This window comes from Deltaproteobacteria bacterium (genome assembly GCA_016875395.1).
GTDB lineage: Bacteria > Myxococcota_A > UBA9160 > UBA9160 > UBA6930 > VGRF01.
Window position 1 is genome coordinate 1 of sequence record VGRF01000024.1, and the last position, 56,011, is coordinate 56,011.

General features: G+C 70.5%; 55 protein-coding genes. 28 read left to right on the top strand and 27 right to left on the bottom strand.

The genetic code is table 11. From position 1 onward, the window contains the following. Positions 1-90 precede the first annotated feature (90 nt). A complete protein-coding gene (locus FJ091_16485; protein ID MBM4384950.1) occupies positions 91-723 on the bottom strand; it encodes an aryl-sulfate sulfotransferase in 633 nt (210 codons plus the stop codon). A 109-nt stretch (positions 724-832) separates the two neighbouring features. On the opposite strand from FJ091_16485, the gene FJ091_16490 reads away from it, so the two are divergent. Further along, positions 833-1,324, top strand: a complete 492-nt coding sequence (locus FJ091_16490; GenBank protein ID MBM4384951.1) for a MaoC family dehydratase — start codon at positions 833-835, stop codon at positions 1,322-1,324. A gap of 3 nt (positions 1,325-1,327) precedes the next feature. Here FJ091_16490 and FJ091_16495 read toward each other — a convergent pair whose 3' ends face one another. Next, the gene (locus FJ091_16495; protein ID MBM4384952.1) at positions 1,328-2,215 is read right to left on the bottom strand and encodes an alpha/beta hydrolase; all 888 of its coding nucleotides are present in this window, start codon (positions 2,213-2,215) and stop codon (positions 1,328-1,330) included. Between the two features lie 92 nt (positions 2,216-2,307). Here FJ091_16495 and FJ091_16500 point away from each other — a divergent pair, with 92 nt between their 5' ends. Together FJ091_16500 and FJ091_16505 are read left to right on the top strand one after the other, a co-directional pair. After that, a complete protein-coding gene (locus FJ091_16500) occupies positions 2,308-3,288 on the top strand; it encodes a TraB/GumN family protein (GenBank protein ID MBM4384953.1) in 981 nt (326 codons plus the stop codon). A gap of 35 nt (positions 3,289-3,323) precedes the next feature. Next, positions 3,324-4,964, top strand: coding sequence for an NAD+ synthase (locus tag FJ091_16505; GenBank protein ID MBM4384954.1), 1,641 nt, complete (start codon positions 3,324-3,326; stop codon positions 4,962-4,964). A gap of 16 nt (positions 4,965-4,980) precedes the next feature. Here FJ091_16505 and FJ091_16510 read toward each other — a convergent pair whose 3' ends face one another. Then, positions 4,981-5,337 carry a cold shock domain-containing protein gene (locus FJ091_16510; GenBank protein MBM4384955.1) on the bottom strand — a complete coding sequence of 119 codons (357 nt, stop codon included), beginning with the start codon at positions 5,335-5,337 and terminating at the stop codon, positions 4,981-4,983. Positions 5,338-5,696: 359 nt separating this feature from the next. Here FJ091_16510 and FJ091_16515 point away from each other — a divergent pair, with 359 nt between their 5' ends. After that, the gene (locus FJ091_16515; GenBank protein ID MBM4384956.1) at positions 5,697-6,398 is read left to right on the top strand and encodes an HAD family hydrolase; all 702 of its coding nucleotides are present in this window, start codon (positions 5,697-5,699) and stop codon (positions 6,396-6,398) included. Next, positions 6,395-7,660 (top strand): transporter substrate-binding domain-containing protein, encoded by a 1,266-nt coding sequence (locus FJ091_16520; GenBank protein MBM4384957.1) that lies wholly within the window; start codon positions 6,395-6,397, stop codon positions 7,658-7,660. Before FJ091_16515 ends, FJ091_16520 begins: the two co-directional genes overlap by 4 nt. A 9-nt stretch (positions 7,661-7,669) precedes the next feature. Here FJ091_16520 and FJ091_16525 read toward each other — a convergent pair whose 3' ends face one another. The 7 genes from FJ091_16525 to FJ091_16555 all read right to left on the bottom strand — a co-directional run bounded on the left by FJ091_16525 (position 7,670) and on the right by FJ091_16555 (position 14,620). Continuing rightward, entirely contained in the window at positions 7,670-8,263 is a 594-nt protein-coding gene (locus FJ091_16525) for a DUF1287 domain-containing protein (protein MBM4384958.1), read from the bottom strand. Positions 8,264-8,265: 2 nt separating this feature from the next. Beyond that, a complete protein-coding gene (gene corA, locus FJ091_16530; GenBank protein ID MBM4384959.1) occupies positions 8,266-9,327 on the bottom strand; it encodes a magnesium/cobalt transporter CorA in 1,062 nt (353 codons plus the stop codon). 35 nt (positions 9,328-9,362) lie between these two features. Continuing rightward, a complete protein-coding gene (locus FJ091_16535) occupies positions 9,363-9,521 on the bottom strand; it encodes a hypothetical protein (protein ID MBM4384960.1) in 159 nt (52 codons plus the stop codon). 296 nt (positions 9,522-9,817) lie between these two features. Continuing rightward, entirely contained in the window at positions 9,818-10,768 is a 951-nt protein-coding gene (locus FJ091_16540) for a hypothetical protein (GenBank protein MBM4384961.1), read from the bottom strand. A gap of 23 nt (positions 10,769-10,791) precedes the next feature. Continuing rightward, complete coding sequence (locus FJ091_16545; protein ID MBM4384962.1) at positions 10,792-11,715, bottom strand: diacylglycerol kinase family lipid kinase; 924 nt, start codon at positions 11,713-11,715, stop codon at positions 10,792-10,794. Between the two features lie 149 nt (positions 11,716-11,864). Beyond that, positions 11,865-12,317 carry a hypothetical protein gene (locus tag FJ091_16550; GenBank protein ID MBM4384963.1) on the bottom strand — a complete coding sequence of 151 codons (453 nt, stop codon included), beginning with the start codon at positions 12,315-12,317 and terminating at the stop codon, positions 11,865-11,867. Between the two features lie 32 nt (positions 12,318-12,349). Next, the gene (locus tag FJ091_16555; GenBank protein MBM4384964.1) at positions 12,350-14,620 is read right to left on the bottom strand and encodes an aconitate hydratase; all 2,271 of its coding nucleotides are present in this window, start codon (positions 14,618-14,620) and stop codon (positions 12,350-12,352) included. A 192-nt stretch (positions 14,621-14,812) separates the two neighbouring features. On the opposite strand from FJ091_16555, the gene FJ091_16560 reads away from it, so the two are divergent. Continuing rightward, positions 14,813-15,673 carry an alpha/beta hydrolase gene (locus FJ091_16560; GenBank protein MBM4384965.1) on the top strand — a complete coding sequence of 287 codons (861 nt, stop codon included), beginning with the start codon at positions 14,813-14,815 and terminating at the stop codon, positions 15,671-15,673. 169 nt (positions 15,674-15,842) lie between these two features. After that, a complete protein-coding gene (locus FJ091_16565; GenBank protein ID MBM4384966.1) occupies positions 15,843-16,484 on the top strand; it encodes an ABC transporter substrate-binding protein in 642 nt (213 codons plus the stop codon). A gap of 13 nt (positions 16,485-16,497) precedes the next feature. Here the strand turns inward: FJ091_16565 and FJ091_16570 are convergent, their stop codons facing one another. Then, positions 16,498-17,397 (bottom strand): VacJ family lipoprotein, encoded by a 900-nt coding sequence (locus FJ091_16570; GenBank protein MBM4384967.1) that lies wholly within the window; start codon positions 17,395-17,397, stop codon positions 16,498-16,500. Then, entirely contained in the window at positions 17,394-18,293 is a 900-nt protein-coding gene (locus FJ091_16575; protein ID MBM4384968.1) for an ATP-binding protein, read from the bottom strand. The genes FJ091_16570 and FJ091_16575 overlap by 4 nt, the downstream gene beginning before the upstream one ends. A 92-nt stretch (positions 18,294-18,385) precedes the next feature. On the opposite strand from FJ091_16575, the gene FJ091_16580 reads away from it, so the two are divergent. After that, positions 18,386-18,568 carry a hypothetical protein gene (locus FJ091_16580; GenBank protein ID MBM4384969.1) on the top strand — a complete coding sequence of 61 codons (183 nt, stop codon included), beginning with the start codon at positions 18,386-18,388 and terminating at the stop codon, positions 18,566-18,568. 29 nt (positions 18,569-18,597) lie between these two features. Next, positions 18,598-19,134, top strand: a complete 537-nt coding sequence (locus FJ091_16585; protein ID MBM4384970.1) for an ACT domain-containing protein — start codon at positions 18,598-18,600, stop codon at positions 19,132-19,134. Positions 19,135-19,189: 55 nt separating this feature from the next. Here the strand turns inward: FJ091_16585 and FJ091_16590 are convergent, their stop codons facing one another. Then, positions 19,190-19,810 carry a CoA pyrophosphatase gene (locus tag FJ091_16590; protein MBM4384971.1) on the bottom strand — a complete coding sequence of 207 codons (621 nt, stop codon included), beginning with the start codon at positions 19,808-19,810 and terminating at the stop codon, positions 19,190-19,192. 32 nt (positions 19,811-19,842) lie between these two features. Next, positions 19,843-20,853, bottom strand: coding sequence for a hypothetical protein (locus tag FJ091_16595; GenBank protein ID MBM4384972.1), 1,011 nt, complete (start codon positions 20,851-20,853; stop codon positions 19,843-19,845). 131 nt (positions 20,854-20,984) lie between these two features. Here FJ091_16595 and FJ091_16600 point away from each other — a divergent pair, with 131 nt between their 5' ends. Further along, positions 20,985-22,187: a hypothetical protein gene (locus FJ091_16600; GenBank protein ID MBM4384973.1), complete on the top strand. Its 1,203-nt coding sequence runs from the start codon at positions 20,985-20,987 to the stop codon at positions 22,185-22,187. Between the two features lie 63 nt (positions 22,188-22,250). Here the strand turns inward: FJ091_16600 and FJ091_16605 are convergent, their stop codons facing one another. After that, positions 22,251-22,445: a hypothetical protein gene (locus tag FJ091_16605; GenBank protein ID MBM4384974.1), complete on the bottom strand. Its 195-nt coding sequence runs from the start codon at positions 22,443-22,445 to the stop codon at positions 22,251-22,253. Positions 22,446-22,789: 344 nt separating this feature from the next. On the opposite strand from FJ091_16605, the gene ltaE reads away from it, so the two are divergent. Beyond that, positions 22,790-23,788, top strand: a complete 999-nt coding sequence (gene ltaE, locus FJ091_16610; protein MBM4384975.1) for a low-specificity L-threonine aldolase — start codon at positions 22,790-22,792, stop codon at positions 23,786-23,788. Positions 23,789-23,957: 169 nt separating this feature from the next. Then, positions 23,958-24,374, top strand: a complete 417-nt coding sequence (locus FJ091_16615; protein ID MBM4384976.1) for a hypothetical protein — start codon at positions 23,958-23,960, stop codon at positions 24,372-24,374. A gap of 16 nt (positions 24,375-24,390) precedes the next feature. On the opposite strand, the gene FJ091_16620 is transcribed toward FJ091_16615, so the two are convergent. From FJ091_16620 to FJ091_16655, 8 genes are all read right to left on the bottom strand, one after another. Next, positions 24,391-25,860: an amidase gene (locus tag FJ091_16620; GenBank protein MBM4384977.1), complete on the bottom strand. Its 1,470-nt coding sequence runs from the start codon at positions 25,858-25,860 to the stop codon at positions 24,391-24,393. Positions 25,861-25,907: 47 nt separating this feature from the next. Further along, positions 25,908-26,348: a hypothetical protein gene (locus tag FJ091_16625; GenBank protein MBM4384978.1), complete on the bottom strand. Its 441-nt coding sequence runs from the start codon at positions 26,346-26,348 to the stop codon at positions 25,908-25,910. Next, the gene (locus FJ091_16630; protein ID MBM4384979.1) at positions 26,348-27,376 is read right to left on the bottom strand and encodes an LLM class F420-dependent oxidoreductase; all 1,029 of its coding nucleotides are present in this window, start codon (positions 27,374-27,376) and stop codon (positions 26,348-26,350) included. The genes FJ091_16625 and FJ091_16630 overlap by 1 nt, the downstream gene beginning before the upstream one ends. Before the next feature lie 87 nt (positions 27,377-27,463). Next, complete coding sequence (locus FJ091_16635) at positions 27,464-30,022, bottom strand: GAF domain-containing protein (protein ID MBM4384980.1); 2,559 nt, start codon at positions 30,020-30,022, stop codon at positions 27,464-27,466. Next, a complete protein-coding gene (locus FJ091_16640; GenBank protein MBM4384981.1) occupies positions 30,019-32,565 on the bottom strand; it encodes a GAF domain-containing protein in 2,547 nt (848 codons plus the stop codon). Before FJ091_16640 ends, FJ091_16635 begins: the two co-directional genes overlap by 4 nt. Positions 32,566-32,647: 82 nt before the next feature. After that, entirely contained in the window at positions 32,648-33,082 is a 435-nt protein-coding gene (locus FJ091_16645; GenBank protein ID MBM4384982.1) for a hypothetical protein, read from the bottom strand. A gap of 269 nt (positions 33,083-33,351) precedes the next feature. Then, positions 33,352-34,113, bottom strand: coding sequence for a phosphoadenylyl-sulfate reductase (locus FJ091_16650; protein ID MBM4384983.1), 762 nt, complete (start codon positions 34,111-34,113; stop codon positions 33,352-33,354). Positions 34,114-34,243: 130 nt separating this feature from the next. Next, positions 34,244-34,627, bottom strand: coding sequence for a nuclear transport factor 2 family protein (locus FJ091_16655; GenBank protein ID MBM4384984.1), 384 nt, complete (start codon positions 34,625-34,627; stop codon positions 34,244-34,246). Positions 34,628-34,694: 67 nt separating this feature from the next. On the opposite strand from FJ091_16655, the gene FJ091_16660 reads away from it, so the two are divergent. Next, positions 34,695-35,045, top strand: a complete 351-nt coding sequence (locus tag FJ091_16660) for a hypothetical protein (protein MBM4384985.1) — start codon at positions 34,695-34,697, stop codon at positions 35,043-35,045. Positions 35,046-35,049: 4 nt separating this feature from the next. Beyond that, entirely contained in the window at positions 35,050-36,105 is a 1,056-nt protein-coding gene (locus FJ091_16665) for a DUF2332 domain-containing protein (GenBank protein MBM4384986.1), read from the top strand. Positions 36,106-36,239: 134 nt separating this feature from the next. On the opposite strand, the gene folK is transcribed toward FJ091_16665, so the two are convergent. Next, entirely contained in the window at positions 36,240-36,728 is a 489-nt protein-coding gene (folK, locus tag FJ091_16670; protein MBM4384987.1) for a 2-amino-4-hydroxy-6-hydroxymethyldihydropteridine diphosphokinase, read from the bottom strand. After that, the gene (locus tag FJ091_16675; protein ID MBM4384988.1) at positions 36,725-37,636 is read right to left on the bottom strand and encodes an alpha/beta hydrolase; all 912 of its coding nucleotides are present in this window, start codon (positions 37,634-37,636) and stop codon (positions 36,725-36,727) included. The genes folK and FJ091_16675 overlap by 4 nt, the downstream gene beginning before the upstream one ends. A gap of 148 nt (positions 37,637-37,784) precedes the next feature. On the opposite strand from FJ091_16675, the gene FJ091_16680 reads away from it, so the two are divergent. The 11 genes from FJ091_16680 (at position 37,785) to fdhD (ending at position 48,278) form a co-directional block, all read left to right on the top strand. After that, positions 37,785-39,062, top strand: a complete 1,278-nt coding sequence (locus tag FJ091_16680; protein ID MBM4384989.1) for an aminotransferase class III-fold pyridoxal phosphate-dependent enzyme — start codon at positions 37,785-37,787, stop codon at positions 39,060-39,062. Next, positions 39,062-40,156: a long-chain fatty acid--CoA ligase gene (locus FJ091_16685; protein ID MBM4384990.1), complete on the top strand. Its 1,095-nt coding sequence runs from the start codon at positions 39,062-39,064 to the stop codon at positions 40,154-40,156. The genes FJ091_16680 and FJ091_16685 overlap by 1 nt, the downstream gene beginning before the upstream one ends. After that, on the top strand, positions 40,146-41,399 hold the full coding sequence (locus tag FJ091_16690) for a hypothetical protein (GenBank protein ID MBM4384991.1): 1,254 nt from the start codon (positions 40,146-40,148) through the stop codon (positions 41,397-41,399). The genes FJ091_16685 and FJ091_16690 overlap by 11 nt, the downstream gene beginning before the upstream one ends. A gap of 121 nt (positions 41,400-41,520) precedes the next feature. After that, complete coding sequence (locus FJ091_16695) at positions 41,521-41,976, top strand: SUF system Fe-S cluster assembly regulator (protein ID MBM4384992.1); 456 nt, start codon at positions 41,521-41,523, stop codon at positions 41,974-41,976. A 7-nt stretch (positions 41,977-41,983) separates the two neighbouring features. Further along, the gene (gene sufB, locus FJ091_16700) at positions 41,984-43,438 is read left to right on the top strand and encodes a Fe-S cluster assembly protein SufB (protein ID MBM4384993.1); all 1,455 of its coding nucleotides are present in this window, start codon (positions 41,984-41,986) and stop codon (positions 43,436-43,438) included. A gap of 26 nt (positions 43,439-43,464) precedes the next feature. Further along, complete coding sequence (gene sufC, locus FJ091_16705; GenBank protein ID MBM4384994.1) at positions 43,465-44,232, top strand: Fe-S cluster assembly ATPase SufC; 768 nt, start codon at positions 43,465-43,467, stop codon at positions 44,230-44,232. Then, complete coding sequence (sufD, locus tag FJ091_16710) at positions 44,229-45,422, top strand: Fe-S cluster assembly protein SufD (protein ID MBM4384995.1); 1,194 nt, start codon at positions 44,229-44,231, stop codon at positions 45,420-45,422. Before sufC ends, sufD begins: the two co-directional genes overlap by 4 nt. Beyond that, positions 45,374-46,663, top strand: coding sequence for a cysteine desulfurase (locus FJ091_16715; protein ID MBM4384996.1), 1,290 nt, complete (start codon positions 45,374-45,376; stop codon positions 46,661-46,663). The genes sufD and FJ091_16715 overlap by 49 nt, the downstream gene beginning before the upstream one ends. Positions 46,664-46,677: 14 nt before the next feature. Beyond that, positions 46,678-47,121, top strand: a complete 444-nt coding sequence (locus FJ091_16720; protein MBM4384997.1) for an SUF system NifU family Fe-S cluster assembly protein — start codon at positions 46,678-46,680, stop codon at positions 47,119-47,121. Between the two features lie 9 nt (positions 47,122-47,130). Beyond that, positions 47,131-47,445, top strand: a complete 315-nt coding sequence (locus FJ091_16725; protein MBM4384998.1) for an SUF system Fe-S cluster assembly protein — start codon at positions 47,131-47,133, stop codon at positions 47,443-47,445. 26 nt (positions 47,446-47,471) lie between these two features. After that, on the top strand, positions 47,472-48,278 hold the full coding sequence (gene fdhD / locus FJ091_16730) for a formate dehydrogenase accessory sulfurtransferase FdhD (GenBank protein ID MBM4384999.1): 807 nt from the start codon (positions 47,472-47,474) through the stop codon (positions 48,276-48,278). A 135-nt stretch (positions 48,279-48,413) separates the two neighbouring features. On the opposite strand, the gene FJ091_16735 is transcribed toward fdhD, so the two are convergent. Continuing rightward, the gene (locus FJ091_16735) at positions 48,414-50,702 is read right to left on the bottom strand and encodes a CoA transferase (protein MBM4385000.1); all 2,289 of its coding nucleotides are present in this window, start codon (positions 50,700-50,702) and stop codon (positions 48,414-48,416) included. 59 nt (positions 50,703-50,761) lie between these two features. Further along, complete coding sequence (locus tag FJ091_16740; GenBank protein ID MBM4385001.1) at positions 50,762-51,361, bottom strand: GNAT family N-acetyltransferase; 600 nt, start codon at positions 51,359-51,361, stop codon at positions 50,762-50,764. Between the two features lie 122 nt (positions 51,362-51,483). Here FJ091_16740 and FJ091_16745 point away from each other — a divergent pair, with 122 nt between their 5' ends. The 3 genes from FJ091_16745 to mscL all read left to right on the top strand — a co-directional run bounded on the left by FJ091_16745 (position 51,484) and on the right by mscL (position 55,655). Continuing rightward, positions 51,484-52,785: an amidohydrolase family protein gene (locus tag FJ091_16745; protein MBM4385002.1), complete on the top strand. Its 1,302-nt coding sequence runs from the start codon at positions 51,484-51,486 to the stop codon at positions 52,783-52,785. Then, on the top strand, positions 52,782-55,166 hold the full coding sequence (locus tag FJ091_16750; protein MBM4385003.1) for an FdhF/YdeP family oxidoreductase: 2,385 nt from the start codon (positions 52,782-52,784) through the stop codon (positions 55,164-55,166). The genes FJ091_16745 and FJ091_16750 overlap by 4 nt, the downstream gene beginning before the upstream one ends. A gap of 120 nt (positions 55,167-55,286) precedes the next feature. After that, a complete protein-coding gene (gene mscL / locus FJ091_16755) occupies positions 55,287-55,655 on the top strand; it encodes a large-conductance mechanosensitive channel protein MscL (GenBank protein MBM4385004.1) in 369 nt (122 codons plus the stop codon). The last annotated feature ends 356 nt before the right edge of the window (positions 55,656-56,011 follow it).

Consider the following 56,011-nt stretch of genomic DNA (forward strand, 5'->3'; position numbering starts at 1 on the left):
TCGTCGGGAATCCGCCAGCCCCGGTGAGCCTTCCCTCGTGCAGACACTTCACCCCCGGTCGCCAGTCGGAGGGTCACGGCTTGTCAATCATTAACACCCTGGGCGGTTTTCGGATAGGCTCTTAGGCTCGATCTCGAGCACGACATCCGCGAACAGGCCGCGCTCCGGCGTCCAGTCGACGCGCCGCCCGGCTCGAGTCGCCTCGGCCGGCGACTTCGTCTCCCAGGCGAGCACGAGCACGTTCCCGTTCGGCAGCGCCGTGACGTCGTGGTGAGAGATGTTCGCGGAGTCCGAGAGCTTCCACTCCCACAGCACCTTCCCATCCCAGTCCAGCTCCTGAAGGATGCCGGCGACGCCGCCGACCTTGAAGTCGAGGGCGTGCGGATCGCGCGCGCCGCGCAGGAGACTCCCGTTCGGGAGCAGCTCCATGTCACCGCCCGGCGAGTACGGCGTCTCCCAGCGGTGAACGACCAAGCCTGCGTTGTTCACCAGGTACGCCGCGCCGGAAAGTGTGGGGTTGAACAGCACGTAGCCGTCGGCGACACCCGGCTCGCTCGCGATGAGTCCGCGCGGCATGAGCGGCGGCGGCACGAAGAACTCCGGGATCGGAGGCGCCTCGGGCACTGCTGCGGGCGCCTCCGGCGCGGCGTTCTCGGTGGCTTCACGCTCGCTGCAGGCGGCGAGCAGCGCGGCGAGAACGGTCACAGCGGCGAGCGATCGCATGGACGCCTCCCGAGCGAGCGGTGGTCCACTCTGCGGAAGTATGCGCTCATCGCGCGCGTAGCTGCGAGATTCTCGGCGATATGCTCGGGTGCGCCCTGGGAGAGGTTCGATGGCCGCGCTCACGCTTCCGAACATCGCCGCGCTGCGCGAATGGGTCGGGAAGAAGCTCGGCACGTCGGACTGGGTCGAGATCACGCAGCGCCGCATCGATCTCTTCGCCGACGCGACGGGCGATCACCAGTGGATCCACGTCGACGCCGAGCGCGCACGCCGCGAATCCCCCTTCGGCACGACGATCGCGCACGGCCATCTCACGCTCTCGCTCTCGCCGATGCTGCTGGCGCAGATCGTCGAGGTGCAGGGTGTGCGGCTCGTGGTCAACCCTGGCATCGAGCACATGCGCCTGCGCTCGCCCGTGCGCTGCGGCGACAAGCTGCGCCTGCACGCCACCCTCAAGGACCTGCGCGACGTGCCTGGCGGTGGCGTGCGTGCAACGGTGAGCGTGAGCTTCGAGATCGAGGGCCAGAAAAAGCCCGCGGCGTTCGGCGATGCGCTGCTCGTCTACTACGGAGATGGCGCCGCGGCGACGGAAGAAGGCTGACGCTCACTCCGCGAGGAACTTCCGCACCTCGCGGAGGAACACGTCCAGCTGATCGTGATGCACCCAGTGCCCGGCCTTCGGCACGTTCGCGAGCCGCGCGTTCTTGAACGACGCAATGCGGCCGTCCTTCATCGGATCGCTCGCCCAGCTGTCCTCGCCGCGCACGAGCAGCGTCGGGCACGTGACGCGCTCCCAGAGCGAGCGCACGTCTGCGCCGCGGAAGCGCACGGGCGCGAAGCTGCGCACGTACGGATCGAACTTCCAGCTGAACGTGCCGTCTTCGTTGCGCGCGACGCCGTGCACGGTGAGGTGGCGCGCCTGCTCGGGCGAGAGGAACTCGTTCTCGTCTTGCATGCGCTTCGCGGCGTCGTCGATCGACGCGTAGCGGCGCGGCTGCCGGCGCGCGATCTCCTTCTGCGACTTGATCCACTCGCGGTAACGCGCGGAGGCCGGCGGCGCTTCGAGCTTCTCCTCGAGCTCGGGCGAGGGACCGAGACCCTCGATCGCGACGAGCTTCTTCACGTTCTGCGGATAGAGCCCGGTGTAGTGGAGCGAGATCGCGCCCCCTAATGAGTGGCCGATGATGGTGAGCGGCGCGAGATGCAGCGCGTCCACGAGCTGAATGATGTCGAAGACGAACTCGCTGATCGCGTAGGAGCCGCCGATCGCCCACGCGGAGTCGCCGTGGCCACGCAGATCGGGCGCGATCACGTGAAACTCGCTGCGCAGCTCGCGCGCCACCCAGTCCCAGTTGCGCGCGTGATCCTTGCCGCCGTGGATCAGCAGCAGTGGCGGCGCCGACTCGTTGCCCCAGTCCACGTAGTGCATGCGCAGCCGCTGCGACACGTAGAAGCTCGAGCTGGGTCCGATCACGTCCGCGTCGCGCGCCATCTTTCCTCCGCAGGCGCGCGATTCTGACACGCAGGAACCGACGGCGCGCGGGCGCGTTCCATCAGCAATCTCGCGCGCCCGAAGGAGTCCCGATGAGATTGCACGCTGCGCTCTGCGCCCTGCTCGCTCTCGCTTCAGCGCCCGCGCGCGCGCAGGAGGCGCCCGCGGAGGACGCGAGCAGCGCGCCCGTCGAGGAGATCCAGATCCTCGGCGAGCGCCCCGGTCCGCAGCTCTGGAAGATCACGAACGGCGAGCACACGCTTTGGTTGTTAGGGCTGTTGCAGCCCTTGCCGAAGCGCATGCAGTGGAAGTCCGGCGCGGTGGAGCAGGTGCTCGACGAGTCCCAGGAAGTGATCGCGTCGGGCGCCGCTGTGGGTGCGCGCATCGGACCGATCAAGCTCTATCGGCTGTATCGCCAATGGCGCGGCCTCCGCGTGAACCCGAACGAGCAGACGCTCGCCGACGTGCTGCCGCCGCCGCTCTACGCGCGCTTCGAGACGCTGCGCGTGAAGTACGCGCCGCGCGATCGCGACATGGCGGAGCTGCGGCCGATCTTCGCGGCGGGCGCGCTGTTCCAAGCCGCGGTCGATCGCGTCGGCCTCACGACCGAGAACGACGTCCACGACCGCGTCGAGAAGCTCGCGAAGAAGCGCGATCTCCCGATCCGCCAGGTGAAGCTGATGCTGGAGAACCCGAGCGACACGCTCGGTGCGCTGGGCGACATCCCGCTCGCGCAAGAGATCGCGTGCCTCGAGACGACGATCGCGCGCCTCGAGACCGACGTGGACGCGATGCGCGTGCGCGCGACGGCGTGGGCCGACGGCGACATCGACGCTTTCAAGGCCGCGGCGTACCCGGATCAGCAGCAGGCGTGCTGGAACGCGATCGGCAGCGCGGGCGAGATCAAGCCGCTGATCGAGCAGGCGCAGCGCGACTGGCTCGCGTTCTTCGACGCCGCGCTCGCGAGCAGCAAGGTGTCGCTCGCGATGCAGTCGATGGACCGCGTGCTCGCGCCCGACGGCGTGCTCGCGCATGCGCGCAGCCAGGGATACGAGGTGCGCGGGCCGGAGTAGTTGCGGCCCTCGGCCTCGCGCGAGACTCTGGGCCCATGCGCATCGCGCTTGCACAAATCAATCCCACCGTTGGCGACCTCGCGGGCAATCGCAAGCTGATCGAGGAGGCCGCTGCGCGCGCGAGCGCCGAGCGCGCGGATCTCGTCGTGCTGCCCGAGCTCGCGCTGACGGGCTATCCGCCGCTCGATCTCGTCGAGCGCGACGGCTTCGTGCGCGATCAGCTGCGCGAGCTCGAGGCGCTCGCGGCGGCGTCGCGCGGCGTCGCGATCGCACTCGGCGCGGTGCTGCCCGTGCCGCAGCGCGACGGGAAGAAGCTCGCGAACGCGGCGGTGTTGCTCGCCGGCGGGAAGCAAGCGTTCGCGCAGGCGAAGACCCATCTGCCGACGTACGACGTGTTCGACGAGAAGCGCTACTTCGCGCCGGCCGAGGAGCGCGAGCTTGCGGCGCTACCGAGCGGCGCGCGCGTCGGCCTGACAGTTTGCGAAGACGGCTGGGTGGATCGCGTCGGCTACAGCAAGGATCCCACCGGCGAGCTCTCACGAAAGGGCGCGCAGCTCGTCGCGAACCTCAGCGCCTCGCCGTGGCACGCGGGCAAGCCGGCGGAGCTGCGCCGCATCTTCTGCGAACTCGCCGCGAAGCGCAGCGTGCCGATCGCGTTCTGCAACCAAGTGGGCGGCAACGACGAGCTGATCTTCCACGGCGGCTCGTTCGTTGCAGACGCGCGTGGCCGCGTGCTCGCGCAGCTCCCGCTCTTCGAGCCCGCCTTCGCGGTCGTCGACCTCGACACGCAGGCGGCGACGGCGCCAGAAGCGGTGCGCGAGCCCGAGCCCGTCGCCCAGCTCGAGCGCGCGCTCGTGCTCGGCATCCACGACTACTTCCGCAAACAAGGCCTCCCGCCCGGCGCCGTGATCGGCCTCAGCGGCGGCATCGACTCCGCGCTGACGGCGCACCTCGCCGTCGAGGCATTGGGGCGCGACAAAGTCACCGGCGTCGCGATGCCGGGACCGTTCAGCTCCGATCACTCGATCGAAGACGCCTACGCGCTCGCGAAGAACCTCGGCATCACGATTCGCACGGTCGACATCAAGCCGATCTACGAGAGCTATCGGCGCGTGTTCGCGGAGCTGTTCGGCGCGAAGGACAACTACGGCCTCGCGCAGCAGAACATCCAGTCGCGCATCCGCGGCGCGACGCTGATGGCCGTCTCCAACGCCGAGAACCGCCTCGTGCTCGCGACCGGCAACAAGAGCGAGCTGTCGATGGGCTACTGCACGCTCTACGGCGACACCGTCGGCGGCATCGCGGTGATCGGCGACGTCTACAAGCGCGACATCTACGCGCTCGCGCGGCACGCGAATCGCGAACGCGAAGTGATCCCGTGGCGCACGATCGAGAAGCCGCCGAGCGCCGAGCTCGCGCCGAATCAGAAGGACAGCGACGACCTGCCCGAGTACGGCGTGCTCGACGCGGTGCTCGAGCAAGCGATCGAAGGCGAGCGCGCAGCGGCCCTAATCACTCCGCCGCCCGGCGCCACGCGCGAGACCGTGGCCGGCATCGTGCGCCGCGTCGACCGCAACGAGTACAAGCGCCGCCAAGCGCCGCTCGTGCTGCGCGTCTCGCCGAAGGCTTTCGGCAGCGGGAGGAAGCTGCCGATCGTGCATCGCTATCAGCTGTAGCGCGCTCTCGGCGCCCTCACGCCCCTTCGGTCACCGCCTTCACGAACTCCGCCCTCGCGCCGCGCGGGCCTTCCTGGATCACGTACTCGACGGTCTGGCCTTCGCTCATGCCGTCGTACTCGCTGCCGTTCATGCCGCTGCGGTGGAAGAAGACTTCCTTGCCGTCTTCGCCGCGGATGAAGCCGAAACCGCGGTCGCGCACCATCTTCTTGATCTTGCCGCGCGATTTCGGGCCGGCGGGCGCGGTCGGCGCCTTCGCGGGAGGCTTGCCGCGGCGCGGGCCGCCGGGGGCGCCGCCGCTGCGGCGCTGCGAGTAGGCGCCGATCGCGAACTCACTGAGGAACAGCGCGACGGGCACGGTCAGGTCGGTCATGCCGGCGCTCTCGGCGGAGAGCAGGACCTCGTCCTTGCTCACGTCGACGACGCTGTAGCGGAGGCCCGTGTTCTTGTGCGTGCAGGACGAGCCCGGCTCGACTTCGTCGATGGAAAGCATGGCGAGGACCTCGCGGTTTGCGCGCGCGCGGCGGCGGGGGGAGGGAGACGCCGGGGCCGCCGCGAAAGGCGGCGCAACTTAGGCGAGGGGGGTAGGGGGGTCAAACCGACAGCGCCCGCGGTTACCGTGCTCCGCTTCGATCCGAGAATCGCAGAGTCGGCGTCAGACGCGGATTCCTCGATTCTCGGACCGTCGCCGGCCTCGCGATCGTTGCGCGGGCCGGCAGGAGGCGACCCAAGTTGGCGACGCGCGCGGTGTTCTTCGATCTCGGCGGGACGCTGTTCAGCTACCGCGCGACGCGCCCGCACTTCGACCGCGTGCTCGAGGGGCTCGCCCGCGAGCACGGCATCGCGGAGCCCGCAGGCGAGCTGCGCCGCGTCTACCGCGAGGCGATGGCGCGCGCGGACGCAGTGCACAACCCGCGGCCCTACTACCTGCACCGCGACATGTTCCGCGACGCGTACCTCGGCTTTCTGCGCAGCTACGGCCTCACCGCGCGCGACAGCGAGGCGCTCTACGAGGGGCAGAGCCGCGTCGGCGCGGAGCACATCTCGCTGCGCGCCGGCGTGCGCGAGACGCTCGCCGCGCTGCGAGCGCGGGGGCTCCACCTCGGCATCGTGAGCAACATCGATCAAGACCAGTTCGACGCGATCTGGGCGCGCCTCGACATCGCGCACCTCTTCGACGCCACGACCACGAGCGAGGAAGCGCGCTCGTGCAAGCCCGACCCGGGCATCTACCGCGTGGCGCTGCGCAAAGCGCCAGGCATCACCGCGCGCGAGGTGCTGTTCGTCGGCGACTCGCCGCCGCACGACTTCGCGGGCGCGAAACCGCTCGGCATGCGCACGGCCTGGATCCAAGAGCGCGAGGCAGAGCCCGCGGAATCGATGCGCCCGGATCACGTGATCCGCGAGATCCCCGAGCTGCTGGGGCTGGTGTGAACACATCGCGGCGTTCGCAGCGCAGCCTCGCGCGCTTCGCCTTCCTGCTCTTCCTCACGCTCGCGGCGGCCGCCTTCGCGCAGCCGAAGCCCCTTCGCATCGGAGTCACGGGCGATTACCCGCCGCTCGTCGCGCGCACGGGCGATGGCGACTACGTCGGCTTCGACGCGGACGTGGCGCGCGCGTTCGCGGAGCAGCGCGGCTACGCGCTCGAGTGGGTGCCGGTGACGTGGCCCGAGCTCGCGGCGGCGCTTGCGGCCGGGCGCTTCGATGTCGCGATGACCGGCGTGACGGTGCGCGCGGATCGCTCGGTCGCGGGGCGCTTCACGGTGCCCGTCGCGGAGTCGGGCGCTGCGGTGCTGGTGCGCGACGCCGCGCTCGCGAGCGAGGCCGCGCTCGCCGCGCCCGGCGTCGCGCTCACGGTGAACGCGGGCGGGCATCTCGAGCGCGTCGCACGCGCGCGCTTCCCGGGCGCCGCGATCACCGCGCTCCCTGACAACTCGGCGGTGCGCGATGCGTTCGCCTCCGGCGCGGCGAGCGCAGTGGTCACGGACACGCTCGAAGCGCCGCGCTGGCGCAGCGCAGTGCCCAGCGCGCAGCTCGTCGGCCCGCTCACGCGCGACGTGAAGGCCTACTGGTTGCCTGCCGACCGCGCGGCGCTCGCGAGCGAGCTCGACGCGTGGCTGCTCGCGCGCGAGGCCGACGGCACGCTCGCGCGACTGCGCGCGCAGTGGCTCGGCGCGGACGCGGCGCAGCGGCGCCCCGCGCTGCCCGCGCTCGCGCTCGTCGCGGTGCTCGCGGAGCGCCTCGCGCTGCAGCCGCACGTCGCAGAGGCCAAGCGCGCGAGCGGTGCGCCCGTGTTCGCGCCCGAACGCGAGGCGCAGCTGCTCGATTCCGCGATCGCGGCGACACAGGCGGCGGCTCGCGCGGCGCAGCGTCCAGCGCCCACACGCGCGGCCCTCGCGAAGTTCTTCACCACGCTGTTCGAAGTGAGCCGCAGCATCCAGACCACCGTGCTCGCGCAGCCGGCGCCCGAGGCGGCGCCCGCGTTCGACCTCGATACCCAGCTTCGCCCCGCGCTCACGCGCCAGACCGAGCGCGTCGCGGCGCTGTTGCCGCTGCTCCCGATGGGGCTCAGTCAGAGCGCGCTCGCCGAGGAGCTCGCCGCGCGCACCAGCGACGTCGCCGGCCTCAGCGATGAAGCGCGCGCACAGCTCGCGGCCGCGCTGGCAGAGCTCGCCGCCGCGCGGCGCGCCCATTAGGGAGTGCGGCTACTTACAGCGGTAGTGCCCGACGATCGCGAATTCGAAGAGGCGATCTTCGATCTGCGTCCCGGCGCCGATGTTGTGGACGAGCAGCGGACGCGCGCCGTCGGCGCTGCGCTGCGCGGCGACGATGCCGATGTGCGGGAGATTTCCCGGCAGCGTGTACGCGACGATGTCGCCCGTCGCGTAGTCTCGCGCGTTCTTCGTGATCGGCAGCGAGAAGCCGCGGCGTGCGAAGTAAGTCTGCAGGTTGAGCACGCGGCGGTGGTCGATGCTGCGGTCCGTGCTCCGCAGGCCCCAGTTCTTCGGATACGACGCGAAGTGCGCGCGCATGTCCTCGTGCACGAGGCGCTGCAGGTCCACGCCTTGCCTGCGCAGCGCGCGGATCACGACATCGCTGCACACGCCGCGTTCGAGCGGAACGTCGCCGTTCGGGTACGCGAGCTTCGTGTAGGCCGGGTCGTAGTGCAGCGTGACGCCGACCTGCGCGACTGCCGCCGCGGCGAGGCGCTGCCCGAACGTGGCGTCGGCGGCGGCGGCGAGCGCGAGTCCCGTGACGAGTGCGGCGCACAGCGCAGCGGCGGCGCGGCGCGCGCGCACGCTCAATCCCACCAGCCGCGGCGACGGAACCAGAGGATCAGGCCGACCGCGACGGCGCCCATGAACAGCATCACGACGGGGTAGCCGAGCTTCGCGTGAAGCTCGGGCATGTAGTCGAAGTTCATGCCGTAGATGCCGACGATGAACGTGAGCGGGATGAAGATGCTCGACACGAGCGTCAGCACCTTCATCACTTCGTTCGTGCGATGGCCCACCTGCGAGAGATAGATCTCGGTCGCGAGGCCGGCGAGCTCGCGCGAGGAGTCCGCGAGCTCGACGATCTGGCGGATGTGCTGCTCGGCGTCGCGGAGGTACACGCGCGCGGCGTCGCTCACGAAGGCCGAGGGCTCGCGCGCGAGCTCCCCTAACGCCTCGCGCTGCGGCCAGCCCACGCGCCGGATCACCGTGAGCGCGCGCCGCACCTGCTGAATGCGCGGCAGCTGCGTGCTCGACGCGCGCTCCACCACCTCCGCCTCGAGATCTTCGAGCTGCTCCGCGAGCTGCTGCACGACGGGGAAGTAGCGGTCCACGACCGCGTCGATCAGCGCGTACGCCAGGTAGTCCGCGCCGTGGCCGCGAATCTCCTCGATGCCATCGCGAATCTGGGCGCGCACGGGATCGAAGAAGCCGCGCCGATGGTCTTGCATCGTGATCAGCCAGCCGCGGCCGAGAATGATGCACACCTGCGGCGTCTCGACGCCGCCGCCCTCCGTGAGCACCGGCACGCGGCACACGATCACGTGCTCGTGTGCGTGCACCTCGGACTTCGCGCGCTGCGGCACGTTCGTCGCGTCTTCGAGCACGAGCGGGTGAAGCGCGAAGACTTCCGCGATCGCCCACAGCTTGTCCTCGTCGCGAAAGCCCTGAACGTCGACCCACACCGTGGTCTCGGGCTTCACGTACATCCGCAGATCCTGCGGATCCTCCACGTCGCGCTCGCGCAGAACGCCCGTCGTGTACTCGAAGACGTGGATGCGCGTGGGCGCCGCATCCGCAGGAATCGCGAGCGTGCCCGGCGCGGAGCCAGGCGGCGGCGTGTTGTGCTTCGCCACCGCGGGCGGCATCGGCGCTCGCGCCGCTCGCTGCTTGTGGCGTCGCGCTATTGCAGCCGCCTCAGCGCGTGCGCGAGAGCAACCTTCCGCAGATCGGACGAAATCTCGGGCCCCGCCGCCTTCGCCTTCTTCGGCGCCTTCGCCACGGCCTTCTTCGCCGCCGCCTTCTTCACCGGCTTCGCCTTCTTCTTCGCCTTCGCCGCCATCGCTCACCCCTTCCGAATGGCCGCGCACGATAGAGGCTCAAACAACCCCGCGCGCCTCCCAATTCCTCCTCACCGACCTCAGTGCCTCGCGCTGGTGGGAATGGTCGCGCCGCGGAAACGGCTGACGCACCTCACCGACGCCAGAACGAACTCCAAGTCGAACGCTCCACCCAAGCAAGTCGGCCGAGGCCGCAAGCGAAGCGCGCAGCAGCGGGCGAGTCCGCGAGCCCGATGCGAAGTAAACGAGGAAAAGCGCGGCACTTCCCGGCGAAGCCCGGAAGACGCGCCCGCCGCAATCAGTAGAACGTGCAGCGCGTCCGATGCCGAGGCCGCGCTTTGATCTGCGGTGATTGCCCGCGCGACCACAACAATAAATCCAGCTTGTGCGGCGGCACCGCGTAGCCGCGGCGCGCGCAAGCAGCCGACAACAGCTCGACCGCGTGCAGCGCGACGGCGCGAATCTCCACCTCTTCCTCGCAGCCGCTCGGCAGCACTTCCTCGCGCTCGATCTTGTTCAGCAGCAGATGGTCGTACGAGAGCACGCCGAGCATGCGCAGCGTGTGGGGCACGAGGTTGTCGGCGAAGATCGTCAGCTTCGCGAGATCGTCGAAGCGCCCGAGGCCGCGGCCGCGCAGCGCCGTCGCGAGATCTGCGCAGGTGATCTGCGCGCGCTTCAGGAACGGCACGCGAAATCCCTGATGAGTCGCGACGTCCTGGTAGCGCGGCATGCGCGCGAACAGGCGCACGAGCCGCTCCGCGTTGCCGCGCGCCTCCTTGACCGGGCCCTCGAATGCGCCGCCGTAGAACACGAGCAGCCAGTCGCCGAGCTCGTTCCACGCATCGGCGAACATCCCCATCAGCTCGCCCGCTTCGCCGCCCTCGTCCTGCTCGAACAGCGCCGCACAGTCCGCACGCGTCATGCGCTTCAGCTGCCCCGCGCTGTAGGCGCCCTCGCTCTCGAAGCGCCTCCGCAGCGCGGTCGCGACGGTGCGGTAGCCCGAGAGCTCGCCGCGCTTCTTGAGGTGCGGGAAGTAGCCCGAGCCGAAGTTGATCGCGTTCAGCGTGACGCAGAACGCGACGGTCGTGGCGTCGTCCGCGAACGCGAGGTGCGCGGGATCGAGCTGCGGCGGCTGCGGGCGCTGCTGCGCGAGCAGCGCCGCGAAGCGCTCGAGCTCGCCGCTCTCGATGCGCACGAAGCGCGCGCGCCGTGCCACCTCCGCGCAGGCCTCGCGGATGAACGCGAACAGCGGCTCGTCGGGGAGCACGTCGGTCACGGAGCGATCACTCGCAGCGCGCGCGGCACGATCTCGGCGCGCAGCGGCGCCGAGCCGAGCGGCTCGCCGTCGCACTCGAAACGGTGCGCCTCGCGCGCGAGCGGCTCCAACTCGACGACGCGCCCGCGCAGCTCGCGCACGCCCGGCGCACTCAGGTGCTTGCCCGCGTACAGCGACGGGAGGCGAACGAGCAGCTCCGGCTTCGGCATGCCGGGAATGATCACGCTGTGAAAGAGTCCGTCGTCGAGCGATGCGTTCGGCGCGGCCATCATGCCGGCGCCGAAGTAGCGGCCGTTCGAAGCGGTCGCGAGCACGAGCGGGCCTTCGTGCGCGAGCGCACCGTCGACGCGCACGCGCGCTTCGAGCGGAGCGAAGCGCGCGATGCCGCGCAGCGTCCCCAACAAGAAGCTGCCCGTCGGCCCGAGTGACTTCGTCGCGCGCGTCACCAGCTGCGCCACGAGGCCGGCGAGCCCGGCGCTGGTTTCGTTCGCGAAGTACGTCTGCGCGCGCGCGCCGTGGTCGTCCGTGTACTCGAGCCGGCCCGCGTCGATCTCGCGCGTCTTGCCCGCGCGCAGAATCTCGAGCGCGCCGCCGAGCGCGCGCGGCACGCCGAGCGTCCGTAACAAGTCGCCGCCCGTGCCGAGCGGCAGGAAGCCGAGCGTCACGTCCGCGCCGGCGTCGGCAGCGAGCAGGCCCGTCGTGATCTCGCTCGCGGTGCCGTCGCCGCCGCCCACGAGCAGCCGCGCGTAGCCCGCGGTCGCCGCCTCGCGCGCGATGCGCACCGCGTCGCGCGGCCCCTTCGTCCACGCGAGGTCGTAGTCGCCGAGCGCCGCGCGCAGCTCGCGCTCGATCCCCGCAAAGCGCCGCTCCGTCGCGCCAGCGCGCGAGGCGGGGTTCACGACGAGCAGGGTGCGGGACAACGGGCAGTACCTCGGTCGAGGCGGTTGGCGCTCGAGCTGGCCGCACAATAGGCGGAGCCAGTCGGCCGACGCGAGCGTTCTCGAGGCCGCCGAGCGAGGCGGCTTCGCCGACCGAAGCGGATCGGCCGTGACCCCGAGCCGAGCTCAGCCTACGGCGTTGCCGGCCGGTCCTCATTCGGCGCGAAGCCCAAGAGATCACAGGCGCGGGAAAACGTCTCTCGATGGGCCGCGAGCCAACTCCTGCCGCCCGGGTGATTCAAGAGAACTTCGTGGTAGTGGCGCCGCAGCACCTCTCGCGTCGAAGGCGGGAAGCCCTGAGATTCGATCACGCCGAACTGGCGGTGCATCAGCAGATTGAAGACGAACGCGTCGTTCGCATCGAGCTCGGCGGGCGCTTCCAATCCAGCGCGAAAGATCTCGGCGTTGCGGCCGGAGTAGATCGGGTCGTAGGCGCTGTTCACTTCGCGCATGTACTCCGCGATCTCTTGACTCTCGAGCTGACGGCGCGTGTACCGCACTTGCGCCGCCAAGTATCCCAGCGTCACGAGGACGCCGACCGACCCCAACAGCTGGCCGACTGCGCCGATCGCCTCCCAGCTCATCGGCGTTCCCCGCGCTCCTCGGGGCCGAGCAACTACTTCCCCTTCCGCAGAATGTTCAGCGCCGAGCCCGCCTTGAACCACGCGATCTGCTCGGCCGAGAACGTGTGCTTCGCGTCGAACGTGTCCGTGGTTCCGTCCGCGTGCTTCACCGTCACCTTGAGCGGAACGCCCGGCGTGAACGTGGTGAGGCCGCTGATCGAGATGCGGTCGCGCTCCTGGATCTTCTCGTAGTCCTTCGGGTTCGCGAAGGTGAGCGGGAGCAGGCCCTGCTTCTTCAAGTTCGTCTCGTGGATGCGCGCGAAGCTCCGCACGAGCACGGCGCCGGCGCCGAGGTGGCGCGGCTCCATCGCGGCGTGCTCGCGCGACGAGCCCTCGCCGTAGTTCTCGTCGCCGATCGCGATCCATTTCAGGCCGCGCGCCTTGTAGTCGCGCGCGACGGCCGGATACGCCGCGGTCGCGCCGGTCAGCACGTTCACGCCTTCGCCCGTCTTGCCGGTGAACGCGTTGATCGCGCCGATGAAGAGGTTGTCGCTGATGCGATCGAGGTGGCCGCGGAAGCGCAGCCACGGGCCGGCGGCGCTGATGTGATCCGTCGTGCACTTGCCCTTCGCCTTCATCAGCACGGGCATGTCCACCAGATCCTTCCCGTCCCACGGCGCGAACGGCTCGAGCAGGGCGAGGCGCTCCGAGTCCTTCGCCACCGCCACGTTCACGCCGCTGCGATCCGCGGGCGGCGCCTGATAACCCTCGAAGCTCATCACGAAGCCGCGCGACGGAATCTCGGGCGCGGGCGCCGGCGCCTTCAGCTTGAACTTCGTGCCGTCGCTCGCGGTGAGCTCGTCCTTCTGCGGGTCGAACGCGAGCGTGCCCGCGAGCGCGTAGGCGACGACGATCTCGGGGCTGCCGATGAACGCGAGCGTGCCGGGGTTCGAGTCGTTGCGCGCGGGGAAGTTGCGGTTGAACGAGGTGAGGATCGAGTTGGCCTCGCCCTTCGCCACGTCGTCGCGCTTCCACTGGCCGATGCACGGGCCGCACGCGTTCGCGAGCACCGTGGCGCCGATCTCCTCGAGCTCCGTCATCTGGCCGTCGCGCTTGATCGTCAGGTGAATCTGCTCCGAGCCCGGCGAGACCCACAGCGTGCACTTCGACTTCACGCCGCGCGCCGCGGCCTGCCGCGCGACGTCGGCCGCGCGCGAGAGATCCTCGTACGACGAGTTCGTGCACGAGCCGATCAGCGCCGACGAGAGCTGCGCGGGGTAGCCGTTCTTCGCGACGTCCGCGCCCATCTGCGAGATCGCGCGCGCGAGGTCCGGCGTGTGCGGGCCGACGATGTGCGGCTCGAGCTTCGAGAGATCAATCTCGATCACCTCGTCGTAGAACTTCTCGGGCGAGCGCTCGACTTCGGGGTCGCTCCGTAACAACTCGGCATGGCGCGTCGCGAGATCCGCGAGCTCTTCGCGCGCGGTCGACTTCAGGTAGATCGCCATGCGCTCGTCGTACGGGAAGATCGAGGTCGTGGCGCCGAGCTCGGCGCCCATGTTCGTGATCGTGCCCTTGCCCGTGCACGAGAGCGACGCCGTACCGGGGCCGAAGTACTCGACCACGCGGTTCGTGCCGCCCTTCACCGTGAGCAGCGCGCAAACCTTGAGGATCACGTCCTTCGGCGCCACCCAGCCGTTCAGCGCACCTGTTAGGCGCACGCCCACGAGGCGCGGGTAGAGCACCTCCCACGGGAAGCCCGCCATCACGTCGACCGCGTCCGCGCCGCCGACGCCGCACGCGAACATGCCGAGCCCGCCCGCGTTCGGCGTGTGCGAGTCGGTGCCGATCATCATGCCGCCGGGGTACGCGTACTTCTCGAGCACGACCTGATGGATGATGCCGGCGCCGGGCCCCCAGAAGCCGATGCCGTAGCGCGCAGACGCCGTGCGCAAGAAGTCGAACACCTCGCGGTTGGTGACGTTGGACGTCGCCATGTCCTTGGCCGCGCCCTGATACGCCTGGATCAGGTGATCGCAGTGCACGGTCGACGGCACCGCGGTCTCGGCGCGGCCCGACGAGATGAACTGCAGGATCGCCATCTGCGCCGTCGCATCCTGCATCGCGACGCGGTCGGGATTCAGCTCGAGGTACGACTTGCCCGCATCGAGCTCCTGCGTCTCCGGGTGCGCGAGGTGCCCGAGCAGCACCTTCTCCGCGTACGTGAGGGGCCGGCCGAGGCGCTTCCGCACGATCGCGAGGTTCTTCTCGACGGTCGCGTAGGTGCGCTTCACGAGGTCCGGAGTCGTCTCGATCGCGGGCATGCGGCTCTCCTCAGACGGGGCGGCTGCGCGCCTCGCGCGCGCCGAAAAGCGGCGCGCAACCTAGCGCCGGTTCGGTGCGCCTCGCGCGGGAATTGAGCGCGAAATCAACGCGCACGCGCGAATCACGCGCGGCTGAGCGCTGGCGCCGCGCGAACGATGCAATCTGAAATGCTCGCGGAGTAACGTGCGCGCATGACACCGCGCGACTTCTTCGTTCCCGGCGCCCACGGCAACGCGATCCACTGCCTCGAATGGAGCAGCGAGGGCGTGCCCCTCGTGCTCGTGCACGGCTTCGGCAACGAAGCGCACATCTGGGACGACTTCGCGCCGCTGGTCGCGCCGCACTACCGCGTGATCGCGATCGACCAGCGCGGTCACGGCGACTCCGCGCACGACGCGGAGCTGCGATACGACTACGAGTACCTCGTCGCCGACCTCGAGGCCGTAACAACAGCGCTCGGCATCGAGCGCTTCGTGCTGGTGGGCCACTCGCTCGGCGGCCGCACCTCGATGTTCTTCGCGGGCAAGCACCCCGAGCGGATGGCCGGGCTCGTGATCGTCGACAGCGCGCCCGAGTTCGACGTGCGCGGCACCACGCGCATCCGCCAAGAAGCCGAAGGGCGCGGCGACGGCTCGGTGGCGAGCGTCGCCGAGTACCACCGCATCCTCGCGCACAACTTCCCCGCCGGTCGCCCTGACGCGCTCGCGCGCATGGCGAAGCACGAGCTGAGGCCGCGCGGCGACGGCCGCTTCGTGCGCAAGCTCGACCCGAAGTTCCACGCCGGCCGGCCGCAGACCGAAGCCGAAGCGCTCGCGCGCGAGAAGCAAGTCGCGAAAGACCTTTGGGCCGCGCTCGCGAAGATCCCGTGCCCCACGCTGGTGGTGCGAGGCGCCGCGAGCGACGTGATGTCGCCCGAAGTCGCGGACAAGATGGTCGACGAAGTGCTGCCGAAGGGAACGCTCGCCGTGGTGCCGCAAGCCGCGCACTCCGTGATGACGGACAACCCGGATGGGTTCAACAAGGTGGTGTGTGCGTTTGTGTTAGGGGAGTGAGGAGACGCTCGTTCTCGACTACCTGAGGAACGGACCCATTGGGGCAGCGTGGGCGGGAAGCGAGCCCTCTGGCTCGTCTTCTGGCGATGTGCGTCGTGCATTGAATCCCGAGCGCACGACAGTGCTCTCAACAGAAGTCGCTCCCCAATCGCCGCTAAGGTCCGCCGCCATGCACCGCGCCCTGTTCCCTCTGCTCGCACTCCTCCTGCTCGCAACGTCTCCTCTCGCGTCGCTCGCGCAGCCCGCCGCTGCGGCGAAGCCTTCGCTCGACGCCGCGAGGGCGCCGATCGAGTCGTTCTACGCCGCGCTCGACGCGTCGATGAAGGCCGGCGACTCGCTCGCGTTCGACGCGCGCAAGAAGCAGCTCGAGCCGGTCGTGGTGAAGACGTTCGACCTGCCGCTGATGGCGGCGAAGGTGTTAGGGCGGCACTGGAAATCGCTCGCGCCGGCGGATCAGAAGCGCTGGGCGGCGGCGTTCGCGGGGCTCACGGTGAAGACGTACGCGGAGCAGTTCGACGAGAACAGCGGGCTCGTGTTCGAGATCGGCGCGGTGCAGGCGGCGCCCGGCGGCACCGCGCTCGTGCGCACGAAGCTGAAGCGCGCGAACGACGACCCCGTCGCGATCGACTACCGCATGCGTCCCGCCGCGAACGGCTGGCGCATCATGGACATCTTCCTGAACGGCACCGTCAGCGAGCTCGCGCTACGCCGCAGCGAGTACAGCTCGGTGCTCGAGCGCGACGGCTTCGAGAAGCTCGTGGTGACGCTGCAGAACCGCAGCCTCGTGCCGGCGAGTCACGCCAAGAAGTAAGCGCGGGCCGCCCTCACTCGCCCCCGCGCTTGCGCTTCCCCCAGCGGCAGCGCCCGGCTTCGCGCAGCTGCTCGATCTTCGCGTCGCGGTCCATCAGATACGCGCTGCGCAGCGCGGCGTAGAAGTCGACCGAGGTGTCGCGCAGCGCGTCGAGGCGCTCGCCGTCGATGTCGTAGGTGGCGAGGCCGTCGCCGCCGGTGAGCGCGAGGCGCGGAAACCCGCCTAACAACCACACCTCGGGGCGCAGCGCGGTGTCGACGATCTCGCCGAAGGTGTCGCGCGCGGTCGAGGGGCCGAGCACGGGCAGCATGAAGAAGGAGCCGCTGCGCACGCCGTAGCGGCCCAGCGTCTCGCCGAAGTCGGTGTCGTGGCGCGCGAGGCCCATCTCCTTCGCCACGTCGAACGTGCCCGCGATACCGACGGTCGTGTTGAGCGCGAAGCGCCCGAACGTGCGGCCGGCGCGACACACGTCCAGCTGCATCAGGTCGTTGGCGAGGATCACCGGGCTCTCGAGGTTGTCGAAGCCGTTGTGGACCATCTCCCGCACGAACTTCGGCGTGATCGCCTGATAACCGCGCGAGATCGGGCGCATCACGAACTTGAGGAAGCTCTCGTTGAAGTTGAAGACGCGGCGGTTCCAGCGTGGCGTGTGGTCGCGCTCGGCGGGATCAGGCCCGAGGTCGTCCTCGTCGAGCCAGCTGTCGTCGATCGATTCGATGTCGTCGTAGCTCTCGCCCTCCGCGGCTTCCCCTGGCGGCGCCTCGGGCTCCGGCTCCTCGCCTGCGAACGGCAGCGCGTGCTGCTCGAAATCGGTGCGCTCCGTAACGACTGCGCCGCTCGCCTCCGAGCCGCGCTGCGCCGCGAGCGCGGGCGACGCGAGCAGCAGCGCAGCCAGGAACGCGCGCAGCTTCATCGCGCGCGCTCGAGCGCGAGCCGCCCGGCGAGATCGTTCACGAACTGGCGCGCGGTGCGGCCCGAGCGCGAGCTGCGGTCGAGCGCCCAGCGCAGCGCATCGGCGCGCATCGCGTCGTCGAGCGAAACGCCCGCCTTGCGCGCGAGGTGCTCCACGATGCGGAGGTACGTCGGCTGATCGAAACCGAAGAAGCCGAGCACGAGCCCGAAGCGATCCGACAGCGCGAGCTTCTCGTCGATCGCTTCGCCGAGCCGCAGCTCGCCGTCCTCGTCGACGCGCACGGCTTGGTTCTCGGAGCGCTTCTCGGGCAGCAGATGCCGCCGATTGCTCGTGGCGATGATGCGCACGTTCTCGGGCGGCGCTTCGAGGCTGCCTTCCAGCGCGGCCTTCAGCTCGCGGTAGCCGCTCTCGCCTTCGTCGAAGGATAGGTCGTCGCTGAAGAGCAGGAAGCGATACGGCGCGCCGCGCAGCGCGGCGAGCACGTCGGGCAGCGCGAGCAGATCGCTCTTGTGCACCTCGACGATGCGCAGGCCGCGCGCGGCGAATCGCCCTAACAAACCGCGCACGGCCGAGGACTTGCCCGTGCCGCGCTCGCCGTAGAGCAGCACGTGGTTCGAGGGCAGCCCCGCCACGAACTGCTCCGTGTTGCGCATCAGCTTCGCGAGCGCGCGCTCGATGCCGAGCAGGTCGTCGAGATCGTGCAGCGCGGGATCCGCGATCGGCACGAGCCGCCCGACTCGCCCCTCGCGCGCGCTCTCCCAGCGGAACGCGAGATGGCGCGCGAACGCGTCGGCGCTCGGCGGCTCCGCGACGCGCGGCGCGAGCCAGCGCTCTACGAGGGCGAGCACGCGCGCGAGGCGCTGCGAGACGTCGGGCGCGGAGTCGTCAGCGGGCATGGGCGCGCATTCTATGCGGGCGCCACGACTCGTCAGTACGGTGCGCGACACAAATCTGCGTCGCGTGGGAGTCGCGCGTGAACCGAGACGACATCGCCGCCGGCCTCTGCGCCGTCTGCCTCCACGCGCGCGTTCAGGAGAGCGCCCGCGGCAGCACGTTCTGGCGCTGCGCTCGCGCCGACGACGACGCGCGCTACCGCAAGTATCCGCCGCTTCCGGTGCGCGTCTGCGCCGGCCACGAGCGCGGCGAGCCGCAGCGCGCGAAGCGGAGTTAGGCTCGGCCCCGTTCTTCGAGGAGTCGCCCATGCGCCGTTGGTTCATTCTCTCCGCGATCGGCCGCGATCGCCCCGGCCTCGTCTCGGAGCTCGCGCGCCTCGTGCTCGACTCCGATGCGAACCTCGAGGACTCGCGCATGACGATCCTCGGCAGCGACTTCGCGGTGATCCTGCTCTGCTCGTCCGCCGCCGCGAACACCGCCGACTCGCTCGCGGTCGGCGCGAAGCGCCTCGAGCGCGAGCACGGCCTCACGATCTTGTTACGGCACCTCGAGCAGGGCCCGCGTTCGGGCGTACCGGCGCCCGGCACGCGCCTCTACCGCATCGAGGCCGCGGGCGAAGACAGAGCCGGCATCGTGGCCGCGATCTGCGGCGTGCTCGCCGAGCGCGGCGTGAACATCGTCGAGCTCGCGACGCGCACGAAGCCCGGCCCCGGCGGCGCGCCCAACTACGAGCTCGACCTCAAGGCCGAAGTGCCCGACGCCTGCGACGTGCGCGCGCTGCGCGAAGCGCTCGACAAGGAGGCGGACCGCTTGGTGCTCGATCTCGCGGTCATGCCGGCGTAGCGGCAAGCGAAGCGCGCAGCGAGGCGGAGTCTTCGCAGCCGCCGCCGCTCGCCAGCTACTTCACCAAGCTCTCGATCGCGCCCCACCTGTTGGGAAACGGGCGATCGATCACGCGGTGGAACACCTCGATGAAGCGGTACGTGAGACCCCACACGATGTGCCGCTCGGGGTGGCCGACGACGATGCCGGGGAACGACATGTCCGCCGTGCCGCGGAACGCTTTGTGGATGTGGCGGTCGGGCGCGGACAAGTAGGAGACGGGCACCCAGAAGGCTTCGGCGACTTCGGATTCTTGGAAGATGAGTGGCGTCTCGCCGTGGTGCTGAAACACGAACGCCGAGATGATCATGCCGCTCGATGCCGCGCCGGCGCGTCGACCTGTTAGGTCGTCGAGGCGGCCCAGCGGCTCGGCGTCGTGGAGCGAGAGGCCGACCTCTTCGAGCGTCTCGCGGCGCGCGGCCTGCTCGACGGTCTCGCCCGCGTCGAGGCGGCCGCCGGGAAACGCCATGTGACCGCTCCACGGGTCGTCGGGTTTTTGCGAGCGCTCGATGAACAGCACCTCGGTGCCGTGGTCGCGCTCGCGCAGCACCATCGACACCGCGGCGCGCGAGGATCCGTCGAGCAGCAGCGGCGAGTAGCCACTGAGCGCGCGCTTCACGGTGCGGATGTCGGCCATGCCGCGACTTTACCCCGCAGACATTGGAGTCGTTATGGGGCGGCAGGCGCTGCGCAGTCGAGCTGCGCCCACGAGATGCGCTCCTCGCCGGCGCGCGTTTGCGCGAGCGCGAACGCCTCGCCGTCGGGCGCGAGCGCGATGCCCGCGGGCGCGCCCCACGCCGCGAGCTCGCCGAGCGCGACCTCGCGCGTGTCGCCACGCGCTTCGCCGAGCACGACGCGCGTGCCTTCGGCGCTCGCCTCCGCGCGCGCGACGAGCGTGCCGTCTGCGGAGAACGCGACGTGCTCCGAGCCGAGCGTGCGCGAGTCGCCGGCGAAGTCGACGAGGCGCGTGTCTCCTGCGGTCGCGACGACGAAGCTGCGCGCATCGGGCGACCACGCGAGCGGGCGCGCGCTTCCGAAACCACCGCGCGCGAGGGTCGCGGGACTGCCCAGCGAGATGCTGCCGTGGCCGAAGCGGATCAGCGCGCGCTGCGTGCGGCCCGCGAGCGCCCAGCGCGACCACGCGAGGCCGAGGCCGCTCGGGTCGTAGAGCGCGTGCGTGTCGCGCGCGGCGTCCCAGGTGAGGCGCCGCGAGGGGTGCGGCGGCTGCGTCGGGTTCGTGGTGAGCACCATCAGCTCGCGGTCGAACGGGCGCAGCGCGCTCGCGAAGCGGTCCGTGTCGAACAGCACGGCGCGCGCGGTGGGATGCGGCGCGGGGCGGCGGTTGTTGCCGGGCTCGCTGCAGGTGAGGCACTCGACCTCGCGCGTACGCCACGCGAAGCGCTGCACCTGGCGGCGCCCGTCCGGCCCCGCGCCCTCGAACCACACGAAGCGCGCCTCGGCGTCGAGGCGCGGCGCGATGCCGGCGGCGATCGCTTCGGATGCGGCGACGCGCGGCTCGCACGCGATCCGCTCGCGCAGCGCGACGCGCGAGTCGAGGTCGAGCACCGCGTCGCGCAGCGTGTCGCTGTGCTCGATGCCGCGATCGGCGAAGTGCCACGCGAGCGCTGCGACGAGCGCGACCGCGCACAGCGCCGAGGCTCGCTTTGCGCCGCTCGTCATCGCCTCAGCGCTCGCGAGCTTCGGTGCACGTGTGTCCCCGGTGCGCGGTCTTGTGCACGTACGTCCCCAGTGCGCGCAGTTGTGCAGGTACGTCCCTGGTGCGCGGGCGCGCAGGCTAACGTGCCTCGCACATGTTCAAGCCCGCCCTGCCGCCGACTGCGCGCGCACTCCTCGATCTCGCGCGCGCGGATCGCGCCGCCGCCGCGAAGCAGCTGGCGGCGCTCGACCCCGACGCACTGCTGGCACTCGTGTGCGAGACGCCCGCCGCGCGCCGCGCAGAGCTGATCGCGCTGGCGCCGCTGCCCGAGGCGCTGATTCCGCGCCTGCCGCCCGCGGAGCTGGTCTTCACCGCGAAGGCGGTCGGCCTGCACGACGCGGGCTGGCTGCTCGAGCACGCGAGCGAGGAGCAGCTCGTCGCGTGCCTCGATCTCGACGGCTGGGCGCTCGAAGCGCCCGATCGCGAGAAGCTGCACGGCTGGCTCGCGGCGCTCGCTGACGCGGGTGAAGAGACGCTGCTGCGCGCCGCCCACGCGCTCGACGCGGAGCTGTTCGTGCTCGAGCTGCGCGACCGCGCGCGCGTCACGCTGAAGCCCGACGGCGATGACTCCTGGGAGCCTCCGGTCGGCGCGCACACGCTCGATGGCCAGTTCTATCTCGAGCCGCTGCGCGACGACGACGACTTCGCCGACCTCACCACGTTCCTGCGCGTGCTCTTCCAGAATGACTATTGGACGTACTACCGCCTCCTGCAGGGAGCGCAGCACGAGCTGGAATCCGACGCCGAGGAGTGGGCGCTGCGCTGGCGCGACGGGCGGCTGCAGGATCTCGGCTTTCCTCCCTTCGAGGATGCGAAGCGCATCTACGCGTTCATTCGTCCGGATCAGCTCGGCGCGCTCCCGAAGCCCGAGGACTATCAGGCCGTGGGCGAGTGGGCGCTGCCGGTGTGGATGCCGAATCTGCCCGTCTCGCGCGATCAGGAGCTCGCGCTGTTCCGCGCACTCGCCGCGCTTCCGGAAGACGAGCGCCGCCCACACGCGTTCGCGTTCATGGCGCTCGCGAACCGCGTCGCGATGGCCGACGAGCTGCCGCTGGGCGACGCCGAGACGCTGCCGGTCGCGCTCGAGAAGGCCGCGCGCCTCACCAGTCGCGGCCTCGAGCACATCGCCCTGACGAACGCCGTGTCACTTCCCGACGTGCTGCGCGCCGCCACGCTCGAGCGCCTGTTCCGCGTGGGGCATCAGCTGGACGTGCGCGACGGATTGCTCGCGCCGCCGAAGCCGCGCGAGATCGGGGATGAGGACGCTCAGTCGGGCGACGAGCAAGAGCCGAGCTGAGCGCCCAAATGCGAAGAGCCCGCGAGATCGCTCTCGCGGGCTCTTGTTAGGTCTCGGCGTGGACTAGAGGTCCTGCGCCTTCAGCGTCTTGCGCTTGTTGCCGACCGCGCGGGCTTCGGCCTGCGCGATGAGCTTGCGGACTGCGGCGTCGAGGGCGCCGTAGAACTCACCGCCCACGTTGCACGTCTTGGTCGCGGCCTTCGTGCGCGACTTCGAAATGATGAGCTCGCCGCTCGCCGCCTTCTTCTTCGCTGCCATGGAACGAATCCTCCCACCACCGAGCTGCCTGCGGCTCGCCGCAAACTTCGTCGCTCGGCCATCGAACCCGGCGCCCCACTGCCGTCCCTCCGACGGAGTCAGGCGCGCCGCGGCGCGGATGTTTGAAGGTCCGCGCCGAAGAGTCAAGCGCGAAATGCGTCAAATCAGGCTCTGGCGCGCGAATTCGAGGGTTTCGCGCAGGCCAGTGAACAGCGCGCTCGGCTGGCGCAAGCGAAGCGCGCCGCGAGGCGGAGTCCTCGGAGCCGAGCGAAGATCGAACAGTGGCCTCGTTGGTTTGGACGACCCGCGAGGCGCGCATTCTCTCACCGGTGCGAGACGCCCCCATGATCGACCTGCGCAGCGACACCGTGACGAAGCCGACGCCCGCGATGCGCGAGGCGATGGCGAAGGCGCCCGTCGGCGACGACGTGTACGGCGAGGACCCGAGCGTGAACGCGCTGCAAGAGCGCGTGGCCGCGCTGCTCGGCAAAGAAGCGGCGGTGTTCTTCCCGTCTGGCACGATGGCGAACCAGGCTTCGCTGCGCGTGCACACGCGCGCGGGCGACGTGGTGCTCGCGAGTGAGGGCGCGCACATCCTGAAGTACGAGGGCGGCGCGGCGGCCGCGCTGTCGGGGCTGCAGATCGCGACGCTCGGCGCGAACGGCGTGTTCGATGGCGACGCAGTGCGCGCGGCAATGCCTCCGAGCGATCCGCACTTCGCACCGGTCGCGCTCGTCGCGATCGAGAACACGCACAACGTCGCGGGCGGCGCGATCTTCCCCGACGACGCACTTGCGAGCGTCGTCTCCGCGGCGCGCGATGCCGGCGTCGCGCTGCACCTCGATGGCGCGCGGCTGTGGAACGCAGCGGTCGCGACGAATCGCACGCCTGCGCAGCTCGCGGCGCCGTTCGACACGGTGTCGGTGTGTCTCTCGAAGGGGCTCGGCGCACCGGTCGGCTCGCTCGTCGCGACTTCGCACGCGCTCGCGCAGAAGCTGCGCCGCGCGCGCAAGCAGCTCGGCGGCGGCATGCGGCAAGCGGGTGTGCTCGCGGCGGCCGGGATGTACGCGCTCGAGCACCACGTCGAGCGCTTGCGCGACGACCACGCGAACGCGCGCAATCTCGCGAGCGGACTCGCGGCGCTCGGGCTCGAGACGAACACGCCCGCCACCAACATCGTGCTGTTCCGCACGCAGCGCAGCGCGAGCTTCCAAGCCGAGGCGCGCGCCCGCGGCGTCCTCGTCGGCGTTCGCGACGCGCAGTGGATGCGCGCCGTGACGCACCTCGACGTGAGCGCGGGCGACATCGACGACGCGCTCGCGCGCCTGCGCGGGCTCACGTAGCCCGCGCGCAAGCCGGCCTGCCTGACGCACCGCGAGGCGCGGCTGATAGCTTCGCGCGCGAACCCGCAAGCGAAGCGCGCAGCGAGCCGTAGGCGAGCGAAGTAATCCCGGGAGGGATCGGGTGCTGACCCTCGCGTTCATTGCACGTGCCAGCGCGAGTCCGCGCGTCGTGTCGCGCGTGCTCACGGACTCCGCGCTCGTTGCGGATTGGTTGCCTGGCTTCGAGGCATGGCGCGAGGAGCCGCCCGCGCTGCTCTCCCCTAATAACACGCTGCGCTTTCGCGCGAAGCGTCACGGCGTCCCGGTGCAGGCCGAGCTGCACGTGCTCGGCGTGACTCCGAGGCGCCTGCGAGCGCAGATGCGCCTCGGGCTGCTCGACTTCACCGCGACCTTCTCGATCTCGCCAGCGGTCGACGACGCGCATGCGACGCGCCTCGGCCTCGCGATCACGGTCGAGAGCGAGCTGCCGGTCGTGGGCGGCAGCCTCGACCGCTTCTCGGTGCGGGAGCAGGCTTCGCAGCTCGCGGAGTCGATGCTCGCCGCGCTGTCGGCCGCCGCGGAAAAGCTGCGAGACGGCCCGGCCTGATCGCAGCGTTCCGCCGCTACTGCGCCAGCGCAGCCCTTCGCTCCCCAACGCGGGTCGCCTGCTCGAACGCGTGCGCGAGCTGCAGCACCGCGAAGTCGCGCCCGCGCGCGGCGGCGATCTGCACGCCGATCGGCAGCCCCTCAGGCGTAAAGCCCGCGGGCACCGAGATCGCGGGACCGTGCGTCGCAGTGATCCAGCACGCGCTGCGCATCCAAGCGAGGTAGCTCTCCATCGGCGCGCCCTCGATCGACTTCGGCCAATCGAGCTCCGCGTCGAAGGGCGGCAGCTGGTTCACGGCGCACACGAGAAACTCGTAGCGCGTGAAGAACGCGCTCACGCGAGCGAGCAGCTGCGCGTGCTGCGCAAACGCGCGCGCGACATCGGCGCCCGAGAGCCGCTGCCCCGCCTCGATCTCCTCGATGGCCGCGGGCTTGAGCTGCGCGCGGTGGGGCTCGAGCAGCGGACCGAGCTGCGCGGCGATCGACCAGGCGCGAATCGTGCGGAAGCACTCGTCGGCGCCGGTGAAGTCCGGGTGCGCCTGCTCGACGACGCAGCCGAGCGTCTCGAAGCTGGCGCGCTGCGACTCGAGCACGTCGCGCACGCGGCGGTCGAGCGGAAGCGAGCCGAGATCGGGCGACCACGCGACGCGTACGCCGCGGAAGTCGCGGGCGAGCGGCGCAGCGAAACGCGTAGCGTCGGAATCGCGGCAGCCGGGATCGCGCACATCGGGGCCCGCCATCACGCTGAGCAGCCACGCGACGTCGTCGACCGAGCGCGCCATCGGCCCGTTCACGACCCAGCTCGCAGTCGGCATCAGCGCCGGTGCGTTCGGCACGAGCCCGACGCTCGGCCGCAGCGCGACCACGTTGTTCCAGTTCGCGGGATTGCGCAGCGAGCCGCCGTAATCACTCCCGTCGGCGATCGCGAGCATGCCGCTGGCGAGCGCCGCGCCCGCGCCGCCGCTCGAGCCGCCCGCGCTCTTCGTGAGGTCGTACGGGTTGCGCGTCGTGCCGTACACCGAGTTGTACGTGTGCGAGCCGAGCCCGAACTCGGGCACGTTCGTCTTGCCGATGACGAGCGCGCCCGCGCGGCGGATGCGCGAGGCGAGCACCGAGTCTTCGGCGGGCATCGAGTGGGCGAAGAGCGGCGAGCCCAGCGTGCACGGGAAGCCTGCGACTTGCTGCATGTCCTTGATCGCGATGGGCAGCCCGTGCAGCGCGCCCACGTCTTCGCCGCGCGCGAGCTTCGCGTCGGCCGCATCGGCGAGGGCGAGACACGCGTCGTCGGGGAGCTTCGCGACGATCGCGTTGACACGCGGATTCAGGCGCGCGATCTGCGCGAGCGTCGCCCGCATCAGCTCGCGTGCGGACAGCTCCCGCGCGCGAAGCCGGCGCGCCAGCTCGCGCGCGGGCGTGAAGCAGAGCGCCGATCCGGCGGAGGCGCGGCCCGCTTCGGGTTCGGAGCGGCGGTCGGGGGCCGAGGCCACGGATTGTCCCCCGCTCGCTGCCGTTGGCTGGGCGAAGCGGCGCTTGCTCAGCGCCGCTTGCCTCGCTTCGCGCTCGGCGCCTTCTTGCGCGCGGGCTTCGCCTTCTTGGCGCGCGCGGCTGCGCGCTTACGGCGCGTCGGCGCCGCCTTGCGCGCGCGCGGCGTGGTCACGTCGACCGGCTCGAAGCCCGCGAACATCTCGCCGGCTTCGGCGAGCTGCCCGAACGTGGGGTAGTCCGCGCACTCGCCGAAGCGCGTCCAGATCGCCTGCACCGCCGGATCGCGGTGCGCGCGCTCGATCGCTTCGTTCGAGGCCCACTCGAACACCTCGATGATCGTGCCGTCCTTGCGCGAGCGCGCGACGATCGGCGTGCGCGCCGTGACGAGTCCGAGCTCGCGCAGCGCGGGCACGTGCCCCTTCACGATCGCGAGCAAGTCGGCTTCGCGGCCGAGCTTCGGGCGATAGAGCGCGAACACGATCTCGGGCATCACAGCACCGCCTTCGCGAGCACCTCGAGCGCCTCGACTTGGCCCGCGCCGGCGATCAGGTCCGTCACGCCGGACTTCTTCCAGACCGCGAGCCGCTCGGTCACGCGTTCCTTCGGGCCCACCAGCGCGATCTCGTCGACGAGCTCGTCGGGCACCGCGGCCATCGCCTCCATCTTCTTCCCGTCGAGATAGAGGTCTTGAATCTTCACCGCGGCCTCCTCGTAGCCGAGCCGCTTCGCGTAGTCGTTGTAGAAGTTCTTGCCGCGCGCACCCATGCCGCCGATGTAGAGCGCGAGGAAGCCCTTCACGGGCATGCGGCAGCGCGCGAGGTCGTCGCCGATCACGACGGTCACGAACGGCGCGATGCGGAAGCTCGCGAGGTTGTTACGGCCGCCGCTCTTCGCGAAGCCCTTCTCGAGCGGAGGCTTCAGCAGGTCCATGCGCTCGGGACTCATCCAGACGGGGATCAATCCGTCGCCGACTTCGGCGCTGCACTCGATGCCCGCAGGCCCGATCGAGGCGGTGAAGATCGGCATGTCCTTGCGGCCGTGCAGGATGCTCTTCAGCGGCTTGCCGAGCCCCGTCGTGCCGGGGCCGACGTTCGGGATCTGGTAGTGCTCGCCCGAGAACGTCACCGCCTTCTCGCGCGCGAGGATCTGGCGGACGATCGCGACGTACTCGCGCGTGCGCGTGAGCGGCTTGCCGTAGGGCACGCCGTGCCAGCCCTCGACGACCTGCGGTCCCGAGGGCCCGAGGCCGAGGATGAAGCGGCCCCCGCTGAGCGCGTCGAGCGTCATCGCGGTCATCGCCGTCATCGCGGGAGTGCGGCCGGGCATCTGCATGATCGCGGTGCCGAGCTTGATCTTGCTCGTCAGGGCCGCGACGTACGCGAGCGGCGTGATCGCGTCCGAGCCGTACGCCTCCGCGCTCCACAGCGAGTCGAAGCCGAGCGCCTCCGCGCGCTTCACCTTCTCCATGTCGATCGACGCTTCCGCGCCCGAGTAGCCGAGGTTCAGGCCGAGACGCATGTCGTGCTCCTTCGTGGAAGACGCGCAGCGTACTCCGACGCCCGCCGACTTGCGCCGCAGATTGGGCCGTTGCCCACTCGACGCTCGCTACGCCGCAGTCTCAGCGTCGGCATCCAAGGGCTTGGCCACCAACGGCAACTCGATGCTGAACACGGTGCCGCCCTCCGGCGGGCACTCGACGCTGAGCCTTCCACCGTGACGCTCCACGATGCCGTGCGAGATCGAGAGGCCGAGGCCGGTGCCCTGGCCGGCGGGCTTGGTCGTGAAGAACGGCTCGAAGATGCGCGCGCGGATGGCAGGGGGAATGCCGGGGCCGTCGTCGGCGATCGAGATGCGCACGCCGTCCGCGCTGGGCTCGCTCGAGACGCGCACGGTGCCGCGGCCTTCGAGCGCATCGCAGGCGTTCATCACGAGGTTCATGAACACCTGATTCAGCTGAGCGGGGTAGCAGCGCACGAGCGGCAGCTTCTCGAACGCGCGCTCCACCTGGACGCCGTCCTTGAAGCGCGGCTCCATCAGGCCGAGCGTGCGCGTGAGCTCGGCGTTCAAGTCTGCGTCGGTGAGCTCGGCTTGGTCCATGCGCGAGAAGCTGCGCAGGTCCATCACGATGTTCTTCACGCGCTCCGTGCCTTCGCGGCTGCGCGAGAGCAGCTTGCGAATCGCCTCGCGCGGCTTCTCCACGTCGCCGCCGCTCTCCTGCGCCTCGACGAGCTTCTCCACGTAGCCGGGCAGCAGCTGGAGGTTCGCGTGCACGAAGCCGATCGGGTTGTTCAGCTCGTGTGCAACGCCCGCCACGAGCTGCCCGAGCGAGCGCATCTTCTCGCTCTGCAGCAGCTGCGTCTGCGTTTGCTCGAGCTCGCGCGTGCGCTCGTCGACGCGCGCCTCGAGCGTCTCGTTCAGCTTCGCGATCTCGTCGAACGCCTGCGCGTTCTCGATCGCAATGGCGCTCTGGTTCGCGAGCGTGCGCAACAGCTGGCGGTCCTCGGGTCCGAGCTTCTCGCCCGAGAGGCGCTCGCCGATCGCGATCACCCCTAACAAGTCGACGCCGAACAGGATCGGCACGAGCAGCTGCACGCCGAGCGCGTCGTACACCTCGCCGCAGCGCGAGCGCGTCTCTGGATCCGCGGCGTTCTCGAAGTCGGCGGCAGAAAGCTCCTGGCGCCGCATCCAGAGATGGCGCGCGACGGGGTGGCTCGCTTCGAGCGAGAACGCGTGCGCCCCGGCGCCCCACTCGCCGCGCCACGCGCTCGGCTTCAGCACGCGCGTCTCCTCGTCGAGCAGCAGCACGAGCGAGCGCGAGACCGGAATCGTGTCCTGAATCGCGAGCAGGAGGCGCTCGCTGATCTCGCCGAGCGAGAGCATCGAGACCATCGCCTCGGAGATCTCGCGCAGCGCGTCGCGGTGGCCGGCGCGGTCGCGGTCGAATATGCGGTCGACGAGCGCCTGCAGGCGGTTGCGCAGCGGATTGAAGGCGAGGATCGCGAGGAACAGGAACACGATCGAGAAGAGCGGCGACTCGGCGTTGACGTTGAATCTGCGAAACGCGGCGTCGGCGAAGGTGATCGTGCCTGCGAACAGACCCGTGATCGCGAGCGTGGCCGCGCCGTACGCGCCCGAGGAGCGCGCGAAGTTGCGCACGTCGAAGAGTCGCCCGCGCACGAGTCCGTAGCCGACCGCGAGCGGAAACACGCCGAACCAGATCAGCGCCGCGGAGACCGGCAGCGAGACCGGCGCCCACAACAACAGCGCGAACAGCAGCGACATCGGCGCGAAGCTGAGCAGCGCGCCGGCGAGCACGATGTCGGCGGCCGCGGTCTCGCCGCTGCCGCGGATCCGCCAACGCTCGGCGATCAGGATTCCGATCGAGAGGAACGCGGCGGCGAACGCGAAGTCGAGGCCCGCGGACATCGCGATGCCGGGCGGGAGCAGACCCGCGCGCTCGATCGGCAGCGTCGCGATGCAGGCGAGCGCAATCGCGTACGGAAGCGCGCGCAGCCAGGCGCGGCCGCGCATCCAGAGCGGTTCGGTCGGGAAGCGCGTGAAGAGGTGCAGCATCGTCGCGCCGAGCAGCGGCTGCGTGATCGCCATGCGCTCGTAGCCGAACGGCGCGTCGAAGGTGTGCACCGCGCTGAACAGCGTCGTCGCCATGCACGACGAGAACAGCAGGAACGACCAGGCTTCGGTTCTGCCCGAGCGCAGCCGCCACACGAACGCGCCCACGAACAAGTACACCGCACCCGCCGCTACGAGTGCGGCGAAGATCGGCACGAGCAGAAGCGCGTAGCCGCTCTCGGTGTGCCGCGGAAGCAGGGAGACCTCGGAGACGAGCCCGCCGCGCTGCTCCAAGCGGTAGACGACGGGCTTGCCGGCCTCGAGCCGCTCCCAGCCGCGCTCGCGATACCACTGCTGCACCGGCACGCCGTCGACCGCGAGCACGCGCTGCCCGCGCTCGACGCCCGCTTCGACGCACGCCTCGTCGGCGGTGCTCACGATCACGAGGCCGCCGAGCGAGCTGGTGAAGATCGGCGCCTCGACGCGGGGCGGCAGCGTGACCTGCCCGTAGATCACGAGCACCAGCGAAAGCACGGCCCACGCGACTGCGGCGAGGCCCGTCACGCGCTGGAAGCTCGTCGCGCGGTGCTTCATGCCGCGCCCGCCTCGATTTCCGCAGGCGGAGCGAGCGGCAAACGAATCGTGAACTTCGCGCCGTGTCCGGGCTCGGACTCGACGCTCATCGTGCCGCCGTGGCGCTCGACGATGCCGTGCGAGATCGAGAGGCCGAGGCCGGTACCCTTGCCGACGGGCTTGGTCGTGAAGAACGGCTCTAACACGCGGCTCGACACTTCGGGGCTCATGCCCGGGCCGTCGTCCGCGAACTCGAGCACCACGCCGTCCTCTGCCGGCCGCGTGCGGACCGTGATCTTCCCGCGCTCGCCGAGCGCGTCGCACGCGTTCATCAGCAGGTTCATGAACACCTGATTCAGCTGGCCGGCATAACAACGCACGTCCGGCAGATCGCCGAGATCGCGCTCCACCGCGATGCGGTTCTTCGTGCGCGGCTCGATCAGCGTCAGCGTTCGCTCGATCGCCTCGTTCAGCGAAACCTGCGTGAGCTCGGCCTGATCGGTGCGCGAGAACGTGCGCAGATCCTGCACGATCTGCTTCACGCGCCCCGCGCCCTCTTGGCTGCGCACGAGCAGCTTGTCGATCGCGTCGCGCGCCCGTACCCGCCGCCCGGAATCGACGTCGGCGCGCATCAAGCGCTCCACGTTCTCCTCGAGCAGCTGGAGGTTCGCGTGCACGAAGCCGATCGGGTTGTTGAGCTCGTGCGCGACGCCCGCGACGAGCTGGCCGAGCGAGCGCATCTTCTCGCTCTGCACGAGCTGCGCCTGCGTGTCGCGCAGCTCGCGCGTGCGCTCCTCGACGCGCGCTTCGAGCGTCTTGTTGAGCTGCGCGATCTCGTCGAAGGCCTTCGCGTTCTCGATCGCGATCGCGCTCTGGTTCGCGAGCGTCCGCAACAGCTGACGCTCGTCGGGCCCGAGGCGCTCGCCCGTGAGCTTGCGGCCCACCGCGATGATGCCGAGCAGATCGACGCCGAACAGAATCGGGACGAGCAGCTCGACGTCGAGCGTGTCGAAGGCGTCTTGGCATGCCGAGCGCGTCTCCGCGTCGGCCTCGTCGTCGAAGTCGCCGCGCGCGAGCTCTTGGCGCTGCATCCAGAGCTGGCGACAGACCGGGTGGTCCGGCTCCAGCTCGAGCGCGAGCGCGTCCTCGTCCCAGTCGCCGCGCGACGCCGCCGCGCGCAGCGTCGCGCCGCCGCCGTCGTGCAGCATCACGAGCGCGCGCTCGACGCCCATCGTGTCCGTCACCGCGATCAGGATGCGCTCGACGATCTCCTTCGCGGACAGCATCGAGACCATCGCTTCCGAGATCTCGCGCACCGCGCGGCGATATGCGCGGCGCTCGCGATCGAACACGTCGTCGACCAGGCGCTGCACGCGCCGCAGCATCGGGTTGAACGCGAGAATCGCGATCGGGAGGAACACGACGCTCGCGATCGGCGTGCGCGCGTCGACGTCGAACCGGCGCAGCGCGCCCGCGGCGAGCGTGATGAGCGCGGCGAAGAGGCCGGTGATCGCGAGCGTGGCGGCGCCGTAGGCCGCGCTCGAGCGCGCGACGACGCGCAGATCGAACAGATCGCGCCGCACGATTCCGTAGCCGACGGCGGCGGGGAACAAGAAGAAGATCAGCATCGAGAGCGTCCACGTGAACGGCGTACCGACCGTGACGTGGACGCCGAGCGCGATCACGATCGGTAGGAACGAGAGCGTTCCGCCCACGAGCATCACATCGGCGCGCTCGGCGGCCTTCACACTCGGGCACCGCAGCCGCTCCGTCACCGCGATGCCGAGGCAAACGAGTGCCATGCCGGCGGCGAACGCGGTGGAGACCGCGTCGAGACCGTCGTGCGTGAAGGTGAGCCACGGCCGTAACAAGTGGAGCGTGCTGAGCGCCAGCGCCGCGTAGTAGACGCCGGCGCGAATCTGCGGGTACCGCACGATCCAGGCGGGCTCGATCGGATACGTCGTAAAGAGATGGAACGCCGTGGCGCCGACCCACGGAATCGTCACGCCGATGAAGATCCACACCGGACCGAACGCGGGCCCGACGAGCGTCAGCAGCGCCGACGACATCGCGCAGAACAGCAAGAACACCCACGACTCGCGGCGGTCGGGCTTGAGCAACCACACCGCGAGCCCGATCACGGCGTAGACGAGGCCGACGATCGGGATCGCGATCATCGCGAGGCGATCGAGCGGGCAGGACGCCTCCTCCTCCGGTACCGCGTGCAGCGTCACCTCGATCACGCGCCCGTCGCGCTTCTGTAAGCGTACGAGCGCCTCGCCGCCGACCTCGAGGGCGGGCATCCCGAGCCGCATCCAGTCGCCGACCGGGTGGCCGTCGATCGTCAGCAACCGGTCGCGCGACTCGATCCCGAGCTTGCGCGCCTCGGGCCCGAGCTCGTTGATGACGTGCACGCCCGCGGCGGTCGAGAACGAGAACGGCAGGAACGGCCGCTCGCGCGCGGCGAGCTTCGCCTGTAGGCCGGCGACGAACGACGCGAGCGCCCACAGAATTGCGAGCGCCGCGGTCAGACGCCGAAAGCGAGTTCTCGCTCCCGGGCTCATCGCTCCCTCCGGCACGCGCGCCGGGGCAGCTTAGGCAGCTGCGCTCGTTCGAGTCAAAGCGAAGAAGCGACCCGCGCGGGCGTTACTGCTGCTCTGCGTGTTGACGAGCCTCGGCTCGGAGGCGGGAGAGCTCGAGCGCGATGTCGGTTTGCCGCTCGTAGTTGAGGCCGCGCCCATTCATCGGCTGGAGGTCGCCGGGGCCGGTCGCTTGGGCGAGCTGGCGCATCACGTCTCGCTGCCTCGCCTCTTGCGCCGCCACCACCTTCGCATCCGGGACTTCGCAACCGGGCGCGGGCGCGCCAGCCGCTGCGGGTGGCGGCGGTGTGCCAAGGCCGATCAGCTCGCGCGAGGAAGGTGCCAGGTCGCGAGGCTCGCCCGCGCTCACCTCAATGCCGGGCCAAGCGAGCGCCAGCAGTAGTGCGAAGCCGAGCGCGAACAGCGCGCGATCAACCGAAATCGCGATGGACGAGTGCATTGGCAACACCTCCACGGGCGTCGCTCCTGCTTCGGACCACACCGCGAATTCCTTGAGCCCCCGCGATCACAAACGCACCCAAGCTGCGCACGAGACGCTCGCTGCCTGCAACCGCCAGACTAGGCGCGCCGAGGACGTGCATTGACGCGCAGCGCACACGCCAGAACGCCCTCGAAGTCGAACGCTCCTACCCAGCAGGTCGGCCGAGACCGCAAGCGAAGCGCGCAGCAAAGGCGGAGTCTTCGGAGCGCTTTGCGAAGTCAACAGGGAACGCATAGGCCGTCGCGTGAACGCAGGAAGTCGGAAGGAGGCTAGATGCCGGACCCGTCTTGCTCCGACGGACTATGCATCCCGCACTCCTTCGTCTCCGCCTGCTCCCACCACCAGCGCCCCGCGCGCGCGTCCTCGCCCGGCTTCACCGCGCGTGTGCACGGCATGCAGCCGACCGTCGGGAAGCCCTCGGCGTGGAGGCGATTCACCGGCACGCCGTTCTTGCGCACGTAGTCCCACACCTGGGCGCCGCTCCAGTCGACGAGCGGGTTCACCTTCACGAGCCGCCCGCCCTGCTCGAGCTCGATCTTCGAGACACCCACGCGCGTGACGTTCTGTGTGCGGCGAAGGCCGGTGACGTGCGCGTCGAGCGTCGCGAGATAGCGGCGGTTCGGCTCGACCTTGCGAACGCGGCAGCACAGCTGGCGCTTCTCGAGCGACTCGTAGAAGAGGTTCATGCCGTGCTCGCGCACGAGCTTCTGCACCGCCTCAGCGTCGGGGTAGATCACCTCGACGTTCACGCCGTAGCGGTCGCGCACGCGATCGATCAGGTCGTAGGTCGACTGCGGCAGGCGGCCCGTATCGAGCGTGTAGACCCGCAGGCCCGGCTCGATGCGGTGCAGCATGTCGATCAGCACGAGGCCGTCGGGGTTGCCGAACGAGCACGAGACGGCCATGTGCGGATGGAAGTTCTCGACGGCCCAGCTGAGGATTTCCTCCGGGCCTGCCTCCGCCGCCCAGCTGGCCGTGGACGCGACCAACTCCGTGAAATCAGTGGCTTCTCGTGCGATCGCGGCAGTCATCGGGGGCTCTCGTCGTCCGGGCAGGCGCGAATTTGTAGCCGACCGATGCGGAATCCCGCCCGCCGGTTACGCGCGAATCGAACCGCGCAGGTGGCGGCCCGGACGCGCGGTCGGGCGAGCGAGCATCCGGCTACTTCGGGGGCCCCGGCATCTGCTTCACCCACTGCTGCATGTCGAAGTAGTCGCGCCACGCGGTGATCTGCCCGTCGCGCAGCTCGAACGTGCCCATCACCGGCAGCTCGAGCCACTTGCCCGCGATCTTGAAGCGGTCGGTGCGCTCGGTCAGCACCACACCGTGCGCGTTCTCGGCGATTTGGTGCAGCACCCACTCGGCCTCGCTCGCCATCGTGGAGAAACCGGAGATCGCCTTGCGAATCGCCTCGGCGCCCTTCACCGGGTCGACGGGGATGTTGTGGTAGACCGCGTCGGACGCGAAGTAGCTCATGATCTCGTCGACGTTGTTACGGCTCCACGCGGCGACGAAGTCGCGCACGCGCTGGGTGTTGGCGCTCATCGGATGCTCCCTGAGAAGTTGAGGCGCGCGAGGCTATCGCAACGAGATCGCCGCTAGCGTGAACTTCGTGGAGCTCGCACACACCTTCCACGTCGCCGGCGCGATCGCGACGCTGCTGCGCGGCGTCTACGCGCTGCTCACGCCGAACTTGTTCGCGCGCCGCAGCGGCCTCGCCGCGAGCGACGCGCTCGGCCGCAGCGAGCTCCGCGCGACGCACGGCGCGCTGCTCGCCGCGCTCGGTGGGTTCGCGGTGTTCGCGCAAGATCAGGTCGCGTTCGCGTTGCTCGGCGGCGCGTGGGTCGCGGCAGCCTGCGTGCGCGTGGGCGGAGCCGTGCTGACGAGCGACCTCGACGCGCGCGTATGGCGCGCCGCGCTGCGCGACGGCCTGTTCGGCGTGCTGCTCCTTTACCCGGGCTGACCCGATGAGCGAGTCCGCGCGCGACGCCGAGATCCTCGCGATGTTCCGAAAGCAGGCGGACGCCTGCGCCGCGATGGGCTCGGCAATCTACGCGGACCTGCTGGCGCGCTGCGGCGACGACTTCGCGGCGGGCGGCGGCGTCGCGCGCGCGCTCGCGGACTGGGTCGGCCACCCATTGCTCGACAACGTCGCGCTGCGCTTGTTAGGCGCCGCGCACTTCCTCGCCCTGCGCGGCGACGCGCCCGCGCTCGGGGCGTTCCTGCCGAGCTGCGGCGGCGCCTACGACGCCGCACGGGCGTGGCCGGCGCTACGCGACGTAATCGCGCAGCACGAAGCGCGCATCCGCGTGCATCTCACCGAGCAGATCCAAACCAACGAGGTGCGCCGCTGCTGCGCTCTGATCGGCGGCTTCGTGGAGATCGCGCGCAATTTCCCGTTTCCGATGCGCCTGCTCGAGATCGGCGCGAGCGCGGGCCTCAATCAATGCTTCGACCAGTTCCGCTACGAGCTCGGCGCGCAGCGCTTCGGGCACGCGGACGCGCCGCTCACCCTCGACTGCGAGTGGCGCGGCAAGCCGCTCGAAACGAGCGGCGCCTCGCTCCGAATCGCGAGCCGCAAAGGCTGCGACCTCTTCCCGATCGACCTGCGCGACCGCGACCGCCGCCTGCGCCTCGAGTCGTTCTTCTGGCCCGATCAGGTCGAACGGCTCGCGCGCCTCCGCGCTGCGATCGAGTGCGCCCTGCGCTCGGGCGTAAGGCTCGAGCAAGCGAGCGCCGGCGACTGGATCGCGCGCGAGGTCGCCACCCTGCCCGCGCGCACGACCAGCGTGCTCTTCCACAGCGTGATGTGGATGTACGTGCCTGAAGCCGAGCGCAAGCGCATCTACCTGCTGATGGAAGAAGCAGGCGCGCGCGCAACCGCCGAGTCCCCGCTCGCGTGGCTGCGCATGGAAGGCCCGAACTTCGAGTACTGCGAGATCCGCCTGCGCACGTGGCCGAGAGGCGAGGATCGATTGTTAGGGAAGTGCCACTACCACGGGGCGTGGGTGGAGTGGACTTGAGGAAACCACGCGCGCTCCTCGTCTTCGCCTGAGTCGTCGCATCGATGCCGTTGGGGGCAGCCGCCGAAGTCTCGGACGAGAGTCCGTCTTGGATCGAGCACTGGCTCCGCGCGCTCGCCGGCCCCGGTCTTGGCTTAGGGAAGCGGCCGCGCCTTCTCCGAGTGGCGCACTCGCGCAGCAAGTTCCGCGATCGTTTTCCCCAACGCCGGATGCACCTCGCCCCCCGCGATCTCCGCGAGCGGCTCCAGCACGAAGGCGCGCTCGTGCATGCGCGGGTGCGGCACCACTAGCTCCGGCGCGTCGATCACGAGACCTCCGAACAACAACAAGTCGAGATCCAGCGTGCGCGGCAGGTTGCGCTCGTCCCCGCGCGTGCGGCCGAGCTCGCGCTCGATCTCGTGCAAGCGCCCGAGCAGCGAGAGCGCGTCGAGCTCGGTGTCGAGCGCTGCGGCGGCGTTCAGGTACGCGGGCTGCGGTGGGCCGACGGGCGCGGTCTCCCAGTGGCGCGACGCCGTAACAACTCGTACGCCTGGCGTCGCGCGCAGCTGCTCGAGTGCGCGCGCGATGTTCGCTGCGCGGTCGCCGAGGTTCGCGCCGAGAGCGATGTAAGCGCGCGTCGTCACTTTGCCGCGAGGTCGCGGCAGAACGCGCGCACGGCGCTGTTCAGCGCGTGCGCCGCTTCCCACTGCAGGAAGTGGCCGGCGTCGCGCACGAGGAAGGGGCCGACGTGGTTCGGGAACACGACCGCCGCCATGCGATCGAACTCGGGATAGATCACGTGGTCCGAGGGGCCGTGCAGGATCAGCGTCTCGTGCGAGATCGTGCCGCGCAGCGCGGGCTCGCTGCGCGCGCTCGCGTGGAAGCTGCTCTCGTAGCCGCCAAAGCTCGCGCGCAGCTTCGCGGCGTCGGCGAAGGGCTCCGTCATGAAGTCCACCGCGGCTTGGTCGAATGAACCCGGGTGCGCCCAGAAGCGCGAGCCGTAGAAGGTCGCGATGTAGCGGCGCAGCTTGTCAGGCGTATCGAGCTCCGCCGCGAGCGCGTCGGCGTCGTTGCCTTGGCGCAGGAAGTAATCGCCCGCCTCGCGCGCGGGGCGCGTGCGCATCCCCGCCATCGCGTCCTTCACGAACGGGAGCGGCGAGTTGAACACGACGATGCGCAGCACGCGCTCGGGGAAGCGCAGCGCGAAGTCCTGCAGCACGGCGCCGCCGAGGTCGCCGCCCACGAGCACGACCTGCGCGACGCCGAGCTGATCGAGCAGCGCGGCGAGATCGCGCGAGTGCGACGGCACGTCGTGAAAGCCGTCCCGCGCGACATCGCTCGCGCCGAAGCCGCGCAGGTCGGGCGCGATCACGCGAAAGCCCGCGGCCGCGAGCGGCGCGATGTTGCGCCACCAGATGCGCATCGTCTCCGGCCAGCCGTGCACGAGCAGCAGCGCCGCGCCGCGTCCCTCGTCCACGTAGGCGAGCTTGAACCCGCGCGGCGAGGCGAACTGGAGGCGGTGGCGGTCGGGGCGGGTGTCGTCGCGGGTCATGGGTTCTCCGAAGGGCGGCGACGCTACGCCAGGGGAGTGCAAGAGCGTCCCGCGTGCGCGGCGATGTGCATGTACGTCCCAGGTGCGCGTCTTGGTGCACGTACGTCCCCAGTGCGCGCCCCCTCGAGTCCCTAAGCTGCGCGCCCTCATGCGTTCGCCCGCGACACTTCTGCCCGACGTGCGCACGGCCGTGCCGGGGCCGCGTTCGCGAGCGCTCGCGGCGCGGCTTGCGGCGGTGGAGAGCCGCAACGTCACGTGTCTCGTGCCGGAGCCGCCGATCTGCTGGGAGCGCGCGAGCGGCGCGAACGTGTGGGACGCGGACGGCAATCGCTTCGTCGATCTCGGCGGCGGCTTTGGCGTGGCGAACGCGGGGCATGCGCATCCGCGCGTGGTCGCAGCGGTGGCGGAGCAGAGCGCACGGCTGATGCACGCGATGGGCGACGTGCATCCGCCCGCGGTGAAGGTCGCGCTGCTCGAAGCGCTCGCGGCGCGCTTCCCCGGCGGCGGGCCGGTGCGCGCGGTGCTCGGCAGCTCGGGCTCGGACGCGGTGGAGACTGCGCTGAAGACCGCGCTCGTGGCGACGGGGAAGCCCGGCGTGATCGCGTTCGCGGGCGCGTACCACGGCCTCGCGTTTGGCGCGCTCGACGCGACGCATCGCCCGATGTTCCGCGCGCCGTTCGCCGCGCGCCTCCCGGTGCGCACCGGCTTCGCGCGCTTCGGCGATGCGCGCGACGTGCTGCGCGCCGCGCGCGAGCTCGGCGCCGAAGTCGGCGCGGTGCTCGTGGAGCCGATCCAAGGCCGCGGCGGCGAGCGCGTTCCTCCCGACGGTTTTCTCAGCGAGCTGCGCGCGATCTGCGAACGCGCAGGCTGGCTGCTGATCCTCGACGAGATCTACACGGGCTTCGGGCGCACCGGCCGCTGGTTCGCGTGCGAGCACGAGGGCGTGCAGCCCGACTTGTTATGCGTGGGCAAGGGCTTCGCGTCGGGCATGCCGATCTCGGCGTGCATTGGGCGCGCCGCGGTGATGGATGCGTGGCCCGCGTCGCACGGCGAGGCGCTGCACACGCAGACGTTCCTCGGTCACCCGCCGAGCTGCGCGGCGGCGCTCGCGTCGATGGCGGTGCTCGAAGACGAGAAGCTCGTGGAGCGCGCGGCCGAAGGCGGCGCCGCGGCGCTTGCGTTCCTGCGCGCACGCACGCGCGGGCTCGCGCGCGTGAGCGAGGTGCGCGGGCGCGGCCTCATGCTCGGCATCGAGTGCGACACGCCCGAAACCGCGCAGCGCGCCTGCGCGGCGGCGCTCGCGCGCGGCGTGATCCTGCTGCCGAGCGGCGACGACGGCCGCGTGCTCTCCGTAACACCTCCGCTCTGCATCGGGCGCGAGGCGCTCGAGCACGCGCTCGGCATCCTCGTCGCGGAGCTCGCGTGATGGAGCGCCGCGAGATCGAGCGCGAGCTGCTGCATTGGATGCGCAGCGAGCCGGATCGCCACGACCCCGAGCGCTTCGAGCGCCTCGCGCTCGCGCTCTACGCGCATCAGTTCGAGCACTGCGTGCCGTACGGGAAGTTCGCCGCGGGCCGCGGCGCGCGGCCGACGCAGGTTTCGACTTGGCGCGAGATTCCGTGCGTGCCCACGGGCGCGTTCAAGGAAATGCCGCTGCGCTCCTTCGCGCCGCTCGCGACGAAGCACGTGTTCCGCACCAGCGGCACCAGCACCGAGAAGCGCGGCGCGCTCTACCTCGACACGCTCGAGCTGTACGAGGCGTCTCTGCTGCCAAGCTTCGAGACGGGCGTGCTCCCCGAGTTGTTGGGGACGCGCGGGCGCATGCCGATCCTCGTGCTGGCGCCGAGCCCGGCGGAGGCGGAGGACTCTTCGCTCTCGCACATGTTCGGGATCGTGCTGCGCGAGCGCGGCGCCGACGGAAGCGACTACTTCGTGCGCCGCGGCCGGCTCGAAGTCGCTTCGCTCGCACTCGCACTCGAAGCGGCCGTCGCGAAGGGCGCGCCGATCGCGCTGTGCGGCACGGCGTTCGCGTTCGTGCATCTGCTCGAGGCGATGGAGCAAGCGGGCCGGCGCATCGCGCTGCCGCTCGGCACGCGCATCATGGAGACGGGCGGCTTCAAGGGCCGCGCGCGCGAGCTCGGGCGCGACGAGCTCTACGCGCAGCTGCAGCAGCGGCTCGGCGTGGCGCCTGCGCAGATTGTGAACCAGTACGGCATGACCGAGCTCGGCAGTCAGTTCTACGACAGCGTGCTCGTGCAGCCGTCCGCCGCGCGCCACAAGCTCGCGCCGCCGTGGACGCGCGTACGCGTCGTCGACCCGAACACGGGCTGGGACGTGCCCGCGGGCGAAGCCGGCCTCGTCCAGATCGTCGACCTCGCCAACACCGGCAGCGTGCTCGCGGTACAGACCGCGGACCTCGGACGCGAGCTGCCGGGTGGCTTCGAGGTGTTAGGCCGCTCCGCCGGCGCCGAGGCGCGCGGCTGCTCGATCGCCGCGGACGAGATGCTCGGTGCCGGCTAGCGCGAGCGAAGTGCGCGCGGCATCGGCGCGCTTGCGTGCAGCGGGCGCCGCGCTGCGCGCGCGACCTCGCGCCGAGATCGTGCGCGTGCTCGGCACGTTGCTCGAGCGGCTGCGCGACCCCGCGAGCGCGATCCGCGCGCGACTCGCGGCGGAGCTTCCCGCCGCGACGGGCTTCCATCCCGCGACGCTCGCGGCCGGGCTCGATTTGGGCTTCGAGCCCTGGACGGCGGAGGCGCTCGCGGCGCTCGTCGCGCGCGAGCTTGGAGGCGACCCGAGCCGCATCGCCTCCGGGTTCCCGCTGACCGCAGTCGTGCTCGGCGGCGCGATCCCGATGCCCAGCGTGCTGCAGGGAATCGCGCCCCTCGCGCTCGGGTCGCCGGTGCTGGTGCGTACGGGCGCACACGACCCCGTCACCGCGCGCGCCGTCGCGCACGAGCTCGCGCGCCTCGACCCTGAGCTCGGCGCTTGCGTCGAGGTCGTGTCGTTCCCGCACGGCGACGCGGAGGCGATGGCCGCGCTGTGCGAGGCCGAGTGCGTGGTGGCGACCGGCAGTGACGCAGCGGTTGCCTCGATCCGCGCGCGCACGCAGCCGTGGCAGCGCTTCGTCGGTTACGGACATCGCTTCTCGGTCGCCGCGATCGGGCGGGAGGGCGATCTCGTGGAGGCGTGCGGCGCGGTCGCCGTCGACACCGCGCTGTGGGACCAGCTCGGCTGCCTCTCGCCGATCGCGCTGTTCGCGGTGGGTTGGCCCTGGGACGAGCGCGCCGCGCTGCTGGGCGAGTTGGCGCGCGCGTTCGCAAACCGAGCGGCGGCCTGGCCCCTTGGACGGCTCACCCCTGAGGACGCCGCGCGGCGCGCGAACGAGATCGCCACGTTCGAGCTGCGCGCGGCGAGCAGTGGCGAGGCCGAGCTGCGACGCGATGCCGGGAACGCGTGGGCGCTGCTCGCGGAGCGCGAGTCGGTCTTTCGCGGCTCGCCGCTCGGCCGGGCGCTGCGCGTCCTCTTCATCCCGGACCTGAGTGCGCTCGAGGCAACCCTCGCGCCGGTCGCGCGCCATCTCGCGTCTGCGGGCGTCGCGGGATTCACCCGTACCGCGGCGGCTGAAGTCGGGCAGCGGCTCGCTGCCCTCGGTGCCTCCCGCATCTGCCCCGCGGGATCGATGCAGGCACCCCCCATCTCCTGGTGTCACGACGGGCAGGGCGTGCTGGCAACGCTGGCGAGGCTCGGCTCGGTCGAGATCTGACCTTGGCCGCCGATCCCCGCCGGCCCCAAAGTTCCGCGGGCGAATCCGGACCGAGCGAGTCCGAGATTTACAGCACCAATTCGGTCCGATACGGTCGACTGCTTCGCGGCGGGAGTCACCCATGCTTCGCATCAGCAAGCTCACGGACTACGGGATCGTGCTGCTCGCGCGCATCGCCGCAGAACCCGAAGGCGCGCAGCTCTCGGCGAGAGAGCTGTCGGAGTCGACTCGCCTGCCGCTGCCGGCCGTGAGCAAGATGGCGAAGCAGTTGGCGGCCGCGGGCCTGCTCGAGTCGCTGCGCGGCGCCAAGGGCGGCTACCGGCTCGTGCGAACGCCGGGCTCGATCAGCGTGGCCGAGATCGTGCACGCGCTCGAGGGGCCGATCGCGCTGATGGACTGCACCGCGGGCCCCGGGCACTGCGAGCAGGAAGCGCGCTGCACCGTCTCCGAGCCGTGGCACCGCATCAACCGCACCGTGCGCGACGCCCTCTCGCGCGTGTCACTCGCCGATCTCGCGCGCCCGCGCGGCGGCTCGCCGCTGCTCGCGATCGAACCCGCCCCCACCACTAACAACTGAGCCCGCCATGTCCGAGAACGCAGAGCTCCGCGACCTCGCCGCCAAAGAGTACGAGTACGGCTTCGTCACCGAGATCGAGATGGAGCGCATCCCGAAGGGGCTCTCCGAAGACGTGGTGCGCCTCATCTCGGCGAAGAAGGAAGAGCCGGCGTGGCTGCTCGAGTGGCGGCTCAAGGCGTATCGCCGCTTCGTAGAGATGCTCGCGGCCGGGCATCACCCGAAGTGGGCGCAGGTGACGTACCCCGAGATCGACTACCAGGACATGTACTACTACGCCGCGCCCAAGAAGCAGGCGAAGTACGAGAAGATCGAAGACGTCGACCCCGAGTTGTTACGGACGTACGAGAAGCTCGGGATTCCGCTCGCGGAGCAGAAGCGGCTCGCGGGTGTCGCGGTCGACGCGGTGTTCGACTCGGTCTCGGTCGCCACCACCTACAAGGCCGAGCTCGAGAAGCACGGCATCATCTTCGGCTCGTTCTCGGACGCGGTGAAGAAGCACCCCGAGCTCGTGCAGCGTTACCTCGGCTCCGTCGTCCCCTACGGCGACAACTTCTTCGCCGCGCTCAACAGCGCCGTGTTCAGCGACGGCTCGTTCGCCTACATCCCGAAGGGCGTGCGCTGCCCGATGGAGCTGTCGACGTACTTCCGCATCAACGCGCAAGAAACAGGGCAGTTCGAGCGCACGCTGATCGTCGCCGAGGAAGGCGCCTACGTGTCGTACCTCGAGGGCTGCACCGCGCCGCGGCGCGACGAGAATCAGCTGCACGCGGCGGTCGTGGAGCTCGTCGCGCTCGACGACGCCGAGATCAAGTACTCGACCGTGCAGAACTGGTACCCCGGCGACGAGAACGGCCGCGGCGGAATCTTCAACTTCGTGACCAAGCGCGGCGCATGCCGCGGCAAGCGCAGCAAGATCAGCTGGACGCAGGTGGAGACGGGCTCCTCGATCACGTGGAAGTACCCGAGCTGCATCCTGCAGGGCGACGACTCGGTGGGCGAGTTCTACTCGGTCGCCCTGACGAGAGCGCGCCAGCAAGCCGACACCGGCACAAAGATGATCCACATCGGGAAGAACACCCGGTCCACGATCGTCTCGAAGGGCATCTCCGCGGGCCACGGCCAGCAGAGCTACCGCGGGCTCGTGAAGATCGGCCCGAAGGCGACCGGCGCGCGCAACCACTCGCGCTGCGACTCGCTCTTGCTCGGCGACCAGTGCGGCGCGCACACCTTCCCATACCTCGAGGTGAAGAACGCGAGCGCGACGGTGGAGCACGAGGCGACCACGTCGAAGATCTCCGAGGACCAGCTCTTCTACTGCCGCCAGCGCGGCATCTCGGAGGAGGACGCGGTCTCAATGATCGTGAACGGCTTCTGCCGCGAGGTGCTGCGCGAGCTGCCCATGGAGTTCGCGGTAGAGGCGCAGAAGCTGCTCGGGGTTTCGCTCGAAGGCAGCGTGGGATGACGAAGATGAGCGCAGAGAAGAAGCCGCTGCTCGAGATTCGCGGGCTGCACGCGCGCGTGGCGGAGAAGCCGATCCTGAGAGGCCTCGACCTGACGATCCGTCCCGGCGAGGTGCACGCGATCATGGGTCCGAACGGCTCGGGCAAGAGCACGCTCGCGGGCGTGCTCGCGGGGCGTCCCGCGTTCGAGGTGACCGCGGGCTCCGTGCACTACGAAGGCCGCGACCTGCTCGCACTCTCGCCCGAGGAGCGCGCGAGAGAGGGCATCTTCCTCGCGTTCCAGTACCCCGTCGAGATTCCCGGTGTCACCAATAATTACTTCCTCAAGGCGGCGGTGAACGCAGTCCGTGCCCACCGCGGACTGGACACGCTCGACGCGATGGATTTCCTCGCGCTCTCGCGCGAGAAGATGAAGATCGTCGGCATGAAGCAGGAAATGATGTCGCGCGCGGTGAACGAGGGTTTCTCGGGCGGCGAGAAGAAGCGCAACGAAGTGCTGCAGATGCTCTTGCTCGAGCCGAAGCTCGCGATCCTCGACGAAACGGACTCGGGCCTCGACATCGACGCGCTGCGCGTCGTCGCGAGCGGCGTGAATCATCTGCGCGGCGAGGGCCGCGCGATGCTCGTGATCACGCACTACCAGCGCCTGCTCGACTACATCGTGCCGGACTTCGTGCACGTGCTCGCCGAGGGCCGCATCGCGACGAGCGGCGGCAAAGAGCTGGCGCTCGAGCTCGAAGCGAAGGGTTACGGCTGGCTCGAGAAAGAGCCGCCGAGCGCCGGGGCCGCGCGGTGAGCGCGCTCGCCGCAGCGAACGCGCGCCTGCTCGCGCTGTGCGACGCCGCAGCGCAGCGCAGCGACGCGCTCGCGCCTCTGCGCCGCGCCGGCCGCGAGGCGTTCGCGGCGTCGGGGCTGCCCGACACGTCACGCGAGGAGTGGCGCTACACGAACCTCGCCGCGCTGGCAGCGCACGAGTTCGCGCTCGCGCCGGCGTGGGCACCGGTGGTCATGGGAGGCGGCGGCGAGATCACCTCGCTCAGGGAGCATGCCGCGGCGCAGGGCCTCGGCGATCTCGTCGACCTGAAGCAGCATCCGCTTGCCGCTCTCGCGACCGCGCTCGTCGAGAACGGCCTCGTGATTCGCAGCGCCGCGAGTGCTGACGTCGCGCCGATCGCGCTCGCCTTCGCGGCATCTGCGAGCGAACGCGCGCTGATCTCGCTCCCGCGGCTTCGCGTCGAGGCCGCGCGCGGGAGCCGCGTGGCAGTCGTGCTCGACTGCACTTCGGCTGGCGCGCGCGCCGCACACTTCACGAACGCGATCATCGAGGTCGACGCTGCGCCGAACGCGCAGGTCGATCTCACGCTCGTGCAGCGCGAGCACGACGAAGCGTTTCACGCCTCGCTCACCGCGGTTCGCCTCGCGCGCGACGCGCGCTTCACGAGCCGCGTCGTGACGCTCGGCGGCCGCCTCGTGCGCAACGACCTCTCGGTGGTGCTCGCCGGCGAGGGCGCGGAGTGCACGCTCGACGGCCTCTACCTCGGCACGGGCGAACGCGTGGTCGACAACCACTCGCTCGTGGACCACGCCGTCCCGCACTGCGCGAGCCGCCAGCTCTACAAGGGCGTGCTCGGCGGCGCGTCGCAAGGTGTCTTTCGCGGGCGCGTGATCGTGCGGCCGGGCGCGCAGAAGACGAACGCGGCGCAGTCGAACCCGAACTTGTTGCTTGCCGACGGCGCCGAGATCGACACGAAACCGCAGCTCGAGATCTACGCCGACGACGTGAAGTGCAGCCACGGCTCGGCGATCGGCCGTCTCGACGAGAACGCGCTCTTCTACCTGCGCTCGCGCGGCCTCGGCGAGCGCGAGGCGCGCGCGCTGCTCACGCACGGCTTCGCCGCGGAGATTCTGAACGCGCTCCCGGAATCGCTGCGCGAGGAATGCAGCGCGGAGTTCGCGCATCGCGTCGCCGAGGATGCGAAGTCGTGAGCGCCGCGGTGAACAGCGCGCCCGCGCTCGACGTCGCGAAGAGTCGGCGCGACTTCCCCGTGTTAGAGCGGCTCTCGCGCGGCAAGCGCGTCGCCTACCTCGACACCGGCGCGAGCGCGCAGAAGCCGCGGCAGGTGATCGACGCCGTCGCCGAGTTCAGCGCGCACTCCTACGCGAACATCCACCGCGGCGTGTACGAGCTCTCCGCGCTCGCGACGCAGCGCTTCGAGGCGGCGCGCGCGCGCGTCGCACGCTTCCTCGGCGCGAGCGAGGCGCGCGAGATCGTGTTCGTGCGCAACACCACCGAGGCGATCAACCTCGTCGCGTTCGCATGGGGCCGCGCGAACGTGCGAGCCGGCGACGAGGTGCTCATCACCGAGATGGAGCACCACGCGAACATCGTGCCATGGCAGCAGCTGTGCCTGGAACGCGGCGCTGCGTTGCGAGTGGCGCCGATTCTCGACGATGGCGCGCTCGACATGGAAGCGTTCGCGCGGCTCGTTTCGGCGCGCACCAAGCTCGTCGCGGTCGCGCACGCGAGCAACGTGCTCGGCACGCTGAACCCCATTTCGCGCATCTGTGAGCTCGCGCGTGCGCACGGGGCGCTCGTGCTGGTGGACGGCGCGCAGGCGGCGCCGCGCATTCCCGTCGACGTGCGCGCGCTCGGCTGCGATTTCTACGCATTCTCCGGGCACAAGGCCTACGGGCCGAGCGGCGCGAGCGCGCTGTGGGGCCGTGCGCGCGTGCTCGAAGCGATGCCGCCGTTCATGACGGGCGGCGGGATGATCGCGAGCGTCGCGTTCGAGAAGACGACCTTCGCGCCGATTCCCGAGCGCTTCGAAGCGGGCACGCCCGCGATCGCGGAAGTGGTCGGCCTCGGCGTCGCGCTCGACTACCTCGACTCGATCGGGCTCGCGGCGATCGACCGACACGAGACTGAGTTGCTGGCGTACGGCACGGAGCTGTTACGAGCGATTCCCGGCCTGCGCCTGATCGGCACGGCGCGGGAGAAGGTCGGCGTGCTCTCGTTCGTGGTGGACGGCGTTCATCCGCACGACCTCGGCACGATCCTCGACGAAGAGGGCGTCGCGATACGCGCCGGCCATCACTGCGCGCAGCCGCTGCACGCGCGCTTCGGCATCGCCGCGAGCGCGCGCGCCTCCCTCGGCCTCTACAACGACCGGGACGACCTCGATCGCCTCGCCGCCGCGATCCGCAAAGCGATCGCGCTGTTCTCCTAACAACCGAGCCCAGTATGTCCGAGCTACGCGAGCTGTATCAGACGACGATCCTCGACCACAACAAGTCGCCGCGGAACTTCCGCGTACCGGAAGGCGCGACGGCGCGCGCCGACGGCCACAACCCGCTGTGCGGCGACAAGATCACGGTGCACGTCGCGGTCGGCGATCACACGCTGCGCGACATCGGCTTCCAGGGCTCGGGCTGCGCGATCTCGACGGCGTCGGCCTCGCTGATGACGCAGGCCGTGAAGGGCAAGCCCGTCGCCGAGGCGCTGCGACTGTTCGACGAATTCCACGCACTGCTGACAGCGGGCGGGGAGCCGAGCGCTGCGCTCGGCAAGCTCGCCGTGTTCGCGGGCGTGCGCGAATACCCGATGCGCGTCAAGTGCGCGACGCTGGCGTGGCACACGCTGCGCAACGCGCTCGAAGGCAAGCAAGAAGCGGCGAAGACCGAGTAGGAGCGCGGCATGGCGGACGTCACCGAGATCAAGCAGAGCGTCATCGACGTGCTGAAGACCGTCTACGACCCCGAGATTCCCGTCGACATCTACGAGCTCGGTCTCGTGTACGACGTGAACGTCGAAGAGAGCGGCGCCGTCGCGATTCGCATGACGCTGACGTCGCCGATGTGTCCGGTCGCCGAGAGCCTGCCGCCCGAGGTCGAGGAGAAGGTGCGCGGTGTGCCGGGCGTTACGGAAGTGAAGCTCGATCTCGTGTGGGAGCCGCCGTGGAGCCCGAGCTTGATGTCGGAAGCGGCGCGGCTCGAGCTGGGGATGGAGTAGCTACGGCGGCGCGAGATCCCGAGCGGATTGGCGAGACGACGCGCACGCGCATCGAGCGCGGCGAGTTTGCTGCGCAGGAGCCTGACCTCGTCGCGCGCGAGGAGCCGCTCGAGCTGCAGGTGAACGGCGCGCAGATCGCGGTCGTGATGCGCACGCCCGGCGACGACCTCGATCTCGCGGCGGGCTTTCTCGTCACCGAGCGCATCGTGGCGCGCCTCGAGGACGTGACCTCGCTGCATCACGCGAGCAGCGGCGATGCCGAGCGCGCGGACAACGTGATCCGCGCGACGCTCGCTCCCGGCGTCGCCTTCGACGCGGAGTCGCTGCGCCGCAACCTGTTCGCGAGCTCGTCGTGCGGCGTGTGCGGCAAGGCCTCGCTCGAGCGCGCGCTCGCGACGGCGCCGCCACTCGCGAGCGACGCACGCTTCTCTGCGACGTTCTTCACGGCGCTGCCCGCGCGCCTCCGCGAGGCGCAGCGCGTGTTCGACGCGACGGGTGGCCTGCACGCTGCGGCGCTCGTGAGCGCGCGCGGCGAGCTGCAGTGCGTGCGCGAAGACGTCGGCCGCCACAACGCGGTCGACAAAGTCGTGGGCTGGGCAGCGCGCGGCGGGCGGCTCCCCCTAACAAGCTCCGTGCTGCTCGTCTCGGGCCGCGTCTCGTTCGAGATCGTGCAGAAGGCGCTCGCCGCGCGAGTCCCCGCGATCGCCGCCGTCTCCGCCCCGACCTCGTTGGCGGTCGAGCTCGCCGAGAGTGCAGGCATCGCGCTGGTCGCGTTCCTGCGCGGCGACTCGATGAGCGTGTACGGCGCGCGGGAGCGAGTCAGCGCCGGCTGACCCTCTCGCCGCGAGGCGTCCAACTCGACGAGACGACGTTGATCGCCGTCCCTGAAGCGCTGATGCCAGCTCTGACGCTGCTCGTAGCCGTCGCGCTTCTCAGCCTCCGCGCACGCCGCGACTGATGCCGCGCCGTCACGCCAGCCGCCCGTCCGCAATCGCCGCCGCAACTTCCTCCTCGCTCACGCCGCACGCGCCGAGCACTTCGACGTTGTGCTCGCCCACGTACGCCGGCGCGCGCAGGTAGGGATCGAGCGCGCTCGCGCTGAAGAGAGCGGGGAAGCGCTCGTGCGGGCGCACGCCGAACACGGGCGATTCGAGCGTGCGGAAGAAGTCGCGCGCGGCGAGCTGCGCGTCGTCGGCGAAGAGATGCTGCGCGTTCTGCACGCGGCCCGCGGGCACGCCCGCGGCTTGCAGGGCGTGCATCGCGTCCGCAGCGCTGCGCGCGGCGCACCACGCGGCGAGCGCCTCGGGGCCGCCGCCGGTCACGCGCCTCAATGCGGCGAGCTCGGCGTCGCTTCGAGTTGTTATTGCGATCTCGCCGTCGCTCGCTTTGAACACGTCGTTCACGGCAAAAGCGGCGTATGGATCGACGTTGCCGTTCGGCTCGGCGGCGCGGCCGTTCGTGAGCACGTCCATCACTGCGGCGCCGACCATGTAGGAGCCGACTTCGAGCTGCGCGATGTCGACGAGCTGGCCCTCGCCCGTGCGCTCGCGCGCCTCGAGCGCAGCGATCACCGCGAGCGCCGCGAGCCCGCCGGCCGCCATGTCGTTCAGCGCGTAGCCCACGCCCACGTCGCCGCGGCCCGGCGGATTCGAGAGAGCCGTCAGGCCGCACAGCGCCTGCACGGTCGGCCCGTACGAGACGACGCCGTTCCACGGCCCCTCGTGCCCGCAGCCGCTCATCGTCACGTACACGAGCCGCGGGTTCCACGAACGCAGCGTGTCCCACGTGAGGCCCCAGCGCGCGAGCACGCCCGCGGCGTAGTTCTCGATCACCACGTCCGCGCTCTCGACGAGCTTGCGCATGATCGCGAGCGAGCCCTGCGCCTTCATGTCGAGCGCGACGCTGCGCTTGGAGCGGTTGAACGTGGCGTAGAAGCCCGCGTTGGGATCGTTCACGCTGGTGGCACGCGCGGCGGTCTGCAGCTTCACCACGTCGGCGCCCAGATCGCCGAGCATGCGGCACGCGAACGGGCCCGCGAGCACCCAGCTGAAGTCGAGCACGCGCATGCCTTCGAGCGGCCGGCGCTTCGGCGGCGCCGAAGTTGTTACGGCCGCGCGCGGCGTCCAGGCGGCGAGCACCTCATCGAGCGCCCTCTGAGCTGGACCCGCAGGCGCAGCGCACGGCGTGCCGCCGAACACGATCGGGAAGCGGCCGCGGCGCACGCTCGCGTCGCCCTGCGCCGGCACGAACGCGCCGCGGAAGGCGAGCTGCTCGTTCGCCTCGAGGTCGCGCACGGTCTGCACCTGGCCCCACGCGAGGTGGCGCTTCTGCGCCTCGTGAAACAGCCACTTCGCGTCGTGCTTCAGCGCGAACTGCGCGGCGAGGCCGACCAGCGCGGGCAGGTGCATCAGCGTGACCTGCTCGCCTGCCGGCACGAGCTCCTTCGCGCCGGGCACGCCTTCTTCCACGAGCCACTGATGCAGCGCCGCGGGTGCAGGCGTGGGCGTGATCATGCACGCGCCCGTTTTCGCGGGCAGCACGAGGTAGCCGCGCGACCAGTGCAGGCTGCCCTGGCGCGGCGCGATCTTCGCGAAGCCGGGCTGCACGTCGTCGTAGTGGAACTGGAACCACGGCTGCTCGAGGCTCGACGTGACCGCCTCCTGCGCCGAGATGTCGACGAACTCTCCGCGCCCCGTCTCGCGCGCGGCGCGCGCGCACGCGAGGCCCGCGAGCGCGGCGACGATCGACGCCGCCGCGAAGCTCTGCCGCCCCCACGGCACCACGGCCTGCTCGGGTGTTCCGCACACCGAGAGCACACCGCTCAGTGCGGCCGTCACGAGATCGCTCGCCACCCAGCCCGCGCGCGGGCCGGTGCGGCCGAACGGCGTGAGGCTCACGTGAACCAGGCGCGGGTTCGCAGCTGTTAGGTCCGCGTAGTCGAGGCCGAGCGCGGCGAGGCGGCCGGGCGCGAGCGTCTCGACCACGAGGTCGGCGCCGCTCGCGAGCTGGCGATAGGCGCTCGCGCCCTGCGCGGTGCCCAGCTGCAGCGGCACGATCCGCTTGCTCGCGTCGAGCCACCAGTCGAGCAAGCCGCCGCGCGCGTTCGCCGAGGGCGCGTTCATCGCCGGCCCGTGCGTCACGCCCGCGCCGTCGTGGACGCGCACCACGTCGGCGCCCATCTCGGCGAGCAGCTTCGTCGCGAAGCGGCCTAGGTCGTCCGTGAGATCGATGACTCGCAGGCCCTGCAGCGGTCCCATCGTGCGCGCTCCGAATCGAGGTGGCGCGAGTGGTTAGCGCGAGTCGGGGCGCGGACCGACTACGCCTCGATCAGGGGAATCTGCGGCGCCGCGCTGCGCGGCAGATGACCGCTCACGCGCGGGTCGTCGTGCACCTCGACGCGGCGCTCGTACACGCGAAAGCCCGAGCGCAGGTAGAAGCCGAGCGCGCTCGGGTGATCGTGCGTGCAGGTGTGCACCCAGAAGCGCGCGATCGCCTGCGACCACGCGCGCGCGATCGCGGCGTCCATCAGCGCGGCGCCGGCGCCGGTGCCGATCGCGGAAGCTGTTAGGCCGAAGAACGCGAGCTCGCACTGGCCGGCGTCGCGGAAGTCGAGGTCGAGGATCCCGATCGCGCGCCCGCGCTCACGCAGCACGTACGGCTCGTAGCGTTCGTCGCCGAGGATGCGCGCCAGCTCCACGTCGGGCATCACGAGACGCGAGAACCACAGGTAGTCGGCGCCGACTTCGGCAAACAGCGCGCGGTACGCGGTGAGGTCGCGCCGATTCGCGGGCTCGAGCGCGAGGCCCGGCGCGAATCCGCGCCCGCGCATCTTCGGCGGCGCGCTCATCTCGAGGCAACTCACGACGTTGGCGAGCTTGCCGCGCGGAAGAACGTGGTAGCCGTCGGGAATCGCCATGCGCGAGCGGTATCGCCCACGCGCGCAAAGCACAACGCCCGCGCCAGCCCTGCGGCCATCTCAGCCTTGCCCTCTTTCAGCGGACCGGCGATTCCCTTGCGCGTCATGCCGGAGGCGACCCGATGCCGCGAACGCTGAGCGCCCTGCTGTGTCTGTTGCTCTCCACTGGCGCGAGCGCCGAGCTGCTCGGCGGCTCGCTCGTGCTGCGCTGCGGGCGCGTGATCGACGGCGTCTCGCCGCGCGTGCGGCGCGACATCGCGATCGTGATTCGCGACGGGCGCATCACCGACGTCGGCCGCATCCCCCGCAGCGCGCGCAAGCTGCCCACGCTCGACTTGCGCGAGCACACGTGTCTGCCCGGCCTCATCGACTTGCACACGCACCTCACCGATCGCCCGCAAGACACCGCGGACCTGCGCGTCTACTTCACGCGCACGCGCGAGGAGCAGCTGCCGCTCGCGCGCGAGAACGCCGCGGCCACGCTCGCCGCCGGCTTCACGAGCGTGCGCAACGTGGGCACGTACGTCGACGGCTACGACCGCGAGATGCGCGACGCGATCGCGCGCGGCGAGTACCCGGGGCCGCGCATGCAGGTGAGCAGCCCGTACCTGACGATTCCGGGCGGCGGAGGGGACCTGCGGCTCCCCGATGTCGCGGAAGGCGACATCCCGGCGCGCGTGCGCATGGGCGTGGCGCGGGGACCGGAGCTGTTCCGCGCGAGAGCAGAGCGCGCCCTCTCGCTCGGCGCGGACCTCGTGAAGGTGATCGCGTCGGGCGCGGTGCTCGCCTTCGGCAATGAGCCCGGCGCGCCGGAGATGACGCCCGAGGAGCTGCGCGCGGTGGTCGAGGTCGCACTGGCGCGCGGCGCACGCGTGGCGGCGCACGCCCACGGCGCGCGCTCGATTCGCGAGGCGATCCTCGCCGGCGCGAGCACGATCGAGCACGCCTCGCTGATCGACGACGAGGGCATCCGCCTCGCGCGCGAGCACGGCGTGGTGCTGGTGATGGACGTCTACAACGGCGACTACATCGACAGCGAAGGCCGCGCGCAGGGTTGGCCCGCGGACTTCCTGCGCAAGAACCTCGACACGACCGAGGCGCAGCGTCAGGCCTTCACGCGCGCCCTAACAGCTGGCGCGACGATCGCCTTCGGCACGGACGCGGGCGTGTTTCCGCACGGGCAGAACGCGCGCCAGTTTCGCGTGATGGTCGCGCGCGGCATGACGCCGCTGCAGGCGATTCAGTCCGCGACTTCGGTGGCTGCGCGCGCGATGGGCTGGGAGGATCGCGTGGGTGCGCTCGCGCCGGGGCGCTTCGGCGACGTAATCGCGCTGCGCGGCGATCCGCTGAGCGACATCACGCGGCTCGAGCGCCTTGAGGTCGTCGTGCAGGGCGGCATCGTGAAGCGCGCACCCGCGCGCTGAGCGCACGTGCCGCGGGGCCGCGCCCCAACGCGGCTTGGCGGCGCGCGCAGCGCAGCGGGCAGCTCGCGCGGCTCGGCCCGTCGCCGCCGACCGCCGCGCGCGCTGACTCTCGCTGCGCGCGCGCATACCATGCGCGCATGGCGCGAGACGACGAGGCAGCTGGCGGTCTCCCCGCAGTTCTTCACACCGCGAAGCACGCGATCGCCGCGGGCCTAACAAGAACGCTGCCGGCGCTGCGCATCGTCAACCAGCCGAGCGGGTTCGACTGTCCGGGCTGCGCGTGGCCCGAGGGTCACGAGCACGGGCCCATCGAGTTCTGCGAGAACGGCGCGAAGGCCGTCGCGCACGAGGCGACGCGCAAGCGCGTCACGCGCGAGCTCTTCCTCAACCACACGGTGCCCGCGCTGCTGAAGCACTCGCACCGCGAGCTCGAAGCGCACGGGCGCCTCAGCGAGCCGATGATTCGCCGGCCGGGCACGGAGCGCTTCGTGCCGATCTCGTGGACCGCGGCGTTCCAGCGCATCGGCGAAGCATTGCGCGCGCTCGCGTCGCCGAACGAAGCCGTCTTCTACACGTCGGGCCGCACGAGCAACGAAGCCGCGTTCCTCTATCAGCTGTTCGTGCGCGAGTACGGCACGAACAACCTGCCCGACTGCTCGAACATGTGTCACGAGTCGAGCGGCAGCGGGCTCGGCGAGATGATCGGCATCGGCAAGGGCACGGTGAGCCTCGCGGACTTCGAGCAGGCCGACCTGATCCTCGTGCTCGGCCAGAACCCCGGCAGCAATCACCCGCGCATGCTCACGACGCTGGCCGCGGCCGCCGAGCGCGGCTGCCGCATCGTCAGCATCAACCCCCTGCGCGAGCGCGGGCTCGTGCGCTTCAAGCATCCCCAACAACTCAGCGGGATTCTCGGCAGCGGCACGAAGCTCGCCGATCGCTTCGTGCAGGTGAAGGTGGGCGGCGACGTCGCGCTGCTGAAGGGCGTGATGAAGGAGCTGCTCGCGCTCGAAGCGGAGCGCCCGGGCCAGGTGCTCGACGCCGCGTTCCTCGAGCAGCACACCACCGGCTTCGAGGCGCTGCGTTCCTCGCTCGATGCCGCGAGCTTCGAGGAGCTGAAGCGCGGCTCGGGCATCGCGCGCAGCGAGATGCGCGAGCTCGCGGAGCTGTACGCGGCGAGCTCGCGCGTGATCGCGTGCTGGGCGATGGGGCTCACGCAGCACGCGCACGGCGTCGCGAACGTGCAGGAGGTGATGAACCTCCTGTTGTTACGGGGAAACATCGGCAAGCCCGGCGCGGGCCCGTGCCCGGTGCGCGGCCACAGCAACGTGCAGGGCGACCGCACGATGGGCATCTGGGAGCGTCCGACGGTCGCGTTCCTCGACGCGCTCGAACGGGAGTTCGCATTCACGCCGCCGCGCGCGCACGGCTTCACCACGATCGAGGCCATTCGTGCGCTCCACGAGCGCCGCGCGAGGTTCTTCCTCGCGATGGGCGGGAACTTCGCGGCTGCGAGCCCCGACACCGCCTACACGGAGGAAGCGCTCGCGCGCGCGGAGCTCGCCGTGCACGTCGCCACCACGCTGAATCGCACGCACGTCGTCGCGGGCCGCGAGGCGATTCTGCTGCCGTGCCTCGGGCGCAGCGAGCGCGATGTGCAGAATGCGCGCGCGCAGTTCGTGACGGTCGAGGACTCGATGGCGACCGTGCACCGCTCGCAGGGCACGCTCGCGCCGGCGTCGCCGAACCTGATGAGCGAAGTCGCGATCGTCGCCGGCATCGCTCGCGCGACGCTGCGCGAGAAGAGCGCGACGCCGTGGGAGCAATTCGTCGCGGACTACGACCGCATCCGCGAGCGCATCGCGCGCGTGGTGCCCGGCTGCGAGCGCATGAACGAGCGCGTGCGCGAGGGCGGCTTCGTGCTGCCGCGCCCGCCCGCGGAGCGCAGGTTCGCGACGCCGAGCGGCAAAGCCGAGCTGCGCGCCGTCCCGGTCCCGAGGCTCGACGTGCCCGCGGACCGGCTCGTCCTAATGACCATTCGCAGCCACGACCAGTTCAACACCACGGTTTACACGGACGACGACCGCTACCGCGGCGTGCGAGGCGACCGCCGCGTCGTGCTGATGAATGCCGAGGACATCGCCGCGCTCGGCCTCACGTCGGGGCAACGCGTGGACGTGACGAGTCATTGGCCGGCGGGCGAGCGCGACGAGCAGCGTCGCCTGCTCGGCTACCGCGTGCGCCCCTACGAACTGCCGCGCGGCTGCGCCGCCGCGTACTTCCCCGAAGCCAACGCGCTCGTGCCGATCGGGCAGTTCGCGGAGAAGAGCTTCACGCCGGCGTACAAATCGATCGTGGTGTCGCTGTCTCCCGCGTTGTGATGGCAGCCGCGGGCTCGTCCCCCTATTCGCATTTCGCAAGTTCGCACCGGGCGAGTGAGGCAACACTGTTAGGGTGCGCCGGCTCACGACTTGTTGGGCCGAAACAGGAGGGATTGCCCGATGTCCATGATCCAGGAATTCAAAGCGTTCGCGATGCGCGGAAACGTCGTCGACTTGGCGGTCGGCGTCGTGATCGGCGGCGCGTTCGGAAAGATCGTCTCGTCCGTCGTCGAAGACCTCATCACGCCGATCATCGGCATCGTGCTGGGCGGCGTCGACTTCAGCGCGATCAAGGCCGGCCCGTTTGGCATCGGGAAGTTCGTTCAGGCAGTGATCGACTTCACGATCATCGCGTTCGTGCTGTTCATGATCATCAAGGCGATGAACGCGGCGAAGAAGAAGGAAGAGGCCGCACCGGCGGCTCCGCCCGAGCCCCCGGCGGACGTCAAGCTCTTGACCGAGATTCGCGACCTGCTGAGCCGCCGCTAACGGCTCGCGCTTCCAGAAGGGCCGCGTGGCACACGCCGCGCGGCCCTTCGTGTCTTCGCGACCGGAGCCGAGAACTCCCTGACGCAACGAGCGTGAGGCGATCGTCGAGGCCGACTCGAAGGCTGACGCGCCGCAACAGCAGCCAGAGCGCCCTCGACATCGACCGCTACTCCCAAGCAGGTCGGCCGAGGCCGCAAGCGAAGCGCGCAGCGAGCCGGAGGCGAGCGAAGCCAACGAGGAAGATTCGCCGACGCGCCTCCGCGCATGAGCGTGAATGGATGGCGGATGCGCGTCGGCGAAGCGCGCAGCAGCGGGCGAGTCCACGAGCCCGATGCGAAGTAAACGTGGAAGATTCG

Excerpts from the sequence above, each read along its gene's own strand:
- FJ091_16510 (MBM4384955.1), bottom strand. The coding sequence starts at position 5,337 with ATGACCGACCTGACCGTGCCCGTCGCGCTGTTCCTCAGTGAGTTCGCG.
- FJ091_16595 (MBM4384972.1), bottom strand. The coding sequence starts at position 20,853 with ATGACGAGCGGCGCAAAGCGAGCCTCGGCGCTGTGCGCGGTCGCGCTC.
- FJ091_16560 (MBM4384965.1), top strand. The coding sequence starts at position 14,813 with ATGACACCGCGCGACTTCTTCGTTCCCGGCGCCCACGGCAACGCGATC.
- FJ091_16505 (MBM4384954.1), top strand. The coding sequence starts at position 3,324 with ATGCGCATCGCGCTTGCACAAATCAATCCCACCGTTGGCGACCTCGCG.
- corA (MBM4384959.1), bottom strand. The coding sequence starts at position 9,327 with ATGCCGCCCGCGGTGGCGAAGCACAACACGCCGCCGCCTGGCTCCGCG.
- FJ091_16585 (MBM4384970.1), top strand. The coding sequence starts at position 18,598 with ATGCGCCGTTGGTTCATTCTCTCCGCGATCGGCCGCGATCGCCCCGGC.
- FJ091_16495 (MBM4384952.1), bottom strand. The coding sequence starts at position 2,215 with ATGGCGCGCGACGCGGACGTGATCGGACCCAGCTCGAGCTTCTACGTG.
- FJ091_16600 (MBM4384973.1), top strand. The coding sequence starts at position 20,985 with ATGTTCAAGCCCGCCCTGCCGCCGACTGCGCGCGCACTCCTCGATCTC.
- FJ091_16640 (MBM4384981.1), bottom strand. The coding sequence starts at position 32,565 with ATGAGCCCGGGAGCGAGAACTCGCTTTCGGCGTCTGACCGCGGCGCTC.
- sufB (MBM4384993.1), top strand. The coding sequence starts at position 41,984 with ATGTCCGAGAACGCAGAGCTCCGCGACCTCGCCGCCAAAGAGTACGAG.
- FJ091_16555 (MBM4384964.1), bottom strand. The coding sequence starts at position 14,620 with ATGCCCGCGATCGAGACGACTCCGGACCTCGTGAAGCGCACCTACGCG.
- FJ091_16490 (MBM4384951.1), top strand. The coding sequence starts at position 833 with ATGGCCGCGCTCACGCTTCCGAACATCGCCGCGCTGCGCGAATGGGTC.
- FJ091_16735 (MBM4385000.1), bottom strand. The coding sequence starts at position 50,702 with ATGGGACCGCTGCAGGGCCTGCGAGTCATCGATCTCACGGACGACCTA.
- FJ091_16635 (MBM4384980.1), bottom strand. The coding sequence starts at position 30,022 with ATGAAGCACCGCGCGACGAGCTTCCAGCGCGTGACGGGCCTCGCCGCA.
- FJ091_16655 (MBM4384984.1), bottom strand. The coding sequence starts at position 34,627 with ATGAGCGCCAACACCCAGCGCGTGCGCGACTTCGTCGCCGCGTGGAGC.
- FJ091_16745 (MBM4385002.1), top strand. The coding sequence starts at position 51,484 with ATGCCGCGAACGCTGAGCGCCCTGCTGTGTCTGTTGCTCTCCACTGGC.
- FJ091_16575 (MBM4384968.1), bottom strand. The coding sequence starts at position 18,293 with ATGCCCGCTGACGACTCCGCGCCCGACGTCTCGCAGCGCCTCGCGCGC.
- FJ091_16675 (MBM4384988.1), bottom strand. The coding sequence starts at position 37,636 with ATGACCCGCGACGACACCCGCCCCGACCGCCACCGCCTCCAGTTCGCC.
- FJ091_16535 (MBM4384960.1), bottom strand. The coding sequence starts at position 9,521 with ATGGCGGCGAAGGCGAAGAAGAAGGCGAAGCCGGTGAAGAAGGCGGCG.
- FJ091_16680 (MBM4384989.1), top strand. The coding sequence starts at position 37,785 with ATGCGTTCGCCCGCGACACTTCTGCCCGACGTGCGCACGGCCGTGCCG.
- ltaE (MBM4384975.1), top strand. The coding sequence starts at position 22,790 with ATGATCGACCTGCGCAGCGACACCGTGACGAAGCCGACGCCCGCGATG.
- FJ091_16740 (MBM4385001.1), bottom strand. The coding sequence starts at position 51,361 with ATGGCGATTCCCGACGGCTACCACGTTCTTCCGCGCGGCAAGCTCGCC.
- FJ091_16605 (MBM4384974.1), bottom strand. The coding sequence starts at position 22,445 with ATGGCAGCGAAGAAGAAGGCGGCGAGCGGCGAGCTCATCATTTCGAAG.
- FJ091_16720 (MBM4384997.1), top strand. The coding sequence starts at position 46,678 with ATGTCCGAGCTACGCGAGCTGTATCAGACGACGATCCTCGACCACAAC.
- FJ091_16630 (MBM4384979.1), bottom strand. The coding sequence starts at position 27,376 with ATGCGTCTCGGCCTGAACCTCGGCTACTCGGGCGCGGAAGCGTCGATC.
- mscL (MBM4385004.1), top strand. The coding sequence starts at position 55,287 with ATGTCCATGATCCAGGAATTCAAAGCGTTCGCGATGCGCGGAAACGTC.
- FJ091_16695 (MBM4384992.1), top strand. The coding sequence starts at position 41,521 with ATGCTTCGCATCAGCAAGCTCACGGACTACGGGATCGTGCTGCTCGCG.
- FJ091_16715 (MBM4384996.1), top strand. The coding sequence starts at position 45,374 with ATGCAGCGCGGAGTTCGCGCATCGCGTCGCCGAGGATGCGAAGTCGTG.
- FJ091_16685 (MBM4384990.1), top strand. The coding sequence starts at position 39,062 with ATGGAGCGCCGCGAGATCGAGCGCGAGCTGCTGCATTGGATGCGCAGC.
- FJ091_16650 (MBM4384983.1), bottom strand. The coding sequence starts at position 34,113 with ATGACTGCCGCGATCGCACGAGAAGCCACTGATTTCACGGAGTTGGTC.
- FJ091_16725 (MBM4384998.1), top strand. The coding sequence starts at position 47,131 with ATGGCGGACGTCACCGAGATCAAGCAGAGCGTCATCGACGTGCTGAAG.
- FJ091_16565 (MBM4384966.1), top strand. The coding sequence starts at position 15,843 with ATGCACCGCGCCCTGTTCCCTCTGCTCGCACTCCTCCTGCTCGCAACG.
- FJ091_16500 (MBM4384953.1), top strand. The coding sequence starts at position 2,308 with ATGAGATTGCACGCTGCGCTCTGCGCCCTGCTCGCTCTCGCTTCAGCG.
- FJ091_16550 (MBM4384963.1), bottom strand. The coding sequence starts at position 12,317 with ATGAGCTGGGAGGCGATCGGCGCAGTCGGCCAGCTGTTGGGGTCGGTC.
- FJ091_16590 (MBM4384971.1), bottom strand. The coding sequence starts at position 19,810 with ATGGCCGACATCCGCACCGTGAAGCGCGCGCTCAGTGGCTACTCGCCG.
- FJ091_16625 (MBM4384978.1), bottom strand. The coding sequence starts at position 26,348 with ATGCCCGAGATCGTGTTCGCGCTCTATCGCCCGAAGCTCGGCCGCGAA.
- FJ091_16665 (MBM4384986.1), top strand. The coding sequence starts at position 35,050 with ATGAGCGAGTCCGCGCGCGACGCCGAGATCCTCGCGATGTTCCGAAAG.
- FJ091_16485 (MBM4384950.1), bottom strand. The coding sequence starts at position 723 with ATGCGATCGCTCGCCGCTGTGACCGTTCTCGCCGCGCTGCTCGCCGCC.
- FJ091_16570 (MBM4384967.1), bottom strand. The coding sequence starts at position 17,397 with ATGAAGCTGCGCGCGTTCCTGGCTGCGCTGCTGCTCGCGTCGCCCGCG.